The 56930-nt window shown below is 69.1% G+C and carries 56 protein-coding genes (1 of these 56 running past the window's edge); 13 read left to right on the top strand and 43 right to left on the bottom strand.

What is annotated here, in order from left to right; all coding sequences use genetic code 11:
* The first annotated feature begins 208 nt into the window (after positions 1–208).
* Positions 209–1147, top strand: coding sequence for a sigma-70 family RNA polymerase sigma factor (locus DL991_RS19815; RefSeq protein WP_125785829.1), 939 nt, complete (start codon positions 209–211; stop codon positions 1145–1147).
* A gap of 74 nt (positions 1148–1221) precedes the next feature.
* Here DL991_RS19815 and DL991_RS19820 read toward each other — a convergent pair whose 3' ends face one another.
* Positions 1222–1788 (bottom strand): carboxymuconolactone decarboxylase family protein, encoded by a 567-nt coding sequence (locus DL991_RS19820; protein ID WP_125785830.1) that lies wholly within the window; start codon positions 1786–1788, stop codon positions 1222–1224.
* Between the two features lie 225 nt (positions 1789–2013).
* On the opposite strand from DL991_RS19820, the gene DL991_RS19825 reads away from it, so the two are divergent.
* Positions 2014–3153, top strand: a complete 1140-nt coding sequence (locus tag DL991_RS19825; protein ID WP_125785831.1) for an aldehyde dehydrogenase family protein — start codon at positions 2014–2016, stop codon at positions 3151–3153.
* Between the two features lie 9 nt (positions 3154–3162).
* Here DL991_RS19825 and DL991_RS19830 read toward each other — a convergent pair whose 3' ends face one another.
* The 12 genes from DL991_RS19830 to DL991_RS19885 form a co-directional block, all read right to left on the bottom strand.
* Positions 3163–4959 carry a glycosyl transferase gene (locus DL991_RS19830; RefSeq protein ID WP_125785832.1) on the bottom strand — a complete coding sequence of 599 codons (1797 nt, stop codon included), beginning with the start codon at positions 4957–4959 and terminating at the stop codon, positions 3163–3165.
* Positions 4960–5056: 97 nt separating this feature from the next.
* The gene (locus DL991_RS19835; protein ID WP_125785833.1) at positions 5057–6133 is read right to left on the bottom strand and encodes a serpin family protein; all 1077 of its coding nucleotides are present in this window, start codon (positions 6131–6133) and stop codon (positions 5057–5059) included.
* Positions 6134–6305: 172 nt separating this feature from the next.
* Entirely contained in the window at positions 6306–7577 is a 1272-nt protein-coding gene (locus DL991_RS19840; RefSeq protein WP_125785834.1) for a deoxyguanosinetriphosphate triphosphohydrolase, read from the bottom strand.
* Between the two features lie 38 nt (positions 7578–7615).
* A complete protein-coding gene (locus tag DL991_RS19845) occupies positions 7616–8248 on the bottom strand; it encodes a YdcF family protein (protein WP_125785835.1) in 633 nt (210 codons plus the stop codon).
* Between the two features lie 32 nt (positions 8249–8280).
* Positions 8281–8886 carry a response regulator transcription factor gene (locus DL991_RS19850; RefSeq protein ID WP_125785836.1) on the bottom strand — a complete coding sequence of 202 codons (606 nt, stop codon included), beginning with the start codon at positions 8884–8886 and terminating at the stop codon, positions 8281–8283.
* Positions 8883–10079 (bottom strand): sensor histidine kinase, encoded by a 1197-nt coding sequence (locus tag DL991_RS19855; RefSeq protein WP_125785837.1) that lies wholly within the window; start codon positions 10077–10079, stop codon positions 8883–8885. Before DL991_RS19855 ends, DL991_RS19850 begins: the two co-directional genes overlap by 4 nt.
* A 15-nt stretch (positions 10080–10094) precedes the next feature.
* A complete protein-coding gene (locus DL991_RS19860) occupies positions 10095–10823 on the bottom strand; it encodes an ABC transporter permease (protein WP_125785838.1) in 729 nt (242 codons plus the stop codon).
* On the bottom strand, positions 10820–11743 hold the full coding sequence (locus DL991_RS19865; RefSeq protein ID WP_199754014.1) for an ABC transporter ATP-binding protein: 924 nt from the start codon (positions 11741–11743) through the stop codon (positions 10820–10822). The genes DL991_RS19860 and DL991_RS19865 overlap by 4 nt, the downstream gene beginning before the upstream one ends.
* A gap of 323 nt (positions 11744–12066) precedes the next feature.
* Positions 12067–13455, bottom strand: coding sequence for a glycine--tRNA ligase (locus DL991_RS19870; protein WP_034316415.1), 1389 nt, complete (start codon positions 13453–13455; stop codon positions 12067–12069).
* Between the two features lie 93 nt (positions 13456–13548).
* Positions 13549–14208: a class F sortase gene (locus DL991_RS19875; protein ID WP_125785839.1), complete on the bottom strand. Its 660-nt coding sequence runs from the start codon at positions 14206–14208 to the stop codon at positions 13549–13551.
* 117 nt (positions 14209–14325) lie between these two features.
* Positions 14326–14955, bottom strand: coding sequence for a class F sortase (locus tag DL991_RS19880; RefSeq protein WP_125785840.1), 630 nt, complete (start codon positions 14953–14955; stop codon positions 14326–14328).
* Between the two features lie 7 nt (positions 14956–14962).
* Positions 14963–16036 (bottom strand): hypothetical protein, encoded by a 1074-nt coding sequence (locus DL991_RS19885; RefSeq protein WP_125785841.1) that lies wholly within the window; start codon positions 16034–16036, stop codon positions 14963–14965.
* Between the two features lie 266 nt (positions 16037–16302).
* Here DL991_RS19885 and DL991_RS19890 point away from each other — a divergent pair, with 266 nt between their 5' ends.
* Positions 16303–16686 carry a metalloregulator ArsR/SmtB family transcription factor gene (locus tag DL991_RS19890; protein WP_125785842.1) on the top strand — a complete coding sequence of 128 codons (384 nt, stop codon included), beginning with the start codon at positions 16303–16305 and terminating at the stop codon, positions 16684–16686.
* 2 nt (positions 16687–16688) lie between these two features.
* Positions 16689–17102: a Fur family transcriptional regulator gene (locus DL991_RS19895; RefSeq protein WP_034316411.1), complete on the top strand. Its 414-nt coding sequence runs from the start codon at positions 16689–16691 to the stop codon at positions 17100–17102.
* Between the two features lie 248 nt (positions 17103–17350).
* Here DL991_RS19895 and DL991_RS19900 read toward each other — a convergent pair whose 3' ends face one another.
* The 17 genes from DL991_RS19900 to DL991_RS19980 form a co-directional block, all read right to left on the bottom strand.
* Positions 17351–18076 (bottom strand): TIGR03943 family protein, encoded by a 726-nt coding sequence (locus DL991_RS19900; protein ID WP_125785843.1) that lies wholly within the window; start codon positions 18074–18076, stop codon positions 17351–17353.
* Positions 18073–19086 carry a permease gene (locus DL991_RS19905; protein ID WP_125785844.1) on the bottom strand — a complete coding sequence of 338 codons (1014 nt, stop codon included), beginning with the start codon at positions 19084–19086 and terminating at the stop codon, positions 18073–18075. The genes DL991_RS19900 and DL991_RS19905 overlap by 4 nt, the downstream gene beginning before the upstream one ends.
* Before the next feature lie 37 nt (positions 19087–19123).
* Positions 19124–19546, bottom strand: a complete 423-nt coding sequence (locus DL991_RS19910) for a hypothetical protein (RefSeq protein ID WP_125785845.1) — start codon at positions 19544–19546, stop codon at positions 19124–19126.
* Complete coding sequence (locus tag DL991_RS19915) at positions 19543–20364, bottom strand: isoprenyl transferase (RefSeq protein WP_125785846.1); 822 nt, start codon at positions 20362–20364, stop codon at positions 19543–19545. The genes DL991_RS19910 and DL991_RS19915 overlap by 4 nt, the downstream gene beginning before the upstream one ends.
* Positions 20365–20403: 39 nt before the next feature.
* The gene (gene recO / locus DL991_RS19920) at positions 20404–21165 is read right to left on the bottom strand and encodes a DNA repair protein RecO (protein ID WP_125785847.1); all 762 of its coding nucleotides are present in this window, start codon (positions 21163–21165) and stop codon (positions 20404–20406) included.
* Positions 21166–21214: 49 nt separating this feature from the next.
* Entirely contained in the window at positions 21215–21649 is a 435-nt protein-coding gene (locus DL991_RS19925; RefSeq protein WP_125785848.1) for a CD225/dispanin family protein, read from the bottom strand.
* Between the two features lie 38 nt (positions 21650–21687).
* Complete coding sequence (locus DL991_RS19930) at positions 21688–22167, bottom strand: CD225/dispanin family protein (RefSeq protein WP_125785849.1); 480 nt, start codon at positions 22165–22167, stop codon at positions 21688–21690.
* Between the two features lie 54 nt (positions 22168–22221).
* A complete protein-coding gene (locus DL991_RS19935) occupies positions 22222–23406 on the bottom strand; it encodes an RDD family protein (protein WP_125785850.1) in 1185 nt (394 codons plus the stop codon).
* A gap of 147 nt (positions 23407–23553) precedes the next feature.
* A complete protein-coding gene (locus DL991_RS19940) occupies positions 23554–24006 on the bottom strand; it encodes a DUF2752 domain-containing protein (RefSeq protein WP_125785851.1) in 453 nt (150 codons plus the stop codon).
* Positions 24003–24353: a CD225/dispanin family protein gene (locus tag DL991_RS19945; protein ID WP_007034859.1), complete on the bottom strand. Its 351-nt coding sequence runs from the start codon at positions 24351–24353 to the stop codon at positions 24003–24005. Before DL991_RS19945 ends, DL991_RS19940 begins: the two co-directional genes overlap by 4 nt.
* Before the next feature lie 25 nt (positions 24354–24378).
* Positions 24379–24720, bottom strand: coding sequence for a CD225/dispanin family protein (locus DL991_RS19950; RefSeq protein ID WP_125785852.1), 342 nt, complete (start codon positions 24718–24720; stop codon positions 24379–24381).
* Between the two features lie 156 nt (positions 24721–24876).
* Complete coding sequence (era, locus tag DL991_RS19955) at positions 24877–25776, bottom strand: GTPase Era (RefSeq protein ID WP_125785853.1); 900 nt, start codon at positions 25774–25776, stop codon at positions 24877–24879.
* Complete coding sequence (locus DL991_RS19960) at positions 25776–26102, bottom strand: cytidine deaminase (RefSeq protein WP_125785854.1); 327 nt, start codon at positions 26100–26102, stop codon at positions 25776–25778. Before DL991_RS19960 ends, era begins: the two co-directional genes overlap by 1 nt.
* Positions 26095–27447: a hemolysin family protein gene (locus tag DL991_RS19965; RefSeq protein ID WP_125785855.1), complete on the bottom strand. Its 1353-nt coding sequence runs from the start codon at positions 27445–27447 to the stop codon at positions 26095–26097. Before DL991_RS19965 ends, DL991_RS19960 begins: the two co-directional genes overlap by 8 nt.
* Before the next feature lie 2 nt (positions 27448–27449).
* Positions 27450–28004: an rRNA maturation RNase YbeY gene (gene ybeY, locus DL991_RS19970; protein WP_125785856.1), complete on the bottom strand. Its 555-nt coding sequence runs from the start codon at positions 28002–28004 to the stop codon at positions 27450–27452.
* Complete coding sequence (locus DL991_RS19975; RefSeq protein ID WP_125785857.1) at positions 28001–29086, bottom strand: PhoH family protein; 1086 nt, start codon at positions 29084–29086, stop codon at positions 28001–28003. Before DL991_RS19975 ends, ybeY begins: the two co-directional genes overlap by 4 nt.
* Positions 29087–29200: 114 nt before the next feature.
* The gene (locus tag DL991_RS19980) at positions 29201–29551 is read right to left on the bottom strand and encodes a histidine triad nucleotide-binding protein (RefSeq protein ID WP_125785858.1); all 351 of its coding nucleotides are present in this window, start codon (positions 29549–29551) and stop codon (positions 29201–29203) included.
* A 182-nt stretch (positions 29552–29733) separates the two neighbouring features.
* On the opposite strand from DL991_RS19980, the gene DL991_RS19985 reads away from it, so the two are divergent.
* Together DL991_RS19985 and DL991_RS19990 are read left to right on the top strand one after the other, a co-directional pair.
* The gene (locus DL991_RS19985; protein WP_125785859.1) at positions 29734–31047 is read left to right on the top strand and encodes a hypothetical protein; all 1314 of its coding nucleotides are present in this window, start codon (positions 29734–29736) and stop codon (positions 31045–31047) included.
* Positions 31044–32033 carry a glutamate ABC transporter substrate-binding protein gene (locus DL991_RS19990; protein WP_125785860.1) on the top strand — a complete coding sequence of 330 codons (990 nt, stop codon included), beginning with the start codon at positions 31044–31046 and terminating at the stop codon, positions 32031–32033. The genes DL991_RS19985 and DL991_RS19990 overlap by 4 nt, the downstream gene beginning before the upstream one ends.
* A 46-nt stretch (positions 32034–32079) precedes the next feature.
* Here DL991_RS19990 and DL991_RS19995 read toward each other — a convergent pair whose 3' ends face one another.
* The 9 genes from DL991_RS19995 to DL991_RS20035 all read right to left on the bottom strand — a co-directional run bounded on the left by DL991_RS19995 (position 32080) and on the right by DL991_RS20035 (position 44203).
* Complete coding sequence (locus tag DL991_RS19995) at positions 32080–32730, bottom strand: FHA domain-containing protein (RefSeq protein WP_125785861.1); 651 nt, start codon at positions 32728–32730, stop codon at positions 32080–32082.
* A gap of 3 nt (positions 32731–32733) precedes the next feature.
* Positions 32734–34011 carry a VWA domain-containing protein gene (locus DL991_RS20000; RefSeq protein WP_125785862.1) on the bottom strand — a complete coding sequence of 426 codons (1278 nt, stop codon included), beginning with the start codon at positions 34009–34011 and terminating at the stop codon, positions 32734–32736.
* Positions 34008–35000: a PP2C family serine/threonine-protein phosphatase gene (locus DL991_RS20005; RefSeq protein ID WP_125785863.1), complete on the bottom strand. Its 993-nt coding sequence runs from the start codon at positions 34998–35000 to the stop codon at positions 34008–34010. The genes DL991_RS20000 and DL991_RS20005 overlap by 4 nt, the downstream gene beginning before the upstream one ends.
* Positions 34991–37231, bottom strand: a complete 2241-nt coding sequence (locus tag DL991_RS20010; protein WP_233598914.1) for a serine/threonine-protein kinase — start codon at positions 37229–37231, stop codon at positions 34991–34993. The genes DL991_RS20005 and DL991_RS20010 overlap by 10 nt, the downstream gene beginning before the upstream one ends.
* Before the next feature lie 89 nt (positions 37232–37320).
* Entirely contained in the window at positions 37321–38520 is a 1200-nt protein-coding gene (locus DL991_RS20015) for a hypothetical protein (protein ID WP_125785865.1), read from the bottom strand.
* Positions 38521–39282: 762 nt separating this feature from the next.
* Positions 39283–40035, bottom strand: coding sequence for a 16S rRNA (uracil(1498)-N(3))-methyltransferase (locus tag DL991_RS20020; RefSeq protein WP_125785866.1), 753 nt, complete (start codon positions 40033–40035; stop codon positions 39283–39285).
* A gap of 3 nt (positions 40036–40038) precedes the next feature.
* A complete protein-coding gene (gene dnaJ / locus DL991_RS20025; protein ID WP_125786040.1) occupies positions 40039–41202 on the bottom strand; it encodes a molecular chaperone DnaJ in 1164 nt (387 codons plus the stop codon).
* A gap of 41 nt (positions 41203–41243) precedes the next feature.
* Positions 41244–42269, bottom strand: coding sequence for a heat-inducible transcriptional repressor HrcA (gene hrcA / locus DL991_RS20030; RefSeq protein WP_125785867.1), 1026 nt, complete (start codon positions 42267–42269; stop codon positions 41244–41246).
* A gap of 437 nt (positions 42270–42706) precedes the next feature.
* Positions 42707–44203 (bottom strand): CoA-acylating methylmalonate-semialdehyde dehydrogenase, encoded by a 1497-nt coding sequence (locus tag DL991_RS20035; RefSeq protein WP_125785868.1) that lies wholly within the window; start codon positions 44201–44203, stop codon positions 42707–42709.
* Positions 44204–44345: 142 nt separating this feature from the next.
* Between DL991_RS20035 and DL991_RS20040 the strand changes: the two genes are divergently transcribed.
* Together DL991_RS20040 and DL991_RS20045 are read left to right on the top strand one after the other, a co-directional pair.
* Entirely contained in the window at positions 44346–45968 is a 1623-nt protein-coding gene (locus DL991_RS20040; RefSeq protein WP_125785869.1) for a PucR family transcriptional regulator ligand-binding domain-containing protein, read from the top strand.
* Between the two features lie 59 nt (positions 45969–46027).
* Positions 46028–46393: an SSI family serine proteinase inhibitor gene (locus DL991_RS20045; RefSeq protein ID WP_125785870.1), complete on the top strand. Its 366-nt coding sequence runs from the start codon at positions 46028–46030 to the stop codon at positions 46391–46393.
* Positions 46394–46577: 184 nt separating this feature from the next.
* Here the strand turns inward: DL991_RS20045 and DL991_RS20050 are convergent, their stop codons facing one another.
* The 3 genes from DL991_RS20050 to DL991_RS20060 all read right to left on the bottom strand — a co-directional run bounded on the left by DL991_RS20050 (position 46578) and on the right by DL991_RS20060 (position 49926).
* On the bottom strand, positions 46578–48140 hold the full coding sequence (locus DL991_RS20050) for a DUF4153 domain-containing protein (RefSeq protein WP_125785871.1): 1563 nt from the start codon (positions 48138–48140) through the stop codon (positions 46578–46580).
* Positions 48141–48208: 68 nt separating this feature from the next.
* A complete protein-coding gene (locus DL991_RS20055) occupies positions 48209–49246 on the bottom strand; it encodes an ATP-binding protein (protein ID WP_125785872.1) in 1038 nt (345 codons plus the stop codon).
* On the bottom strand, positions 49243–49926 hold the full coding sequence (locus DL991_RS20060) for a response regulator transcription factor (protein ID WP_255431387.1): 684 nt from the start codon (positions 49924–49926) through the stop codon (positions 49243–49245). The genes DL991_RS20055 and DL991_RS20060 overlap by 4 nt, the downstream gene beginning before the upstream one ends.
* 241 nt (positions 49927–50167) lie before the next feature.
* Between DL991_RS20060 and DL991_RS20065 the strand changes: the two genes are divergently transcribed.
* From DL991_RS20065 to DL991_RS20080, 4 genes are read left to right on the top strand one after another with little or no spacing between them, the layout of a single operon-like run.
* Positions 50168–51739, top strand: a complete 1572-nt coding sequence (locus DL991_RS20065) for an NCS1 family nucleobase:cation symporter-1 (protein WP_125785873.1) — start codon at positions 50168–50170, stop codon at positions 51737–51739.
* The gene (locus DL991_RS20070; protein ID WP_125785874.1) at positions 51690–52532 is read left to right on the top strand and encodes a nitrilase-related carbon-nitrogen hydrolase; all 843 of its coding nucleotides are present in this window, start codon (positions 51690–51692) and stop codon (positions 52530–52532) included. The genes DL991_RS20065 and DL991_RS20070 overlap by 50 nt, the downstream gene beginning before the upstream one ends.
* Positions 52532–53917 (top strand): dihydropyrimidinase, encoded by a 1386-nt coding sequence (gene hydA, locus DL991_RS20075; protein WP_125785875.1) that lies wholly within the window; start codon positions 52532–52534, stop codon positions 53915–53917. The genes DL991_RS20070 and hydA overlap by 1 nt, the downstream gene beginning before the upstream one ends.
* Positions 53918–53927: 10 nt before the next feature.
* Positions 53928–54917, top strand: a complete 990-nt coding sequence (locus tag DL991_RS20080; protein ID WP_125786042.1) for a TIGR03842 family LLM class F420-dependent oxidoreductase — start codon at positions 53928–53930, stop codon at positions 54915–54917.
* Positions 54918–54983: 66 nt separating this feature from the next.
* Here the strand turns inward: DL991_RS20080 and DL991_RS20085 are convergent, their stop codons facing one another.
* Complete coding sequence (locus DL991_RS20085; RefSeq protein ID WP_125785876.1) at positions 54984–56474, bottom strand: FAD-dependent monooxygenase; 1491 nt, start codon at positions 56472–56474, stop codon at positions 54984–54986.
* Between the two features lie 174 nt (positions 56475–56648).
* Between DL991_RS20085 and DL991_RS20090 the strand changes: the two genes are divergently transcribed.
* Positions 56649–56930, top strand: partial view of an alpha/beta hydrolase gene (locus tag DL991_RS20090; protein WP_233598915.1) — the 5' end (the start) only. 1182 nt of this gene lie beyond the right edge of the window; the window shows 282 of its 1464 coding nt (coding positions 1–282); it begins with the start codon at positions 56649–56651; its stop codon lies off the right edge, out of view.

The following is a 56930-nucleotide window of genomic DNA, read 5'->3' on the forward strand; positions in this document are numbered from 1 at the left end:
ACTCTAGGCCGTGTCCGGTAAGTCGGTTCGATGGGCTTCGTGATCCAGGTGGTTCCTGGCGGTGCGGACGGATCGGCCTCGTACCGGGGTCGTACTCGGCCGCATCCGCCCGTGCCGTCACGGACCGCCTGGGCGCGAAGACCGCGAACCGATCTACCGGACACGGCCTAGTTCTTCCTTGCGGAGCGCTGTGCGGCACACTCGGGGAATGAGCACCGCCCTGGACGAACTCGCCGGGAACTTCGCCACGTTGCGCCCTCATCTGGTGTCGGTCGCGTACCGGCTCACCGGCACGCTCTCCGACGCCGAGGACGCGGTCCAGGAGTCCTGGCTGCGCCTGAGCGGCCTGGACGAGCGCCGCCGTTCGGCCATCGAAGACCACAAGGGCTGGCTGACCACCGTCGTCAGCCGGATCTGCCTCGACCGGCTGCGGTCCGCGGTGGTGCGCCGCGAACGGTACGTCGGCGAATGGCTGCCCGAACCGGTCCTCGGCCCGCTGGGTACGCCGTCGTCGGAGGATCCGCTGACCGTCGCGGTCCGCGACGACGGGATGCGAATGGCGGCGATGGTGGTCCTCGACCGGCTCACGCCGGAGCAGCGCGTCGCGTTCGTCCTGCACGACGCGTTTTCGGTGCCGTTCGGCGAGATCGCCGAGATCCTGGGCTGCACGCCGGAGGCCGCGCGCCAGCACGGTTCCCGCGGCCGCCGCGCGGTCGCCGACGCCGATCCGCCACCCCGGACGGCGCTCGCCGAGCAACAGCAGATCATCGAGAAGTTCATGACCGCGATGCTCACCGGCGACATCCAGGCGGTGGCGGAGGTCCTCCACCCCGACGTGGTCCTCGTCGGCGACGGCGGCGGCAAGGCGCGCACGGCGGTGCACACGGTCGCCGGGTTCGACAAGGTCACCCGGCTGTTCCAGGGGCTCATGCGGCTGTACGACCCGGCCGGGATCGAGCAGGCCAGGGTCGCGCTCGTCAACGGCGACCTCGGGCTGTACATCCCGCCGCAGGCGGCCTCCGACGGCTACCGGGCGCTCGACGAGCACGTCGACGCGTTCGTCATCCGCGACGGGAAGATCGTGGCGATCTACGACATGGCGAACCCGGACAAGCTCACCACCGCGCGGACCCGCGTCGGCCCCTGACGCAATTCGTCACCTGCTTGCGATGGTTCGGCGTCCGAACCATCGCAAGCAGGTGACGAATTGCGAGGGTCAGGTCAGGGAAGCGGGATCTTGCAGGCGTCGCCCGACGTGAAGCCCTGCGCGGTGATGTCGAGTGCGCTGTTCATCCGGGCACGCATGTTCTCGAGCCCGATCTGGTAGGTCAGCTCGATGACGCCCTTGCGGCCGAACTCGCGTTCCAGTTCGGCGACCTGCTCGTCGGTGACGGTCACCGGGCTCGCGGTCATCGCGTCGGCGTACGCGAGCCCGAGCCGTTCCTGGTCGGTGAAGGCGGGCGACTTCGCGTAGTCGTCGATGTTCTTAAGCCGTTCGATGTCGAGCCCCTCGTGCAGTTGCAGCATGGTCCCGAAGTCGATGCACCACGTGCAGCCGAGCTGGGTCGCGACGCGGTACACGGCCAGCTCGCGCACGTTGGCGGGCAGCGTCTTGCTGGCCTTTTCCGCCAGCATTTCGTGCATGCCGTTGGCCCGGAGCAGTGCCGGGTGGTGCGCGTAGACGGCCATCGGCTCGGGGACGGCACCGAAGCGCTTGCCGGCGAACTTGTAGATCAGCTTCAGCAGGAAGCCGGCTTCGGCGGTCTTGACGGCGGGAATGCGCGGCATGGTGTCCTCCTCGTGCGGTTGCGATCACCCTCTGGACGAGGCCGCCGGCCCGAACGTGACAGGCGCTCTCCGGTGAGGTGGACCACGCGGAGTATTTAGCCTTTTCGCCGGAACCCTCATTCGATCAATGAAGGTACGCTTACGCTCTGCGATCCCTTCGATACAACCGATGCGTCACATCGGTCTCTCCGGCGATCCCTCCGCACTCTCCCCACGGAGTAACACATGGACCATCCGAGGCTCGCCGTCGAGAATCCCGCGACCGGGCGGCCGATCACGACCGTCCCGGACGACGGCCCGGCCGATGTCGACAAAGCGGTACGCACCGCCGTCGGGGCCTGGCCCGCCTGGCGAGTCTCGGATCGGCACGCGGCGCTGATGTCGTGCGCGGTCGTCGTCGAGGAGGCCGCGCCGGTGCTGGCCCCCGTGCTGACCGAGGAGCAGGGGAAACCGCTGCGGGAAGCCAAAGCCGAGTTCGCCGAGGCCGCCGCGCGATTCCGGTACTTCGCCGGTGCGCGGGCCGGACCTCATCTCGTCGGCAACGGCCCGGTCGCCGCGATCACGCCGTGGAGCTTTCCCGTGCGACTGGCCGCCGCGGAACTCGCGCCGTCGTTCGCCGCGGGCGACACGGTGGTGCTCACACCGTCGCCGCACACCCCGCTCACCACCCTGCACCTGGGCCGGATGCTGGCGGAGGTGCTGCCGCCGGGGGTGCTGACCGTGCTCACCGGACGGGATCCGCTCGGCGAGCGGCTGGCCGCCGCGCCCGGACTGCGACGGCCGGCGCCGGAACCGGGCGGCAACGATCCCGCGATCGTGCTCCCCGGCACCGATCCGGCGCTCATCGCGGAAAGCCTGTTCTGGAGCGCGTTCACCAATTGCGGACAGCTGTGCACTGCGGTCGAACGGGTCTACGCCGTCGGGTCCGCGTACGAAGGCGTGGTCGAGGCGCTCGCCGCCTTGGCGGCGAAGGTCGTGGTCGGCGACGGGCGGACGCCCGGCACGCAGATCGGCCCGGTGAACAACCGGCCGCGGCACGCCCGCGTCACCGGCCTCACCGAGGAGGCGAGGTCGGACGGCGCGCGGATCGTCACCGGCGGACCGCTCGACGGACCCGGCTACTTCTTCGCCCCTGCGATCGTCGCCGACGCGTACGACAGGATGCGCGTGGTGGCCGAGGCACAGTTCGGCCCGGTGCTGCCGGTCGTCCGATGCTCCACAGTGGACGAAGCGCTCGGGCTGGCCAACGCCACGACGCCCGGCTCACGCGCATCGGTGTGGGGCAAGGACGAGGAGCACGCCATGGCAGTCGCGGCGCGGCTCGAATACGGGACGGTGTGGGTCAACGAGCACCAGGCCTCGTGAGTCCCGCGGTCAGGGAGTGATCGTCCGCACGTCCCACACCCAGACGCCGTCGACGAACTCGGCGGGTTTCCGCAGCAGCAGGTCGACGGTGGTCCGGAAGGCGTCCTGGTGCTCGCGCGGGATCAGCACGAGGACGTCGGCGTTCCAGTACCGCAGATCCTCCAGCGCCTGCTCCCGCTGCGACTCGGTGATCGTCGCCGGGATGCCGGTCTGCTTGATCTGGTCGAAGATGATCGACGTCGGCCGCTGGATGGCGCCGTAGCGGCCGCGTTTGTCGTCCGGGCCGCTCGGCCCGACGAAGTAGCCCTCCGGCATCGCGTAGCCGAGCCCCGCGTCGATCTGCCAGTGCAGTGGTTCGGATTCGCCGGAACTCGGCAGTGGCACGGGTACCACGGTCCCGCCGGGCGCGACGTAGCTCCGCCAGGTCCCGTCGGCGAGGAACCGCGGCGTCGGCGGCCGGTCCTTCACGATCAGTTGCGTCGGCGCGATCGGCAGCAATACCGCGATCACGACGCCGATCCACACCAGCCGCAACGGGAATCGCCGCTCCCCCGGCACTTCCGGCAGTCGCGACGCGACCGCGTGGACGCGCTCGGTCGCCAGCGCCAGCAACGCGCCGATGAGCGGGATGCAGCCCATCGCGAGCCGCGATTCCAGCAGCGATTCGAACAGGGGCAGTTCGGAGAAGAGTTTCCACGGCCCCGGGATCCCGGTCTCCTCGTGCACCACGATCAGTTGCACACCAAGGGAAAGCCAGGCCATCACGAACATCGAGATGGCCAGCGCCCGCGCGAACACCTCACGCCACAGCCAGGCGGTGATCACCACCATCAGCACGATCAACGGCCAGCCGAAGAAGGCGTTCTCCTCGGTGCGGTTCATCGACACGTCCGCGGCGGCCTGCGGCTGCCCGGCGACCGACTGGGTCGCGAACCGGGTGAACGCGGCGGTGTCGTTCCCGACGGGGCCGTGCTCGATCGCCTGATAGCTCTGCGGGCCGAAGAACTGCCACCACAGCGGGAAAGCACACAGCACGAGCGCCACGAGGACACCGATGCCGACGCCGATCCCCAGCGGTTTCGCCATCGGCGGGAACTCGCGGTAGTTCGTCGCGAAGTAGGCGATGGCGAAGATCGCGAACGCCATCGCGAAGATCAGCAGCGGTTCTTCACCGAGGAAGATCTGGTACGCCGCCAGCAGGCCGAGGAAGATCCCGTTGCGCACCGGACGCTCGCCGCGCGCGATCTTGAAGACCAGCAACGCGATGAACGGCAGGACGAACCACGCGACAAAGTTCGGATGCGCGTTGCCGTGCGAGATCATCGGCGGGGCGAAGCCGACGAACGCGCCGCCGATGGCCGCGCCGACCCGGTGGGTGACCAGATGCCGCGAGAAGACCCAGTACCAGGCCGCCGCCGTGCCGGCGAGACCGCCGGTGAGCGCGATGGCCCAGGTGACCGTCGGGCCGAAGGTGAGCGTGACCGGCGCCAGCGGGATTCCGATGCCGAGCATGGCCGTGTTGGCCATCAGGTTCACGCCGAGCGGATGGTTCTGGAAGTGCGAGCTGAGCGGATTCCTCAGGTGCAGCACGTTGTCCGCGGTGACGGAGAAGAACCACTCCCACAGGTTCTGATCCGACGCGCTGTTCCAGAGATAACCCTCCTTGAGGTCGAGCCAGAGCCCGTTGTAGAGCAGGAAGGCGAACAGCAGGAAACCGCCCATGATGGCGGCGTCGGCGGCGGCGAACCGGCGAGGTCTCGTGGAAGTCTTCTCGGCCTCCAAGCCCGCCGCCTCAGTGGTTGCCATCGGAAGTCCTTCGGGGGTATTCGACGGATCCAGGTTTCCGCCGGGCGTGGACTTCCGATGGTGACCACTCAGCCTGGAAAAGACTCACTGACCGTCCTCACGGCTCGACAACGTGGGCGAGAAAGTAGATCACACCCGTCGAGGCATGCCTGACGAGCAGAAGGAAGGGGCGATCGACGGCGACTTCCAGGGGTTCGTCGACGATGAGCGACGTCAGCCGCATCAGCACCGCCGTCGCGGCGGCGCCTTCGAGGCCTTGTTCGTCGATGCGGAGCACGGATTGGTGGACTACCTCGGACACTTCGAGCCGGTCGTCGTCGGCGAGCGCGGTGAGGTCGGCGTCGGCGGTGAACATCGTGCGCACACCGAGATCCTGGAGTTTCGCCGTCAGCGGGCTGTCGACGTCGAGGTCGAGTTTCGGCAGTGACAGGGCGATCGTCTTGGACCGCGTGTTCTCCAGCAGTACCGCCAGCTTGCCCGCGTCGAGTTCGGCGTCGTCGAGATCGCCGTCCGGCAGCAGGATGACCGCCTCCACCCCGCCCTCGGCGCCGAGGCGGACGACCTGCCAGCCGTCCTCGTGGGTGTGGTCGAGCTGTTTTTCGAGCCACATCGTCGGCACCGTACGGGTGCCGGACGGCGCGTGGAAGTCCGCGGGCGCGGTGTTGTCACCGGAGAACGGATTGGTCCACGCGGTTTTGAGATACAGGGCGTTGACGATCGCGGCGACGGTGTCCGGCGCGACGGTCCCCTGCTTCAGCAGTTCGGGGATCAGCTCGTGGGTGGCCTCGGCGACGTCGGCGTTGATCAGCCGCCGCGCGGCCTCCGGATCGTCGCCGAACGGGGCGCTCTCGACCTTCCCGCCCGGCCAGGTGGCGAGTTCCGCGCGGAAGGAATCCTCGAGCGGCAGCCCGTCCCAGGCCCAGAGCGTGTTCGCGACCGCGAGTTCGGGGCCGTCGTCGAGCAGCGACGAGGCCTTGCCCAGCAGGTCGGCGAGCTCGTCCGGGTCGCCGAGCAGCGCGATCAGTTCTTCTCTGGTCTTCCCCTTGGCAGCGTGGGTCACCAGGCCGAGCGCGCTCGCGATCGAGTACGGCGAGAAACACGCGTTCTCCGTGCGGCTCGCCAGCACCCGGTAGAGGTCCAGACCAAACCGGAGGTGGCTTTCGACAGCGCCCATGCCGCAGACCGTACCGTGCACGGGCCCGTCCGTCTCCTGTCCGAAAGTTCCGCTTTGTTCGAGAGTCGGGCCGAGGTGGCGCGTTGCGAAAGCCACTTTCGCAACCTTCGACGTTGCGAAAGTGGCTTTCGCAACGTCGGCCGGGGTGGGTGAGCGACGGCCCCGGCTCCGCTCAGCCGTGCCTGCCCGTGTGCCAGGCATGCCACGCGTAGGCCTGGGCGTCCGTGAGCGAGGCCACCTGGTCGACGACCACGCGCAGGCGGGCCGCGTCGTCCGGGGCGGCCTCCCACGCGGGAAGGAACAACCCGTCGAGCGCGTCGGGCGCGCGGCGGCACAGCGCCTCGACCAGTTCGGCGAGCGTCTGACGCTGGCCGTCCTGCATCGCGAGGCGCCGCCTGTCGCTCATCACGTACCGCAGCGCGAGCGCCTTGAACAACGCGACCTCGGCCGCGACCTGCTCCGGGATGACGAGCCGCGCGGCGTAGCGGCTCAGCGGTCCTTCGCCGTGCACTTCCCGCGTCGCGCCGACCACCGCGGTCGCGAACCTGCCGACCAGCTCACTCGTCAGCCGCTTCAGCGCGACCTGCGCCTTGAGCGATCCGTCGAGCCCCGGTTCGATGAGTTCGGCGACCACGGGCAGGTCGAGCAGTTCCTTCGCCGCACCCTCCAAAGTGGACTGAGACTGCCGTGAGAACCGGCGCGCCGCCTCGGCCACGGCCGCGCGTTCCTCCGCGTCGGCCAGTACCCGCAACGAGATCCGGCCGGCCAGCACCCCGTCCTCGACGTCGTGCACCGAGTACGCGACGTCGTCGGACCAGTCCATGATCTGCGCTTCCAGACAGGTGCGGCGATCCGGAGTTCCTTCCCGGACCCACGCGAACACCTCGGCGTCGTCGGCGTAGACGCCGTACTTCGGATTGCCCTCTTCACGCTGCCACGGGTACTTCGTCGAGGCGTCGAGACAGGCGCGAGTGAGATTCAGCCCGCCGACGACCCCGCCTTCGAGCAGGACCTTGGGCTCCAGCCTGGTCAGGATCCGCAACGTCTGCGCGTTGCCCTCGAAACCACCGCACGGCTGCGCGACCTCGTTCAGCGCGCGCTCGCCGTTGTGCCCGAACGGCGGATGCCCGATGTCGTGCGCGAGGCCGGCGGTGTCCACCAGATCCGGGTCCGCGCCCAGTTCGTCCGCGATCCCCCTGCCGATCTGCGCGACCTCCAGCGAATGCGTCAGCCGGGTGCGCGGCACGCCGCTGACCTCGGCACCTTCACCCGGCCCGACCACCTGCGTCTTGCCTGCCAGCCGCCGCAGGGCCGCCGAGTGCAGAACCCGCGCGCGATCACGGGCGAAGGCGCTTCGCCCGTCACTGGCGCCCTCCAGCGCCGCGCCCTTGGGCCGCTCGGGCAGCAGACGCGCCCTGTCGGCCTGGGTGTAGGTGTCGCTCACCCGACCAGCTTAAGCGTGGTCACCGACACTCAGCGGTTTCAGACGACCGCCGGGGACTTCGTGAGCCGGTAATACAGCAGCGCGCCGGTCTCGCGGACGATGTAGCGCGCCTGCGTCTCGCGGGCCTGCACTACGGGACCCCGGTGGGTCGGCGAGGTCCAGGTCTCCAGCCCGAGGTCGTCGGCCATCACCCGCGCACGGAAGGAATGCCACGGGTCGCTGACCAGTACCGCTGTCTTCCATCCCCGCTTCTGCACCTGCTCGGCGACCGCGCGCAGGCTGCGCAGGGTGTCGCTGCCCTCACCGACGGGCAGCGTCGCCGACTGGGGCACGCCGCGTTTGCGCAGCCACTGCACGCCAGCCTGCGCCTCGGTGTAGTTGTCGTCGGCCTTCTTGCCGCCCGCGGTGACGATCACCTTCGCGACGCCCTGGTCGTACAGTGTCTTCGCCTTCGCCAGCCGGGCCTGGAAGATCTCCGACGGCCTGCCGTTGTACTGGGCGGCGCCGAGCACCACGATGACGTCGGCCCGATCGCGCACGTCCTCCCGCGCGACCTGCCAGACCCGGAACGCCGTTCCGCCGATCACCGCGACGACGATCAGCAGGAATCCCGCCAGGATCCGGCGCACCCAGTTCGCGCGGGTGGGTTTCGTCCGTTCGGCGGTACTCACGAGAGTGATTCTCGCAGAGCGGCGAGACGATCTCAGAGCCAGCCGTGCTCTTCCGCGAGCCGCACCGCCTCGGCCCGTGTCCTCGCCCCGGTCTTGCCCATCGCGGCCGAGAGATGGTTGCGCACGGTGCCTTCGGAAAGGTGCAGCGCACCCGCGATGTCGGCCACCGTGCTGCCGTCCTTGGCGGCCCGCAGGACGTCGTGCTCACGTCCGGTGAGCGGGCTCGCGCCGGTGGCGAGCGATTCGGCGGCGAGCGCGGGATCGACCACCCGGAGCCCGCCGTGGACCCTGCGGACGGCGTCGACGAGCTGCTCCGGCGGCGCGTCCTTGACCACGAATCCGGCGGCACCCGCCGCCATCGCCCGCGAGAGATAACCGGGTCTGCCGAAAGTGGTGCAGATGATGATCCGGCACAGCGGGAGCGCGCCGTGCAGTTCCGCGGCGGCTTCGAGACCGTCCTTGCCCGGCATCTGGACGTCGAGCAGCGCGACGTCCGGAGCGGTCTCCTTCGCCCGTTGGAGCACTTCGTCGCCCGAGCCGACCTGGGCGACCACCTCGATGTCGGTTTCGAGGCCGAGCACGGTGGCCAACGCCCCGCGCACCATCGCCTGGTCGTCGGCGAGCAGGACCCGGATCACGCGCAGCCTCCAGCGGGTTCGGAGAGCGGCGCACGCGCGACGCTCCGCAAGGCGGACTCGGGTACCTCCGCCCGGACGAGCCATCCTCCCCCAGGCGGCGTGGTGGCGGTCAAGGTCCCGCCGACCGCGGCCAAGCGTTCGGCGAGTCCGCGCAGGCCGTTGCCCGGCTTCTCCTCGCTGCCCTCGCCGTCGTCCTCGACCTCCAGCCACGCCGCACCGAAGCGGACTTTGACCCGTTTCGCCCCGGAATGCCGGAGAACGTTCGTCACGGCCTCCCGCAGCACGTAGCCGAAGGTCCGTTGCAGGACGGGATCGACGTTGTCCACCGCGTGCGGCAGATCCGCGTCGATCTCGGCCGCCCGCAGCGCCGCCCTCGCCCCGGCGACCTCCGCCGACAGCGACACCTCGCGGTACTCGGAGACCGTGGCACGGATGTCCGTGAGCGCGCTGCGGGTCAGGCTCTCGACCTCGCTGATCTCCTGCAGCGCGCGGCTGTCGTCCTTGCCGCTCTCCAGGATCCGGCGCGCGAGCCCCGCTTTGACCGTGATGGTGGTGAGACTGTGGCCGAGGATGTCGTGCAGATCCCGCGCCAGGCGCTCGCGTTCACCCGCGACCGCGAGCGTCGCGATCTCCTGGTTGGCCGCCTCCAGTTTCCGCACCGCGCGGACCAGGTTCGCCATGAAGAACATCGCCGCCGTGATCGAGGCGACCGCGATGAGGTCACCGAAGTCGTCCTTCCCGACGACCAGGTGGACACCGGCGACCAGCAGCAGGGCGCCACCGTCCAGGATCACCGCCCACGCCGGCGGCAGCGTGAAGGCCAGCACCGCCGTCGCGTAGATCAGGATGTACGGGTTGTTGTCGTGCAGGAAGACCAGGACGAGGCCGAGGAGCAGCATCACCACCGAGAAGAGGTAGGTCCTCTTCCGCCGGGAAGGCCGCAGAACGAGCGGGAACAGCAGATAACAGGCCCCGTAGGCGATGAGGAAACCGGCGATCACCAGCTCTTCCGCGGTGACCCCGTCGGTGGTCAGCTCGACCACCGTGGGGATGAAACTCGGCAGGACGAAGGCGGTGCCGAGCACGGCCCACTTCGCCGGCCGGGGCCCGCGACCGGTCCGCGGCGGCATGTCCGACCACCAGTTCTCCCGGTTGTCCAAGCCCGTCCTGACCCTGCCCGGGTAGTCGTTCACCGGTTCACCCTCTTCTCAGACCCGCGCACTGTCCTTACGGTAACGCCTGATCACCAGCGTCCCGAGGACCGCGGTCCACGCCGCCAGCACGCCGAGCGCGGCCGTGACGCTCACCGTGAGATGGTCGGTGACCACCGGGCGGACCAGCTGGATCAGCCAGTACGTCGGCGTCACCTGAGCGAGGTCGGCCATCCACGACGGCATCCCGTCGATGGGGATCCACAGGCCGCCGAGGAAGCCCATGCCCATCATGACGATCATGTTCACCGGCTGCATCGACTCCGGCGTGCCGAACTGGCCGAGCAACAGGCCGAGCAGCACCAGCGGGATCGCGCCGAGCCAGACGCCGGACACCAGCCGCAGCCAGCCGGCGGCATCGAGGTGGACGCCCTGGAAGAGGACGCCGACCAGCGGGACGACGAGCAGCGCGGGGAGCGCTACGAGCATCGACGAGAGCGCCTTGCCGCCGAGATAGCCCGCGCCGGTCAGCGGGGTGAGCCGCAGCTGGCGCTGCCATCCGGTGGACCGCTCGATGGCCAGTTTCGTGCCGCTCGTCATCGCGGCGGAGAAGGTGCCGAAGGCCATCATGTTGACCATGATCACTCCGGCGATGTTCACGTTGGATCCGCCGAAAACGTTGGCCTGCAACAGGAACATCAGCACCGGGAAGGCGACGGCGAAGAGCACGAACCGCGTCGAACGGAAGGTGCGGACGATCTCGGTCTTGAGGTAGGTCGGGTTCATCGGACGGCGTCCTCGGTGCTGTCGGTGGTCAGGGAAAGGAACGCGCCTTCGAGGCCGACGGCGCTGATCTCGATGTCGTGCGCTTCGGGCAAGTGGGCCAGCAGCGCCCGCAGCGTCGCGTCGGAATCGGAACTGGAGATCGCGGCACGGCCGCCGCGTAGTTCGAACCCGGTGATCGCGGGCAGCCCCGCGATCACCGGCTCCGCCGCCGCGGGCACCACCGCGCGAATCGTGCGTCCCCCCGCGAGCGCACGGACCTGCGCGACCGAACCGTCCGCGACGATCCGCCCCGACCGCATCAGCACGACACGGTCGGCGAACTCCTCGGCCTCTTCGAGATAGTGAGTGGCGAACAGGACCGTGCGGCCGGAGTTCGTGTACTCGTACATGGACTTCCAGAACTCGCGGCGCGTGCCGACGTCCATCGCGGCGGTCGGCTCGTCGAGGATCAGCAGATCGGGGTTACTCACCAGCGCCACGGCGAACCGCACACGCTGCTTCTGCCCGCCGGAAAGCTTGGTGGAGCGCCGGTTCGCGAGGTCTTCGATCCCCGCACGGCGCAGCGCCTCGCGCACGGGCATCGGCTTGCGATGCAGCGCGGCGACCATGCCGACGGTCTCCCCGACCGTGAGATCCTCGACGAGCGCGCCGCCCTGCAGCATCGCGCCGATCATCCCGTCGCCGACCGCGTCGCCCGGCTCGCGCCCGAAGACGGTCACGGTGCCGCTGTCGGGTGCCGTGAGGCCCAGGATCATGTCGACCGTGGTGGATTTGCCCGCGCCGTTGGGGCCGAGGAGGGCGACCACCTCGCCCGGCGCGATCGTCAGTTCCACGCCGTCGACGGCGTGGACGTCGCCATAGTGCTTACGCAGCCCGGAAAGCCGTACCGCCGCCCCCGCGGTGATGTCTTGTTCTCGCATGCCTAGAGCTTGTCGCGACGGGGCGCCCTGGACGTGGGCCGCGCGTCATGACCTGAGGGTGACAGTTGTCAGGGGTGAGCCTCCTCGAACGCTTCCCCCCGTGCGATGAAAGGCCCCTTCATTGCAAATTTTGCAATGAAGGGGCCTTTCATGGCGTCGCCCGGTGGGGCAGCGGCCGGGGGTCGTGAGTGGGCAGTCGTGTTCTGTCGGGGGTAAGGCAAAGGTGTCATGAAGCCGGTCCCGTGATGCCGGGACGTGTCGCGAAAGCCCCCTACCTTGCGCTAGGCGCAAGGAAGGGGGCCTTCACGTACTTCAAAAGAGGGTCAGGCGCCGATCAGGCGACCCGCCAGGTACGACTCCAGCTTGTCGATCGCGACCCGCTCCTGCGCCATGGTGTCGCGCTCACGCACGGTCACCGCGTGGTCGTTGAGCGAATCGAAGTCGACGGTGACGCAGTACGGCGTCCCGATCTCGTCCTGGCGCCGGTAGCGGCGGCCGATCGCGCCGGCGTCGTCGAAGTCGACGTTCCAGTGCTTACGCAGCGCCGCCGCGACGTCGCGCGCCTTCGGCGTGAGATCGGCGTTGCGGGACAGCGGGAGCACGGCGACCTTGAACGGCGCGAGCCGGTAGTCCAGTTTGAGCACCGCGCGGGTGTCGGTGCTGCCCTTGGCGTTCGGCACCTCTTCCTCGTGGTAGGCGTCGACGAGGAACGCCATCATCGACCGGCCGACACCGGCCGCGGGCTCGATGACGAACGGGCGGAACCGCTGCTTCGTGGCCTGGTCGAAGAACGACAGGTCCACGCCGGAGTGGTTCGAGTGCGTCGTGAGGTCGAAGTCGGTGCGGTTCGCGATGCCCTCGAGCTCGCCCCACTCCTGGCCCGCGTTGAACGCGAAGCGGTACTCGATGTCGACGGTGCGCTTCGAGTAGTGGGAGAGCTTTTCCTTCGGGTGCTCGTAAAGGCGGAGGTTGTCCGCCTTGATGCCGAGGTCCTTGTACCACTCGGTGCGCGCGTCGATCCAGTACTGGTGCCAGGTCTCGTCCTCACCCGGCTCGACGAAGAACTCCATCTCCATCTGCTCGAACTCGCGCGTGCGGAAGATGAAGTTGCCCGGCGTGATCTCGTTCCGGAACGACTTGCCGATCTGGCCGATGCCGAACGGCGGCTTCTTGCGCGCCGCGGTCTGCACGTTGAGGAAGTTGATGAAGATGCCCTGCGCGGTCTCCGGGCGGAGGTAGTGCACGCCTTCCTCGGACTCGACCGGGCCGAGGTAGGTCTTGAGCATCATGTTGAAGTCACGCGGCGCGGTGTACTGCCCGCGGGTGCCGCAGTTCGGGCACGGCACCTCGGACAGGTCGTCCTCGGACACCTCCTTGCCCGAACGGGCGGAGAAGTCCTCGGCCAGCTGGTCGGCGCGGAACCGCTTGTGGCAGGAGAGACATTCGATCAGCGGGTCGGTGAAGACGTCGAGGTGCCCCGACGCGACCCACACCTGGCGCGGCAGGATCACCGAGGAGTCGAGGCCGACGACGTCGTCCCGGCTCTGCACCACGGTCTTCCACCACTGGCGCTTGATGTTGTCCTTGAGTTCGACACCGAGGGGCCCGTAGTCCCACGCCGACTTGGTACCGCCGTAGATCTCTCCACACGGGAAAACGAAGCCTCGACGCTTGCACAGGCTGACGACGGTCTCAATGGTGTTGGCGGGCACTCCACGCTCCGAAGCATGCGGGGACGGTTATCGGACTAGAACGACAAGACTAACCGGGAGGTCCCGCGTGACTTCCGGCGAGGTTGGAACGGGTCAGGGGCGGCTCGCCAACGAGGCGGTGACGATGCGGTTGTCCTCGTAACCGTCGGTCCCGCCGACGTACTCGCCACCGCAGGTGACCAGCACCAGCCGATGCGGACCGTCCGGCCCGAACAGCTTCTCCGCCTGCTCGGCCAGCTTCGTCTTGTGCACGGTGACGATCTCGTCGATCTTGTAGACCCACTTGCCGCCGTCGGTGTCGACGACATCCACCTGCTGACCGGCCTTGAGCCGCCACAACTCGTCGAACGGGCCCTTCTTCCCCTTCCAGTTCACATGCCCGGAAAGGAGGGATGCGCCCTGGTCGGCGCCCAGTTTCGCGCCCCACCAGGTGGCTTCGTCGAGACCCTCGGGGATGGGGAGGGTCCCGTCGGCGGTCAGTTCCTTGCGGATCAGTTTCGCCGTGCCACCGCCGGGAAGTTTGACCGTGCCGGGCGCCTGTCCGGTGAGGACTTCGGGTGTTCGCGCGGCCGACGTGTTCGCCTGGTCTTGAGCCGCGGCCGCGACGACCGGATCACTCTTTCCGGCGAACACCAGCACCGCGACCACGGCCGCCACCACGAAGATCGCGGCGCCGGCGAGGATCAATCCCAGGCTGGAGCGCTTCTTCGGCTTCTCCTCGCTCGCCGTGCTGTCGTCGAACTGTCCCACCATCGGGTATTACTCCTTGCTCGCGTCAAGCCGCCGAGGCGGCCGGTGTCGCTAGACACGCGACTCGAGCCGAGAGAGGTTGCACCGACTTCCCGCATTTCGTCATCTGGATGCGGGAGTTCAGGCGGGCGGTCCGGAGACGGGAGTCGCGACGACGACCCGGTTGTCCCGGTAGCCGTCCGTCCCGCCGAGGTAGTCGCCGCCGCAGGTCACCAGGACCAGCCGGTGCGGCCCGCTCTGCGCGAACAGCTTCGCCGCCTGCACGGGCAGGTCGTTCTTGTGCACCGTGACGACCTCGCGCACGCGATAGACCCAGATGCCGCCCGCAGCGTCGCTGACGGCCACTTCCTGGCCTTCCCGCATTCGCCACAGCTCGTCGAACGGTCCTTTGGCGCCGCCCCAGTTGACGTGCCCGGAGATCAGCGACGTACCCGCTTCGGCGCCGAGCCGCGCACCCCACCAGGCCGCGTCGCCGAGCCCTCGCGGGATCGGGAGGACACCGTCGGAGTTGACCTCGGAGCGGACGAGCTTCGCCGATCCGCCTTCGGGCAGCCGGATGGTGCCGGGCCGCTGCCCGCGTGTCGAACTGTCGGCGGGCAGAGCCAAGGGAGCGCCGTCCTCACCCGGCATGACCGCGGGTTCCGCGAACGAGACCGCCTGTTCCGGCGGGATCCAGGTCAGCACGATCACGCCCGCGGAGATGGCGAGCGCGGAGACGACGGCGGAAAGTCCCGCCAGCCAGTGCCGCACGGGGCCGCTACTTCTCCCGCACCGGAACGGGCTTACGACGGCGAAGGAACAGCATCGCCGCGGCACCGATCACGATGCCGCCGCCCAGCAGTCCCAGCCCGACCACGGTCCGCGTCGAGTCGGCGGTCTGCGGCGGGATACCGCCCGCGGGGACCGTCCCCGGCACCGCGGGCTGCTCGGGCGCCGCGCCCGGTCCCGTGCCGCCGGCGGGCTTCGCCACGAAGTTCCTCGGGATCGCGCAGCTCACGCCGCCGAGCACGATCGTCGTGCGGGCCTCGCGCAGGTCCTTGCCCGCGTCGTCACGCACATGCGTGACGATGTCGAGCTTCCAGCCCGCCGCCTTGGTCACGTCACCGCTGCGCCAGCCGTCCTGCCGGATGAGCTGGTCGAAAGCGGTCACCCGGGACACGGTCAGGTCGGAGGTGGTCTCGTCCTTGCTGGCCGTCTTGTCGATGTCGCCGGTCGAAGGCGGACCGAGCTTGAGCCCCTTGACGTCCACGCCCGAAGCACCGGACGGCTGCAGCTTGCCGGTTTCGTCACGCACCCAGATCTTGCTCACGCTCGTCGCCGACGTCGCCTTGCTCGGCGACGAGCAGTCCACCGAGCTCTTCGCGCCTTCGAGCACCAGCACGGTGTTCTCGGCGGGTGTCGCGCCGCCGCGGCCGTTGTCGATCAAGGCGTAGTTGCTCTCCGCGACCGCCGTCGGGACCGTGGTCTGCTGCAACGCGGCGATCACGTTGTGGTCGCGGCTGGCGATACCGGGCGGGTACGGGCTCTGCGCCCCGTAGCGGCCCAGGTTGATGTCCCATTTCTTGCCGAAGGTGGTGCGCTCGCCGTCGTCACGCGGGACGACGGTGCGATCCGGGGAGAGTTTCGACTGGCCGGGCGTCAGCGGCGAGCGCTGGGTCTCGGTGATCAGCGATCCCGGGTTCCCGATGCGTACGGAGGCCACGTTCGCGAACGACACGGGGCCGGACTTCTCATCGACGGCCTGTGTCGTCTGCGCCGAGGCGAGCCCCGGAGTCGATGCCAAAACGAAGGCCGCCGTCGCGGCGGCCAGCTTCGTCACGAAACGAGTCATGTCTCCCCACTGCCTCTCCGGGCCCTCAGAGCGCGGTCGTCAGCGTACGAGAAGCGACGAAACGCTCCGCGACAACCTTGCACCGTTGGCGACCACATGCGAAGTGGAATGGTCATTTCTTTGCGAAGTCACCCGAATGGAGCAGTAACGACGCGGCCAAGTGGTCTCCCGCTCGGCGAACAGACCGCCGGGGGCGGGGAACACTAAGATGGCCTGGACTGTTACTGGCAATGACTTCGGAAATCATGATGGACATGGAGGCGGCGATGGCTACGGTGACCCCGGACTCGGCCGCCCCGGGCTTCACGGAAGACCCCGGACCGCATTCGACGGCCCGTCCCCCCGCCGAACCCGCCGCCTCGGCCTCGGCCGCCGCCCTCTCGGACGCCGGCGACCTGCTCAGAGCACTCGCCGCCCCCGTGCGCATCGCCATCGTCCTGCAACTGCGTAACGCGGACAGGTGCGTACACGAACTGGTGGACACGCTCGATGTCGCGCAGCCGCTGATCAGCCAGCACCTGCGGGTGCTGAAGACCGCGGGTGTCGTACAGGGTGAGCGACGCGGCCGTGAGGTGGTGTACCGGCTGGTCGACGATCACCTTGCGCATATCGTGGTGGACGCCGTAGCCCACGTTCAGGAGGGGAAGTGAGCATGAGTCCGACGACGGCCAACAGTTCCGCGCCGGTCCCGGGACGCCGGTCGACGAAACAGCGGGCCGCCGTGGTCGAGCTGCTCAAGGAGATCGACGACTTCCGTTCCGCCCAGGAACTGCACGACGAGCTGCGCAAACGCGGCGACGGCATCGGGCTCACGACGGTGTACCGGACGCTGCAGTCGCTCTCCGAGGCCGGCGAGATCGACGTCCTGCGCACCGACACCGGCGAGGCCATCTACCGGCGCTGCTCGTCGCACCACCACCATCACCTGGTGTGCCGGATCTGCGGCAGCACCGTCGAGGTCGAGGGACCGGCCGTGGAGCGGTGGGCGGAGAAGATCGCCTCGGAGCACGGGTTCTCCGACATCAGCCACACCGTGGAGATCGTCGGGACCTGCTCGAACCACTGACGTCCCAAGCGCCATGAAAGGTCCTTTTCTTGCAAATTTCGCAAGGAAAGGACCTTTCATAGCATCCGGTCAGTACTCGGCGTGGCTCCCGTGAAGGGGCCTTCACGCGGCCGCCGACCAGGGCAAAAGCTGCAATGAAGGGGCCTTTCATAGCAAATTTTGCTATGAAAGGCCCCTTCATTGCAGCCGGGAGCATCCTGGTCAGCAGGACTTCGATCGCGTGTCCGTGAAGCAGGAAGAGCGTCCGGTCAGTACTCGTAGGGGTCCTTCGGCGCCGGCACCTGCCGCACCGAAGTGAGCGTCAAGTCCGGCATGTAGCTGTTCTCCCGCACCGCGGTGCCCGGCACGACCGTCCCGGTCACCTCCAGCCAGGTGTCGTCGCGGAAGCCCGCCACGTCCTGGCCCACGAGCCGCACGGTGATCGGGAAGGCGTCGGCGGCGCAGCAGCCGATCACCATCCTGGCCAGCATCGTGTTGCCCTCGTTGTGCACGACGAATCCGGACAGCCGCACCGTCCGCCCGTTCAGGCTCCCGCTCTTGTCCCACCCCGCGCGGCTGACGAACTCGTTGACCTCCAACGGAACCACGTCCCCGGCGGGTAGGGGCGGGAAGGCGGCCGCGTTGCTCGCCGAAGCGCTTTGCGGCGCCCTGGCCTCGGTGCGGGTCACCGAATCGGCGCCCAGCGCGGGCGGCGCGACCAGGAAGACGGCCAGCACCGGCACCATCAGCAGCCAGGCCGAACGGGTGTTGTGCTCATGCGCGTGGACATCGCCGGACACGACGGCGGCGGCCCGCGCGGCCAGCAGGTCGCGGACGATCGCGATCGCGCCCAGCGTGACCATCACCGCGCCGCCCGCGATGATCCATGGCTGCTGCGCGGGTTTGACGTAGCGCAGGTAGTCGCCGTTGATCGTGATCTTGAGCAGGGCCCCGCCGAGCAGGATCAGCAGGATGTTCTGGGTCTCGCGTTTCACGCGCCACCCCCGAGGATGAGCACGCCGGAGACGACGGCGCAGGACAGCGCGACGACGAACGTCACGGGCGCGAACCGCAGCGCGAAGGATTTGCCGAACGTGCCGGTCTGCAAGGCGAACAGTTTCACGTCGATCGCGGGCCCGACCACCAGGAACACCAGTTTCGGCAGCAGCGGCATCGCGGTCAGCGACGCGGCGACGAAGGCGTCGGCCTCACTGCACAGGGCCAGCACGACGGCGAGCACGGCCATCACCAGCACCCCGAGCACGATCTGCTCGCCGAGCACACCGAACCATTTGGCGGGCACCAGCACGTTCATCGCGGCGGCGATCATCGCGCCGAGTACGAGGAAACCGCCCGCCTCGACGAGATCCGCCCGCGCGGTTTCGGCGAAGGTCTTCCAGCGTGAACCGTGCTGGACGTCCGGCATGCGCCGCAACGCGCGCTCCGCGATCCAGTCGAGCTTGCCCCACTTCGCCCACAGCCAGCCCATCACCATCGCCGTGGCGAGCGAACCGGCGAACCGGGCGAACACCATTTCGGGGTTCCCGGGGAACGCCACCGCCGTCGCGACCAGAACCACCGGGTTCACCGCGGGCGCGGCCAGCAGGAACGTCAGCGCGGCCGCGGGCGCGACACCCTGGCCGATCAGCCGCCGCGCGACGGGCACCGACGCACATTCACAACCCGGCAGGGCGACCCCGGCCAGCCCCGCGACACCGACCGCGGCACCGGCTCGGCGAGGAAGCACCCTCTCCAGCACCCGCGCGGGCACGAACGCCGCGATCGCGCCGCTGATCAGCACCCCGAGCACCAGGAACGGCAGCGCCTGCACGCAGACGGCGACGAACACCGTCGAGCCGGTCCGCAGCGCGGGCACGTCGAACACCTGCTGGAGCCAGGTCTGCCCGAGGATCGCGATCAGCAGGATCGCGCAGAGCACCTCGATCGAGGTGATCTTGAACCGCCGGGCCGGCTTCTCCGGGGCGCTTCTGGAAATGGTTTCCATGCGCGAGATGATGCCAGGTGACCCTGTGTGGAGACGGTCAGTCCCCGGGGGCGGTGCCCAGGAGGTCGGAGCGCAGCTGCGACGCGGTGGAGACGACCAGCATGAGCAGCGTCCCGAGCGGCGAGGCGTCCATGCCTTCGGCCGGGAACGCGTACCTCAGCGTGATGTCGATGCCCTTCTCCGACCGCACGACGCCGAGCGTGCCGAACAGGCCCTGTCCGGCGCGTTCCGCCGCCGAGGCCGCGATCGCCGGGTCGTCCGGCAGGTCCCAGGCCACCACGCAGGTCAGGCTCAGCACGGTCAGCCCTTCGGCCAGCCGGGTCGCCTGGATGACACACGGGACGTCCGCGTGCGAGAAGGTCAGCGCACCGTCGTCGTCGACGTGGACTTCGAGATAGCGCTCGAGGGCTTCCCGTGCCGACGTCAGCAACGCCGCCGTGTCCGCTGCTTCGGTGGTCATGAGGTCCCTTCGGAAGCCTTGTCGATGGCCCCGCCGAAGCGGCGGTCCCGTTTCGCGAACTCGAGGCAAGCCCGCCACAGGTGGGTGCGGTCGAAGTCCGGGAAGAGCGTGTCCTGGTAGACCATCTCGGCGTAGGCCGACTGCCAGAGCAGGAAGTTCGACGTCCGCTGCTCCCCCGACGGCCGCAGGAACAGGTCCACGTCCGGCATGTCGGGCTGGTACAGGTACTTGCCGATGGTCTTCTCGGTGACCTTGTCCGGGTTCAGCTTCCCGTCGGCGACGTCGTGGGCGATCCGCCGCATGGCGTCGCCCAGTTCGGCGCGGCCGCCGTAGTTGACGCACATGGTCATGTTCAGCGCCGTGTTGTTCTTGGTCTTCTCCTCGGCGACCTGCAGTTCCTTGATCACGCTCGCCCACAGCTTGGGACGGCGGCCCGCCCAGCGGATGCGGACGCCGATCGAGCCGAGGTAGTCGACCTGACGACGGATCGTGTCGCGGTTGAAGCCCATCAGGAAGCGGACCTCTTCCGGGCTCCGTTTCCAGTTCTCGGTGGAGAAGGCGTACACCGACAGCCATTTGACGCCGAGTTCCACGGCACCGCTGGCGACGTCGATCATCACCGCTTCGCCGCGTTTGTGGCCCTCGATGCGCGGCAGTCCCCGCTGGTTGGCCCAGCGGCCGTTGCCGTCCATCACCAGCGCGACATGCTTCGGGAGGAGTTCCCGGGGGATCTCCGGCGGCCGGGCACCGGACGGATGCGGCTCCGGCGCGCGAAGTTCGAATTGTGACGCCTTGTTCTCGCGTCCCCTGCGCAGCACCTTCGAGCCTCCTGATCGAGTGAACCTGTGCCTGCGACCCTACTGCGCTCCGGTGGTGCTCTCCCGAGCACGCCTCTCCACCAGCGGCAGCGAGCGCAACTGACGCTCCAGATGCCACTGCAGATGCGCCGCGACCAGTCCGGACGCGTCACGCCGCGGCACCGGCTGCGACGCTTCGGCCACCGGCCATTCGCCGTGCAGAAGCGCCGCGAGCAGGGTCAGCACCTCCTGGGAGGGGTGCACACAGCCGGGAACCCGGCAATCCGGGCACATCGAGCCGCCTGCCGACACGCTGAACGCCTTGTGCGGACCCGGCAGGCCGCATCGGGCGCATTCGGTGATCGCGGGTGCCCAGCCGGCATAGGCCATGGCTCGCAGGAAGAAGGCGTCGAGCACGAGGGAACTGTCACGTTCACCGCCCGCGAGAGCGCGAAGGGCGCCGACGACGAGCATGTAGAGCTTGAGCACCGGCTCGCCCTCTTCGGCGGACAACCGGTCCGCCGTCTCGGCGATGGCGCTCGCGGCGGTATAGCGCTGGTAATCGGCGACCAGCGGAAGGGCGAAGGCGTCGACCGTCTCGACCTGGGTGATCACGTCCAGGGAGCGGCCGGTGTAGAACTGGACGTCGACGTGGCCGAACGGCTCCAGCCGCGCCCCGAAGCGCGATGAGGTCCGACGCACGCCTTTCGCGACCGCACGGACCTTGCCGTGCCGCCGCGTGAGCAGGGTGACGATCCGGTCGGCCTCACCCAGCTTGTGCGTCCGCAACACCACCCCGGTGTCGCGATAGAGGTTCACCACCCCGACATCGTCCCACCCGGGACCGACATCGGGGTGGTGCGCCCCGGAATCAGCAGTAGCGGCCGTAGCAGCTGGGCACGGACGAAGCCGCGACGATCGAGATGATGATCATCACGATGGCGAAGACGCAGCCGAGGCCACCGATGATCGACGCGATCATGCACATGGTCCTCGTGGACCGCGACGCGTCCGCGGCGGCGGCGTAGTTGCCCTGCATCTTGTAGGTGTTGACCTCGTTGGACTTCATGATCGCGAAGATCGCGATGATCCAGCAGAGGAAGATGCAGCCGATCGCCCAGCCCTTGTAGTCCTTGATGGCGTTGATGTCGCCACCGCCACCGGGCATGCCGCCCGGGGCGCCGTAGGGAGAAGGCTGGCCGTACGGAGCCGGCTGACCGTAGGGGGCGGGCATGCCGCCGGAAGGCGGCCCGTAGCCGGGCTGCTGCTGTCCGTAGGGCTGCTGCTGGCCGTAAGGGTTGGTCATGAAAGTGGTCCTCGTTGTTCTTTCGTTCTACGGTCGGACTAGAACGCCGTCGCGGCGGCCAGGATGATCCAGAGAATGGAGAAGAGGCAGCCGACACCGCCGATGATCGACGCGATCATGCACATGGTCTTCGTCGACTTCGACGCGTCCATGGCGGCGGCGTAGTTGCCCTGCATCTTGTAGGTGTTGACCTCGTTGGACTTCATGATCGCGAAGATCGCGATGATCCAGCAGAGGAAGATGCAGCCGATCGCCCAGCCCTTGTAGTCCGGGATCGAGTTGATGTCGCCACCGCCGCCGCCGGGCATGCCACCCGGAGCGCCATACGGCGCGGGCTGACCGTACGGAGCGGGCTGGCCATAAGGCGCCGGCTGGCCGTACGGCATCGGGTTCGCACCGGACGGCTGACCGTACGGCGCGGGCGTGGCGCCGGACGGGGGTCCGTATCCGGGCTGAGGCTGCTGGCCATAGGGCTGCTGCTGGCCGGGGCCGGGCTGCTGGCCGTACGGGTTCGTCATCGGGTTCCCCACTTGTGTCGTGCTTCCCGGCGGGTGGATCCCGCCGGTCGTTCCTTACTGCTGCGGTGTGCCGGGCCCATTCGACCCGTCCGCTCCTGGCAACTGCTGCCTCAGCTGCTCCGGCGTGATCTTCTGCGTCGGCTCGGCTTCGTCGAACCCGGACGGCGCCTGCTGAGGTGGCTGGCCGGGGCGAAGGACCTGCGTCGGCTCGGCCTCGCCCAAGGCCGGTCCCGGCTGGGACTCCGGGGACGGCGCCGCGGTTCCCTGCGGCTGCTGCCCGAACGGCTGGGACGGCTGCTGCCCGGACGGCTGCGGCTGCTGAGCCTGCTGCCCGAACGGAGAAGGCTGCTGCTGCGCGCCGAACGGCTGCTGCTGCGGCGGCTGCTGGCCGAACGGCGAGGGCTGCGCGGGGAGCGGCGGCTCGGGGAATCCCGGCGCCTGGCCGAACGGCGCCGACGCGGGCGCGGCTGCGGCTTCGCCCGGCACCACCACGGTGCTGAGGATCTTGTCGGCGAACGTCTGCTTCTTCTCGTCCCACAGCGGCCAGAGGTAACCGAGACCGCAGACCCAGCCGTCCAGGTTATGGCACAGGTCCCGGACGAAGGCCATCAGCGGGCCGATCGGCTGCCCGTCGCTTTCGCGGACGAGCTTGATGTTCACCATCTTCTTACCGAGCGACTGGCCGGTGGTGCCCATCTTGATCCACCGGTTGTAGACGGTCCAGCCGATGCCGGCGAGGTAGCCGATGGCGGAGATGATGCCGCCGATGAGCGAATTCGCGTTCGTGGCGATGATGGCGCCGATGATCGGAAGCACGAAGATCGGCGCGAAGTCGATCAGGGTCCCGGCCGCGCGCAGGCCCCAGTGGGCGTAGTCGGTCTGCGGGCCGAACTGGGCGGCCGACCCGAACGGCGAGGGCTGGCCCTGCTGCCCGAACGGCGAAGACTGCGGGGGTTGCTGCCCGAACGGCTGCTGCTGCTGCGCGCCGAACGGCTGCCCCGGTTGCTGCGGCTGCTGACCGAACGGAGCCTGCTGAGGTTGCTGCCCGAACGGCGAGGGCTGCTCGCCCTGGGGAGCCTGCTGCGGTTGCTGCCCGAAGGGCGAGGGCTGTTCTCCCGACGGCGGCTGTCCGAACGGCTGCTGCGGCTGCGGTGACTGCAGCTGCCCGTCCCCCGGCGGGGGCCCGGACCCGGGCGGCGGCTGCTGTCCCGGCGGCTGCTGGCCGTAGGGAGTGGTCATCGAAATCCCCTCGCTGGTTCCTCGCCCCTGGCGCACGAGGCCTCGTGCGGCGACCCGGGCTGAATGTACGGCATGGGTATACGCCGACCAGACCGGTGCGCGGGAGCGTACTCGGTACCACCGACGATCCGGGCCTCGGCCCGGCACTCAGACGTAGAGCGAGGTGAACGGGGCGAAGGGCAGGTTACGGATGATGAACCAGACGACGAACACGACGCCGAACGCGAGCGGTGTCCAGCGCCAGTGCAGCCAGCTGTTCACGGCCCGGCCGCGAAGTCTGCCCACCGCCCACGCGGCTGTGCTCCAGACGAGCAGCAGAACGACCACAAAGGACACCGCGTTGTAGTGCAGCGCGGCGGGGATGTCCCCGTGCAGCGCGCTGTAGACCATGCGCATGCCACCGCAGCCGGGGCAGGCGATGCCCAGCAAGGACTTGGTGGGACAGACCGGAAGCGGTCCGCCGGGAGTGGTGGGATCACCCAGCCAGAGGACGACGCAGCCGAGGCCGGCGCCTGCCGCGATGGCCAGGGGCGGCCCCAGCGCGCGGGCCCTTGCTTTGAACCCGCGCGCCGGGAATCCCGTGTAGACGGACGTCGTCACGGCGTGAAGCTTCCCGCCGACGCGCCGATGATGACCATCACCACGATGAAGATGATGTACAGCAGGAAAAGTCCACCGGTGGCGATCGCTCCCCACATGGACCACTTCTTCGCGTCGTCGGCGGCCTTCTGGGCTTCCGCGTGGAAACCCTGTGACCACAACGTCTGCACCTGGCTCGACTTCACGATCGCCACGATACCCAGCGGCAAGCAGCACAACACCGTGCAAAGAATGGCCCACACCAGGTTGTTGTCCGGCGGGGGACCGTAGTTCGGCATGCCGCCGTAATACGGCTGCTGCGGCGGAGGTCCGCCCGGGGGCGGGTAGTTCGGGTACTGGTCGGTCATGAGGTCTCCCCCTCGATCGCCGGGATCAGCGGTAGTTGTTCACGTCCACCGAGGCCGCGAAGACTCCGAGAACGACGACGAGGACAACGTACAGAACGATGATGATGCCACCGACGATCGCCGCGATGATCGACCACTTCTTGGCGGCATCGGCCGCTTCCTGCGCCGCGGCGGGCTGGCCCTGCGCCCAGAGGGTGTTCACCTGGTTCGCCTTGACGATGGCGACGATGCCGAAGGGCAGGCAGCACAGGATCGTGGTGAGGATGGCCCACACCAGGTTGTTGTTGGGCGGCGGGCCGGGGTTGTTGAAGCCGCCACCGCCCTGAGGGTCGCCGGAGTAGTTGGGCAGGCCCTGGTTGTCGGTCATTTACCGCTTTCCCTTCACGAATGAGATGCAGAACTGCGACCCGGGCGCGCCGCCCGATCAGCGATCACCGGAGTCAAGGGTTGAGACTCTAAGGTCACCCGTCCGGTTCCACATCATCAACCGGTCTCCGCGACCGAATCGAGACATTCCGTTCAGTCAGAAGCCCAGCCGTCGCAACTGACGGGGGTCGCGCTGCCACTCTTTGGCGACCTTGATGTGCAGGTCGAGGTAGACCTTCGTGCCGAGAAGCCCCTCGATCTGCTGCCGCGCGCGGGCGCCGACGTCCTTGAGCCGCTCACCCTTGTGCCCGAGGATGATGCCCTTCTGGCTCGGTCGTTCCACATAGAGGAACGCGTGCACGTCGATCATGTCGTCTCTGCCCTCGTGCGGCAGCATTTCCTCGACGGTGACGGCGATCGAGTGTGGAAGCTCGTCCCGCACACCCTCCAGCGCGGCCTCGCGGATCAGCTCGGCGACCAGGGTCTGCTCGGGCTCGTCGGTGAGTTCGCCGCCCGGATACAGTTGCGGGCCTTCGGGAAGGTGGCGTACCAGCAGATCCGAGAGCGCGCCGACCTGGAAACCGTCCACAGCGGACACCGGAATGAGTTCGGCGAACTCCATGACCTCCTGCAGGGCGAGCAACTGCTCGGCGACCTGCTCGGGTTTCACGAGATCCGTCTTGGTGACGACACCGATCACCGGGGTTCGCTTGGCGATCTTCTTCAGTTCGGCGGCGATGAACCGGTCACCGGGACCGACTTTTTCGTTGGCGGGCACGCAAAGCCCGACAACGTCCACTTCGGACCATGTCGAGTGGACGATGTCGTTGAGCCGCTCGCCGAGCAGTGTCCTCGGCCGGTGCAGCCCCGGCGTGTCGATGATCACCAGCTGGGCGTCGTCGCGGTGGACGATGCCGCGGATGGCGTGCCTGGTGGTCTGCGGTTTGCTGGAGGTGATCGCCACCTTGCTGCCGACGAGCGCGTTGGTCAGCGTGGACTTGCCCGCGTTGGGCCGCCCGACGAAGCAGGCGAAACCGGAACGATGCGGCTCGGCCATCAGCTCAGCACCTTGCCACTGGGATCCGCGAGATAGACCGGGGCCTTTTCGGCGATGTCGCGCACTGCCTGCACGGACGCCTCCTTGAGCAGCCCTTCGGCGGTGACCACGACGGCGGCCTCGATTCCTTCGGCTCCGCTCGAAACGGCGGCGGCGACGGCGGCCTGCAGCGCGGTGAGTTTGAACGACGGCTGGTCGACCGTGCTCGCCGCGTAGGTGCGGCCGTCGGTGTCGCGAAGCGCGGCACCCTCGGCGGCCTGGGTGCGGGCTCGCGCGGACCTGGCCAGGGTCACCAGCTTCTGGTCCTCGGCGTCCAGCTCAGGCATGTTCGACACTCCTGTCACTTTCATCGGACTGCGGGACCCGGGTCCGACGCCTGCCCTGGGCTGCGTCGGTCACCGCGTCCGCGTCGGCGGGGTGGACGACCACCGTGGTGATCCGCATCCGCCCGCGCCGATCCTTACCGCCTTCGGCGAACAGCCGAAGTCCGGCGACCTCGGCTTCGGCCCCCGGCAGCGGGACCCTACCCAGTCGCTCCGCGAGCAGTCCGCCCACGGTCTCCACGTCATGGTCTTCGAGATCGATCCCGAACAGTTCGCCGAGGTCGTCGATCGAGAGCCGGGACGAGACGCGGACCGCGCCGTTTTCGAGTTCTTCGACCTCGGGACGCTCGTCGGTGTCGGATTCGTCGGTGATCTCGCCGACGATCTCCTCGAGGACGTCCTCGATGGTGAGCAGGCCGGCGGTGCCGCCGTATTCGTCGACGGCGATCGCCATGTGGTTGTGCGAGACCTGCATCTCCTTGAGCAGATCGTCGAGCCGCTTCGAGTCCGGCACGAAGCTCGCCGGGTTCATCAGCTCCTCGACCTGCCGCTGCGAACCACCCTCGGCCATGTACGCGGGCATGAGGTCCTTGATGTTGACCACGCCGACGACGTCGTCGACGGAGTCGCCGATCACCGGCAGCCGGGTGAACCCGGTGCGCAGGGCCAGCGCGAGCGCCTGGCGCACGGTCTTGTCGTGCTCGATCCAGACGATCTCCGTCCGCGGCACCATGACCTCGCGCGCGACGGTGTCGCCGAGTTCGAACACCGAGTGGATCATCTCGCGTTCGGATTCCTCGACGACGCCGCGTTCCTGGGCGAGGTCGACGAGCTCACGCAGTTCGACTTCGGACGTGAACGGACCTTCGCGGAAGCCGCGGCCGGGGGTGATCGCGTTACCGAGGACGATCAGCAGCCTGCTGAGCGGGCCGAGGATCGAGCCGAGGACGCGGACGGGACCCGCGACGACGAGACCGATCCGGTACGGGTGCTGGCGGCCGAGGGTGCGCGGGCCGACCCCGATGAGCACGTAACTCACCACGACCATCACCCCCGCCGCGACGACGATGGCGAGCCACAGCGGCCGGATCCAGCGGAGGATGTCGACGGTGACCAGCACCGTCGCGGTCAGCTCGCAGGTCATCCGCAGCAGCAGGATCAGGTTGATGTGGCGGCGGCGTTCGGCGATGACCAGCGCGAGCTGACGCGCGCCGGGGCGGCCGAGCCGGACGAGGCCGTCGGCACGGGCCTTGGAGACCGTGCTGACCGCCGCGTCGGCGGCCGCGAACACCCCGGCGAGCAGGATCAGCGCGATCGCGATGACCAGCAGGGCCGTGGGACTACCCATTTCTAGGCGGGGGGTTCGTCGGCGGGCACGGTGTCGAGACCGGCGGTGCCGAGGAGCCTGTCGTCCGCGGTGCGCTGCGCGTCGCGCCTGTTCACCGCGGCCACGGCGGCCTGGAACTCGCCGAGGATCCGCTTCTGCAGACCGAACATCTCGCGTTCCTCGGCGGGTTCGGCGTGGTCGTAGCCGAGCAGGTGCAGCACCCCGTGCGTGGTGAGCAGGTGCAGCTCGTCCATCAGCGAATGGCCCGCCGTCTTGGCCTGGTCCTTCGCGAACGCCGGGCACAGCACGATGTCACCGAGCAGCGCGGGCGAGGCGTCGGGCGCGTCGGGGCGGCGCGACGAGTCGAGCTCGTCCATCGGGAAGGCCATCACGTCGGTGGGACCGGGCAGGTCCATCCACCGTTCGTGCAGGTCCTCCATCACCTCGAGGGTGACCAGCAGGATGGACAGCTCGGCGAGCGGGCTGACCTCCATCTTGTCGAGCGCGAAGCGGGCGGCCGACACGATCGACGTCTCGTCGACGTTCACGCCGGACTCATTGGCGATCTCGATGCTCATGACCGCCGCTGCCCCTTCCAGCCGTTGCCCTTGTCCTGGCTGTCCTGCAGGGCCTGCCACTTCTCGTACGCGTCGACGATGTCGCCGACGAGCCTGTGCCGCACCACGTCCTGGCTGGTGAGCTGGGCGAAGTGCAGGTCATCGACACCTTCGAGGATGTCGCGGACCACTCGCAGGCCGCTCTTCTGGCCGGTGGGGAGGTCGACCTGGGTGACGTCACCGGTGACGACGATCTTGGCGCCGAACCCGAGCCGGGTGAGGAACATCTTCATCTGTTCCGGCGTGGTGTTCTGCGCTTCGTCGAGGATGATGAAGGCGTCGTTGAGGGTGCGGCCGCGCATGTACGCGAGCGGCGCGATCTCGATGGTGCCCGCCTGCATCAGCCGCGGGATCGACTCGGGCTCGACCATGTCGTGCAGCGCGTCGTAGAGCGGGCGCAGGTACGGGTCGATCTTCTCGTTGAGCGTTCCCGGCAGGTAGCCGAGGCGCTCGCCCGCTTCGACCGCGGGGCGGGTCAGCACGATGCGGGAGACCTGCTTGGCCTGCAGCGCCTGGACGGCCTTGGCCATGGCCAGGTACGTCTTGCCGGTACCGGCGGGGCCGATGCCGAACACGATGGTGTGCTTGTCGATGGCGTCGACGTAGCGCTTCTGGTTGAGCGTCTTGGGCCGGATCGTCTTGCCACGCCGGGAGATGATGTTCATGCTCAGCACTTCGGCCGGTGACTCGTGGTCACCGGTGGAGAGCATGCCGACGGTGCGGCGAACGGTGGCCGGGTCGACCTGCTGGCCGCGGCCGGCGAGCGTCACGAGTTCGGCGAAGACACGTTCGGCGAAGGCGACGTCGGCGGGAGCGCCGGTCAGGGTGACCTCGTTGCCCCGGACGTGGACGTCGGCGGCGAGGAGTTCTTCGGCGACGCGGAGGTTTTCGTCCCTCGAGCCGAGCAGGCTGAGCGCGGCGGCGTCGGGGATGGGGAATCGGGACTGGGCCGCTTCGATGACAGCGGCCTCGTCGGCCTTCGTCGGGGTGACGTCCGTGGGAACGTCGGGTCGGGCGGCTTCACCCGGTACGGTTCCGGCCACGTGGCCTCTGGCCTACTTCCTGCGCTTACGCTGCGATTTTCAACGACAGTGACAAGGTCGATGTTACTGGTTGCGGGTGCCGGCACGCAGTCCGGTTTCCGCAGGCCGCGCGCTTCAGCGTCCGAAATGCCCCAGCTGCTCGCCGCCGAGCACGTGGGCGTGCACGTGGAAGACGGTCTGCCCGGCGTCACGGTCGGTGTTGAAGACCACCCGGTACCCGGATTCGGCGATCCCCTCGAGTTCCGCGACCTTCTTGGCGGTGGCGGTCACGTCGGCGAGGAGCCGCGGGTCCGCGGCGGCCAGTTCGGCGACGTTCCGGTATCGCTTCTTCGGCACCACGAGCACGTGGACCCGCGCCTGCGGCGCTATGTCCCGGAACGCATAGGTCGTGTCGTCCTCGTACACCTTGTCGGACGGGATCTCGCCCGCGATGATCCGCTCGAACAACGTCTCCGCGTCACTCATGACCTCACCCTATCCCCACTCCCACCCCCGTCAGGAGGCTGCGTGTGGTCGTAGGGCGACACGCGTCGTGAGTGCTTCAGGACGACGGGAACCGTTGACACCATTGTGACCTTGGAAGCGCCGAACTCGGGGTGTTGTTCGCCGCCTGCCGGTTAAGATCGGCTGCTTGCAGGGGGGTACTCATGACGACCCAGACTCTCGCCGCGCCGCCGTCGGCCGGTGGTACCACCGGACCACAACGGTCCCGCTTGGCGCGATGGACCGGGCCGCGCACGCCGGCGCGGCTACGGCGCATCGGCATCGTGTTGACGCTCGCCAGCCTGGTGACCGCCGTGATCAGCCTGGTCAGCGGCATCTCCAGGGCCGGCGCGATCGACGACGCGGGAAACCGCGACGCGTCGTTGACGCAAGCCGCGGGCGAGATTTACCAGGCGCTCGCGGACGCCGACGCGATGGCCACCAGCGGCTACGTCTCGTCCGGCCAGGAGCCGCCCGCGATCCGCGCCCGCTACGACGCCGACCTCAGCCGCGCCGGCCGGCGACTCGCGGAGGCGTCCCGGCTGATCACGCCGGACGATCCGGCCGCGAAGCCGCTGGACGTCATGATCACCGGGCTGCCCGCCTACACCGGGCTGATCGAGACGGCGCGCACCTACAACCGGCAGGGACTGCCGCTCGGCCAGTCCTACCTGGCGCAGGCGTCCACTCAGATGCGCACCCAGCTGCTGCCCGCCGCCCAGTCGTTGCGCCACACCGAAGTGAGCGCGCTGAACGCCGACTACCAGCGGGCCAGCGCCCTGCCGATCGCGGTGGTGGTGTTCGGGCTGGCGCTGCTGTTCATCGCGCTCGACTTCTCCCGGAAGGAGTTCCGGCGGACCCGCCGCAGGCTGAACCCCAGCGTCGCCGCCGCGTGCTGCGCGGTCGTCGCCGGGCTGCTGTGGTGGACGGTGGCCACGGTGTCCACCGGCAACGCGCTGGCCGACGCCAACGAGGCCAGTGACGCCGCGACCGCACTGGACGAGGCCAGCACACTCGTCCTGCAGGCGCGCAGCAACGAGAGCCTCGTGCTGGTCGCCCGCAGTGGCGGCAGCGCGTCCGACGACGATTTCACCGGCCAGATCGACCGACTGCTGGCAGGCGACGGACCGCTGGCCGTCGCCGGGGCCAACGGTGTGGACGTCGCCGGTATCCGCGAGGCGACCGGCACCTGGGTCGACGCGCACAAGAATCTGCGGAAGGCCGACGACGAGGGCCGCTACGCCGACGCCCTACAGGCCGCCGTCAGTACCGACGAGGGCAGTTCGGGTTCCGCATTCACCGTTCTGGACAAGGCTGTCGGCGACGCGGGCGACACCGCGCGGGCCCGGCTGTCCGCCGCGACCGGTGACGCGGGCGACGCAAGCGCATTGCTCGGGTTCGGCCCTGCCGTGTTGTTCGCGTTGGCGGCTGCCGGATTCGCGATCGGTATCGCACGCCGAGTGGAGGAGTACCGATGACCGGCCCGGTGAAAGCCACGATCAACGTCCGGCGGCCGGTGGTCGTCCTCGCCGTCGCTGCGGTGTTGTCGCTGGGCAGCATCGCCGTACCTTCGTTGCACGGCAACGAATCCGTGGCCGTGGCTACCGACGACTCAGGCACCAAGGCGCCGTCGGCGAAGCGGCAGGAGTGCGACACCGTCAAGGACAGCCTGCGCCCGTCGGGCTCGTTGCCGTCGCCCGGCGCCATGCCGTCCGGCTCGACCATGGCGAAGATCCAGCACCGCGGGCGCCTGATCGCGGGCGTCGACCAGGGCAAATACCTGCTCGGTTACCGCAACTCGCAGACCGGACGGCTCGAAGGCGCCGACATCGACATCGTCCGCATGATCGCCCAGGCGATCCTCGGCGATCCGGACAAGGTCCAGTACGTCGTACGCGACGTCGCCGACCGTACGCGCCTGATCGAGCAGGGCCAGGTCGACGTCGTGGTCAACACGTTCAGCGCGACCTGCGACCGGCAACGCACGGTGGAGTTCTCCACCGCCTACTACGACGCGACCCAGCGACTGCTGGTCCCGGCGAAGTCCGGTGTGGACGGAGTCGAGCAGCTGGCAGGCAAGAAGGTCTGCACGTCGATCGGCTCCACCACCGAGGTCGTCCTGCGTAAACCCCAGTACGGGCTGGACGTGGTCACGCTGGCCGGTATCCCCGACTGCACGGTCGCGTTGCAGCAGGGCAAGGTCGACGCGGTGTCCAGCGACGACGGCATCCTCGCCGGAATGGCCGCGCAGGACCCGCAGACCAAGGTCGTCGGACAACCGCTGGCCAACGCCTACTACGGCGTCGGGATGGCGCCTCAGCAGCCGGACCTGGTGCGCTTCGTCAACAAGCTGCTCGAACGCGACCGCGCCAATGGCAGTCTCGCCGCGAGCGCCCAGAAGTGGCTGGGCGCCCAGCTGAACCCGGTACCGCCGATCCCGGCGGCCCGCTATCGCGACTCGTGAGTGGTAAGTCGCGTCAGAACGCGACTTACCGCTCACGACCACCTGACTAGGTTCGTTCCAAGGTGATCACGGTCCACGCACCGAGCCGGATCGGCACCCCTGCCGGAACCTCGACCGGGGTGTTGGGCTCGATCACGTCGGTCGTGTCACCGACCGACGTTCCGTTGGTCGAACCGAGGTCGACGACGTCCCAGCCACCGTCGGACCGGGCCACCAGCACGGCGTGCTGCGCGGACACGCCCGGATCCAGTGGCGGGCCACCGAGGTCGATCTCCGGGTTGGTCCCGCGCGAACGGCTTTGCCTGCCGATCCCGACCTGATCGCGGTCCAGCTCGAACCGGCGTTCCGGGCAATAGAGCGGAAAGTCCATCTCCGCCGCTTCCGAACCCTCACGGCGGCGGACCTCGTCGAACCAGGCGCGGTCCGCCCGCACCACCGCCGTCCAGCGCGACCGCACCGCCTGGGCATCGACGGGAGACGGCGAAGGCGCGGGCAGGTCGTTGTCGAACCCGCATTCCTCGCAGAACCTGCCCTCTCTCGGCACCTCGCAGCGGGCGCAGGTCATCCCTCCGGGCCCCGGTGCCGACGTATCCGATGCAGCCGGTTCTGCCGGTGGCGGGGCGGCCCCGAGCACGAGGCCACAGACGTCGCAGTAGTCGGTGGCCGTCGAGTCGTGCCCGGCCGCGCATACCGGCACGGGTCAGCCCTCGCCGCGGACCCGGCTGGTCCGCCGCGATCGGATGTCCAACTCCATCTCGGCCTCGTTGGAGACCTTGCCCTTCAGCCGCACGGTGCCGGTCGCCGCGTCGTCCACGTCGACCACCTTCTCCAGCATGTCGAGCTTGTCCCGGTCGCCCGCCGCGGTGGCCAGCGCGACCGCGCGACCGAGGCGCGCGGTGGCCGTGCGCTCGTCGCCGTCGCGGCGGGCGGCGAGCCCCTGCTCGACGGCGTCCGCGTACTCGGACTGTCCGGTGTAGTGCGCGACCTTCCTGCTGACCTTGGCCGACAACGCGTCGTCGTCGGTCCACACGGCCCGGATCAGGCCCTGTGCAAGGGTTTCCGTGGAGCCGCCGCGGACGACCATCGCCCGTCCGGCGAGCATCTCCGCCCCGACGGCCTGTGTGAGGACCTCGACGCACACGTGGTACTCGCGGCTCTCCGCGCCCCACGCGCCGAGCGGGTAGTCGCCGTGCAACGGCCCGGTCTGCACTCGTTTCGCGGTCAGGTCCTCGACCTCCGGCGCGACCTGCTTGACGAACTTGATCTGCGCGCCCTTCGGTGTCCACAGCCGCAACGACACGTCCGCGACCCGTTTACCCATGGCCGAGTTCATGATCGCGTGGAAGTCCGCGGCCAGGTTCTCCGGCTTCGCCACGATGTCCACCGTGCCCAGCAACGCGGACGCGATCTTGCGTACCTCCGCGACCTTCCAGTCGGTACCGACGCCGCGGCAGTCACAGCTGAACACGCCGGTGCACTCTTCGATGGCCTGCTCCAGCACACCGGGGCCGTCGCCGTTCTGGCCGTCGGTGAGCAGCAGCGCGTGCCGGATCGCCCCCGGATGCTGCTCGGCGATCTGCCGTGCGAGGCGCAACCAGTTGGAGAACGCGGTGCCCCCGCTCGCGGAGAGCTTGCGCACCGCCGTCGTGGCTTCGGCCCTGGTCTGGGGGTCGGCCCGCGCCGCGCCCCGTTTCGGGTAGATCTGCCGCGCGCTGGTCGCGCCCGAGATCACGGCGAACAGCACACCGTCGCGGAGCTGCTCGATCGCGACCGCGGTGGCCGCGCGCGCCGAAGCGATCCGGTCGCCCTGCATCGACCCGGAGGTGTCGATGATCAGCATCTCCAGCGCCTCGGTGACCACCGAGGGAGCGGCGTCCCCGGTGGCGGTCACCGACACGACCGCGTCCACCCGGGTCGCCCCCGCCGAAAGATAGGCGTTCTGGTCGACGGCGACGACGAACTCTGCTTCTGCACTCATACCTGTTCCCCCTCCAAAGGGATGACTACGACGCTGATGTTGTCCCGGCCGCCGGCGGCCAGTGCGAACTCGGTGAGCCGCTCGGCGACCGCCAACGGTGTCGCCCCTTCCCCCGCACCCGCCACGAACCCGCCGATTCGCTCGGCCTCGGGCACCTCGTTCCACAGGCCGTCCGAGCAGACGAGCAGGGTTCCGGCGCCGTCCTGGTCCACGGAGACGACGTCGGGATCGGGCAGCATGTCCGGGCCCAGCCAGCGGGTGATCGTATGCGCGCGGCGGTCGGCGAACGCGGACGTCTCATCCATGAGCCCCTCCGCGACGACCTCGGCGGCCCACGAGTGATCGCGGGTGAGCAAGCGGCTGTCCGGACCGGCGAGCCAGTACGCCCGAGTGTCGCCGACCCAGCCGACGGTCACCCTGCCGTCGGCGACGTAGGCGGCCACAAGCGTGCAGGATGGTCCGTCCGGCGAGGGATTCGGACCGTCCAAAGTGGCCACGGCGGTGCTCGCGGCCGCCACCGCCGCGCGGACCCGGGCGACCGGTTCCACCGGCGCGTCCCCGCTGAGCAGTACCGCCAAAGCCACCTCGGACGCCGTTCGCGCCGCGCGTTCGGGTCGCCTCGTGGTGGACACACCGTCACACACCACGGCGGCGGTGCTCCCATCGAGCAGGCGGCCGAGCGCGATCGCGTCCTCGTTGCGGCGATGAACCATACCCCGGTCGCTGACCCCGGCCAAGGAGCCGAGGTCGATGCTCGTCCGATCGGCAGGGTCCGGCAGGCGCAACCCGCACTCGTCGCAGTACTCGGTCGTGGTCCCACTCACCGTGCCGCACGCCGGACACTTCCGCGCGGTCTCCTTCGTGACGGTCTCGACGGAGGTGCTTCCCTGGCGCAGCAACGAACCACCGCACGCCTCGCAGAACCGATCGCCGTGCCCGACCGGTTCGGCGCACGCCGGGCACTGGCTGGTCCGTACGGTCACACCCATGACACCGGCCGGATGGCGTTGGCCAGATCGACCAGGTCGACCCGGATGTCTTCGTCGGTGGTCAACCGAGCGCCCGCCCTCAGCTCGGTCTCCAACGCGGCCCGCACGCCATGCTCGGTCCAGGGGCAGCCGAGCAGCGGCGGGCGAGCCTCGCCGGTCTTCGTGACCAGCGGCAACGCGGCCTTGAACACCGATGCGCGGACCTCGTGCCCGGTGGCCTGGTCCAGGGTGAGCCTGCCGACCCGGTCGGCGGCGGCACGCAGCGTGCCCTCGTCGATCTGGCCGCCGATCATCACCCGCACGGCGACGGTCTGCGCGGTCATGTATTGGCTCGAGGTCGGCGCGACCGTGTCCAGCGCGGCGAGTGCCGCCGCGGGCTGACCGGCACGCAACGCCACCCGCGCCTGGCCGAACGCCGCGTCGGCGATATCCGGGTTCGCCCGGTTGACCTGCAGGTAGTAGCGGCCCGCCACGGCGTCGTCGGCGGCGTATTCCGCTGCCGCGGCCAGCGCCAGTTTCGGCGCGGACTCGCCGGGCAGCGTCGCGAGCACGGTGTCGAACGCCGTGGTCGCGGCCCGCGCGTCACCCCCGGTCAAGGCCGCCACCCCGGTGAGCCAATCGCCGCGCCAGTCACCGGGTAGGTCGGTTCGCAAACGCTGCAACGCTTCATGGGCCGAACCGACGTCGCCGAGTTCCAGGTGCGCGCGAATCACCCGCAACCGCAGCTCGACGCTGGGTGTCGGGGTACCGGCCGCGAGGCGCAGGATCTCCTCGGGCGCCGCCGACGACACCGTGGCGAGCAGCCCGGCCGCCGAGTCGGTCGTGTCCACGAGCGGAACCGGCAGCGCTTGGGCGACCGCCACCGAGCCGGGGCGGCCGGGTGCGCCCACGTCGCCCAGCAGGCCGATGCCGAACACCGATCGCGACGGACCGAACAACGTGGACACGCCGGGGCGTGCTTTGCCGTCCTCGACGGCAAGCACCTCCCGCAGCACGCCGTTCAGCTGATCGGCCATCTCCTCGGCGGACGCGAAGCGCCGCATCGGATCAGGATCGGTGGCGCGTAGCATCACCCGGTAGAACGACTCGTGCTCGGCGAGCAGCCTGCTGGTCGCCGGGTCGGGCAACGGCACCGGCTTGCCGGCACGCAACGGCGAGATACCCAGCGCCATCACCATGAGCGTGCGCCCGACGGTATGGATGTCGGCGGCAGGCGACGGTCCCTCTGACTCGAAGTCCGGTGCTTGATAGCCGGGCGTGCCGTACCAGTCGAAACCGTCGGCGTTCTCGAACGGCACGACCGCGCCCATGTCGATCAGCTTGAGCCGGCGTTCGTACTGGATCACGTTGTCCGGTTTGAGGTCGCAGTAGGCGAGGCCCTGGCTGTGCAGGTAGCCGAGCGCGGGCAGGATCTCCAGGCCGTAGGAGATGACCTGCGGCAGCGGCAGGGGCGCGAGGCGCTGGCCGACGGTCTTGCCGCTGTCCTCGACGAGCTTGCGCAGCGACGAACCGCCGACGTACTCCATCACGATGTAGCCGATGGGTTTGCCGTCGTCGTCGGGATGCTCCACGAAGTTGTGGATCATGACGATGTTCGGGTGGTTCACCTCGGCGAGAAACCGCCGCTCGGCCTCGGCGGCCGCGCGCGCGGCCGGGTCGTCGATGTCGAGCAGTCCCTTGAGCACGACCCACCGGTCGTTGACGTTGCGGTCGGTGGCGAGGTAGATCCAGCCGAGCCCGCCGTGCGCGAGGCAGCCCTGAACGAGGTACTGGCCGCCGACGAGCGTTCCCTCGGTGAGCGACGGCACGAAGTTGAACGGTGTGCCGTCCCTGGGGCAGAACCCGCGCAGCCGTCCGGGTTGCCCGTCTTTGCCGCGGCCGACGGGCTGGTCGCATTTGCTGCAGTACCGCTTGCTCTCGGTGACCTGCGGGTCTTTGAGGATGGCCGCGACGGGGTCGACCTTGGGCACCGCGGGGACGTCGACGAGCCCGGCGCCGAGACCGCCGCCACGCCGGGACGAGGACTGGGCGGCCGAGGCGGCGGAGGTCCGGCGCGACGCGCGGCCGCTGAGCCTGCTGGCCGAGGACGAGGCGGCGGTCTCCGACCTGGCGGAGGTCGCGCCGGCCATCCCACACGTATCGCAGTAGCCGCCATCGATCGCGCCGCCACAACCCGGCTGCGAACACGCCCCACCCGACACCGGCTGCGACACCGGCGCGGTCACACTCACCGGCACCGCACCAGCCATCCCACACGTGTCGCAGTAGCCGCCATCAATCGCGCCGCCACAACCCGGCTGCGCGCAACGATCCCCCTGGCTCATGCCGAACTGCCTCCGCTATCCGTGCCGGGCTCGACGAGCAACCGGCGGAAGTTCCCCAAATCCCTGGTGGCAGCGGCCAGATCGGACGGCCTCCGCCATAACGTCGCCTTGATCCGCTCGGCGACGATCATCACCGCATCCTCCTCGGCCAATCCCAGCCGAACAGCTCGGGCCTGGTAGGCACCGAACCGCCCGCGCAGTTCCTCGCGCCGGTCCAACAACCCCGTGGCCAGCTGCCGCGCCGCACGCAGTTCCGCGTCGGCGCTCGCGAGCTCACGCCGTACCCCGACGGCCCCCGCGTCGCGCATGGCCCAGCTCAGGTCGTCCAGCCGCGCTAGTGCGGCCCGCAGTTCCGGCGCCCTGTCCACTGGCAAGGCAGGCAATTCGCCGACCACTCGCTCGGCAGCCGCCGCGTAGTCGTCCGTGGTGGCCGCCCGCAAATCGTCGAGCGCTTGCGTGGAACCGACGAGTTCGGCCCGCGTCTGCTCCCAGCCGTCCCGCAGCGCGAGTAGCCGGTCGACCCGCGCGCGTTCCTCGGCGAGCTCGGCGGTGAGCCGGGCCAAGGTGTCGTCGAGCGACCGGTCGGCCAACGCGAGTGGGTCGTTGCCCGCGAGCTGCTCGATCTCGCGGATCCGCCGCACCACCGAGGCGGGCCCCTGTGCCAGCGCGGCGTCGTCGTCGGCAAGCCGTCGTGCCTGTTCCAGCAGCGGCGCGAGAGCCTTGAGGGTGGCGGAATTCAGCTCGTCACACCGAACGGCCAGCTCACTGACCTGCCGGTACGCGTCGTTCATCCGAGTCGTCAACGCCGCGAGGGTGATCGACTCGACCTGCTCGGCGGCCCCGGTCAACCCGCGCTCGGGTAGTGGCACCGCCCGCCGGGATACCTCGACGGACGGTTCGACGAGCAGTCGTCGCAGCTCGACGACCTCGGGCGGCCCCAGTTTGGAACGCCGTCCCCGAATCTGTTCGGCGTCGGCGAGCACCGCACGGTAGGTGTCGAAGTCCCGCCATAAGCCCGCGAGCACGACCTCGGCCGCGTCCCACCGCTCGGCGGTGATCCCGGAGGACAGTTTGGCGGTGAAGAGCTGGTGCCCCGGGTGCCGGTCGAGCTCGACGAGCGCGTTGGCCATGGCGGTCGCGTCGACCTGGTGCCGGTCAAGGGCACTGGCCAGCGTGGCAGCATCGTTGTCTGTCAACGCACTCCCATTCGAACGCCCCTGTCCAACCATTCGCGTCGACGACTCCGTGAACGTCATCGCAGCCGGCTCCGCTGCCTCTAAAGCCCCAGCAGACGCATGCCGACCCCAACACACATCAGGAGAGATCCACATCGTCAAAACGACCCACATCACTCACCAGGCGAGGCCGCCGGAAACAAACACACCTCGTGACCACTGCAAGTCGTTGGAACGCCCCGTTTGGCCGAAGGTCAAAGGTGTCGCCCTGCCCGCAGGGTACAGCTGGTCATGGATGGAAATTCGCGCTTTCGAGGGATAAGGCAAACGTGGCGTGGCCGGTCCCGCAGCCCGCCTCGCGCAGCATTGGGACCTTCACCTTCACGCGCCACCCACCAGGCAAGGGCCGCCAGGCCCAACGCCGATACCGAAGACCACCCGCCGCCCTTCGGGGCCGCCAACCGCCGCCGGACGCACCGTGGGGGGTCCGGGGGGCTCGGCCCCCCGGGCAGACACGCGGAACCGCTCCGTGGCGCGAAATTTGGGGCGTAGCTTGCGAAGCCCCCAAATGAAGACGCCGCGGCGCGGTGGAGCCTGGGGGTCGCTCCACCGCGCCGCGGCTCCGCCGGACCGAGGGGGGAGGTGCCCGGCGGGGATTCACGCGCGCGACTGGGCTTCATCCCCAGTGGCGCGCCGAAACCGTGTGTTGCGCGTCAGTTAACGAGAGTAACGGCTGTTTGTGTGATCGCGCCATAACTCGCCGCAAATTAGGGGGGTGTTTTTTCACTTCCAGCGGTCGGTGAGTACGCCGAGTGCGCCGAGTGCGACGGCGGCGGCGGTGGAGGTGCGTAAAACGGTGGGGCCCAACCGGATGGCGGTCGCGCCGGCGTCGGTGAGGGTGGTGAGTTCTTCGTCGGTGATGCCGCCTTCGGGGCCGACGATGAGGAGGATGTCGCCTTGTGCCGGGAGTTCGATCTCGGTGAGGCGGGTGGTGATGCCGGATTCGAGGACGAGTGCGCGGGAAACGGTCTGGGTGAGTTCGGCGAGTTCGCGGGTGGTGGCGGGTTCGGCGACTTCGGGGACGTGGGCGCGCCGGGCTTGTTTGGCGGCGGCGCGGGCGGTGGTGCGCCAGCGGCCGAGGGCTTTGTCGCCGCGGGTTCCTTCTTCCCAGCGGGCGACGCTGCGGGCGGCGCGCCAGGGGACGATGGCGTCGGCGCCTGCTTCGGTGGCGAGTTCGACGGCGAGTTCGCCGCGGTCGCCTTTGGCGAGTGCCTGGGCGACGATGACGCGCAGTGCGGGTGGTTCCTCGGTCCAGTGTTCTTCGATGGCGAGGGTGAGTGCCGCGTCTCTGCCGGCTTGGACGGCTTCGACGACGCAGCGCGCCATGCCGCCTTCGCCGTCGGACAGCACGAGATGTTCGCCGACGCGCAGTCGCCGGACGGTGGCGGCGTGCCGGGCTTCCTCACCGTCGAGGGTGGTGCGCCCGGAGCCGGGCAGTGCGGCGGTGAGGAAGACCGGCAGTGTCGTCTCTGGCACGGGTTACCGGTGGTTCTTGGTGCGCAGCTTGGAGAACAGCCCACCGGGCTTGGAGCCGTTCGAGGAGAGCGAAGGGACGTCTTCGCCGCGCTGCTGGGCGAGTTCGACGAGGAGGTCGCGCTGGGCGTCGTCGAGTTTGGTCGGCACGACGACGTCGATGTGGACGTGCAGGTCGCCGCGGCCGTCGACGCGGCCGGAGGACCGCAGCCGCGGCATGCCCTTGCCGGTGAGCACGAGTTCGGTGGCGGGCTGGGTGCCTGGCTCGATGTCGAGTTCGTAGTCGCCGTCGATGAGGGTCTCGATGGGCACCGTGGCGCCGAGGGCGGCGGTGGTCATCGGGATGCGGAAGTTGCAGTGCAGGTCGTTGCCCTGCCGGACGAAGACCTCGTGCGGTGCCTCGTCGATCTCGACGTACAGGTCGCCGGCGGGGCCGCCGCCGGGGCCGACCTCGCCCTGTCCGGAGAGCCGGATGCGCATGCCGTCGCCGACGCCCGGCGGGATCTTCGCGGTGACGTTGCGGCGCGAGCGGACGCGGCCGTCGCCGCCGCACTGGCGGCAGGGGTCGGGGATGACCTCGCCGTAGCCGCGGCAGACCGGGCAAGGGCGGGCGGTGACGACCTGGCCGAGGAACGACCGCTGCACGGACTGGACCTCGCCGGCGCCGCCGCAGGTGTCGCAGGTCTTGGTGCCGGTGCCGTCGGCCGCGCCGGCACCGCGGCACAGGTCGCAGAGGATGGCGGTGTCGACGGTGATCTCGCGGTCGACGCCGGTGGCGCAGTCCTCGAGGGTCAGCCCGAGGCGGATGAGCGCGTCGGAACCGGGCTGCACACGGCTGCGCGGGCCACGGCCGCGGCCGCCGCCACCTCCGGCGGCGCCGAAGAAGGCGTCCATGATGTCGCCGAGGCCGCCGAAGCCGGAGAACGGGTCTCCGCCGCCACCGCGCGCCCCGCCGTCCATCGGGTCGCCGCCGAGGTCGACGATCTTGCGCTTCTGCGGATCCGACAGCACCTCGTACGCGGTGGTCACCTCGCCGAAGCGATGCTGGGCGTCCTCCGACGGGTTGACGTCGGGGTGCAGTTCACGGGCCAGTTTGCGGTACGCGCGCTTGATCTCCTGATCCGTCGCGTTCTTCGCAACCCCGAGAATGCCGTAATAGTCCCTCGCCACCGTCTCCGCCTTCTCCTTCTGCTTTGCCCTCACCGCCGCGTTCAGCGGCCGGCGAGGATCTGCCCCACGTAGTTCGCCACCGCACGCACCGCGGCGATGGTGTTCGGGTAGTCCATCCTGGTGGGCCCGACGACGCCCATCCCGCCGAGCAGCAGGTCGTCCATGCCGTAGCCGATGGACACCACCGAGGTGCTGCGCATCTGCTCGTCCTCATTTTCCTCACCGATGCGCACGCTGATCGCACCGGGGTTGCGGGCGGCCGCGAGCAGCTTGAGCACGATGACCTGCTCCTCGAGCGCTTCCAGCACCTGCCGCAGTGATCCGGGGAAGTCCGAGACGTTGCGGGTGAGGTTCGCCGTGCCGCCGAGGACCAGCCGTTCTTCGGGGTGCTCGACCAGCGATTCCACCAGCACGGTGCAGACGCGGGTGAGGTTGTCGCGCAGCTCGCCCGGTGCTTTTTCGGGCAGTTCGGCGACCGCGGCGGCGGCCTCGGAAAGGCGGCGGCCCGCCAGCGCCCCGTTCAGCACCGTGCGCAGCCTGCCGACGTTCTCCTCGGTGATGACGTCCCCGAGGTCGACCGTGCGCTGGTCGACGCGGCCGGAGTCGGTGATCAGCACCAGCATCAGCCGGGCCGGGGTGAGCGGCACCACTTCCAGGTGGCGGACGGCGGAATTGGTCATCATCGGGTACTGGATGACCGCGACCTGCCTGGTCAGCTGCGCGAGCAGCCGGACGGACCGGCGCAGGACGTCGTCGACGTCGGTGCCGCTGTCGAGGAAGGCCGTGATGGCCCGGCGCTCGGCCGCGCTCAGCGGTTTGACCTCGGCGATCCGGTCGACGAACAGCCGGTAGCCCTTGTCGGTGGGGATCCGGCCCGCGCTGGTATGGGGTTGGGTGATGTAGCCCTCTTCTTCCAGTGCCGCCATGTCGTTGCGGACAGTGGCGCTGGACACACCGAGGTTGTGCCGGTCGACGATCGCCTTGGATCCGACGGGCTCCTGGTTGGAAACGTAATCGGCGACGATCGCGCGAAGCACCTCGAAACGTCGCTCTTCCGCGTTGGCCACCTGCACCTCCCTCGGCTCGTCCTCACAACGAGTTTACGGAAGGCATAGTGCCCGAGGAGCCGCCGGACTTCTTTGGGGCGTCGTGAGTGGCTAAGACGGTTCTTGAGAAGAAGGTCGACCGTGTCGTGCTCGCGGGTGAGGCTGGTGGTGGGTGAAGGCTCCCTTCGCCGCGTCTGATGCGACGAAGGACGCCTTCGGCCCTGGTCAGGCGCGAGGGGGTCGTGAGTGACGTTTCGGGTTCTAACCCGAAACGCCACTCACGACCCCCGGCACCGACCACGCCACCTTTGCCTTACCCCTCAATGGAACCGCGGGTCCCATAGGTACCTCGTGGATTCCGGCTGGGGTTGATGCAGGCCCGGTCCGTCACGATCAACACCGCGGGCGGCAGGGCATCGAGCGGGCGGGCAGGACATCGGTACCGAGCCGGCCGAGCGTCAGCTGTTGCGCGGGAACCCGAGGTTCACCCCGCCCTGCGAGGGGTCCGGCCAGCGTGAGGTGACGACCTTCGTCCGCGTGAAGAAGTGGAACCCTTCCGGCCCGTACGCGTGGCTGTCGCCGAACAGCGAGTCCTTCCAGCCGCCGAACGAGTAGTAGCCGACCGGCACCGGGATGGGCACGTTCACGCCGACCATCCCGACCTCGACCTCGTTCTGGAACCGCCGCGCGGCCCGCCCGTCGTTGGTGAAGATCGCGGTGCCGTTGCCGTAGGGGTTGCCGTTGATCAGCTCCAGCGCCGCGTCGTAGCCCTCGGCCCGCGCGACCGCCAGCACCGGCCCGAAGATCTCGTCGGTGTAGATCGACATGTCCGGGGTGACCTGGTCGAACAGGGTCGGGCCGAGCCAGAAGCCGCCGTCCTCGCCGTCGACCTCGATGCCGCGGCCGTCGACGACGAGCCGGGCACCCGCTTCCACGCCCGCCTCCACATAGGACTCGACGCGTTCGTGGTGGGCGGCGGTGACGAGCGGCCCCATCTCCGAGGTGGGCCGCATGCCGTCGCCGACGCGGAGCCGCTGGATCCGCTCGGCGATCTTGGCCACCAGTTCGTCGCCGACCGGGTCGACCGCGACCACGACCGACACCGCCATGCACCGCTCTCCCGCCGAGCCGAAGCCCGCCGAGACGGCCGCGTCGGCGGCGAGGTCGAGGTCGGCGTCCGGGAGGACGACCATGTGGTTCTTCGCGCCGCCGAGCGCTTGGACGCGCTTCCCGTGCCTGGTCCCGGTTTCGTAGACGTACTTCGCGATCGGCGTCGACCCGACGAACGAGATCGCCTTGACGTCGTGGTGTTCCAGCAGCCCGTCGACGGCCACCTTGTCGCCGTGCAGGACGTTGAGGACGCCGTCGGGCAGGCCAGCCTCGGCGAACAGTTCCGCGATGAACACGGCCGCGGACGGGTCCTTCTCGCTCGGCTTGAGCACGACGGTGTTGCCGCAGGCGAGCGCGTTCGGCACGAACCACAGCGGGACCATCGCCGGGAAGTTGAACGGCGAGATCACCCCGACCACGCCCAGCGGTTGCGAGATCGAGTAGACGTCGACGCCGGTGGAGGCGTTTTCGCTGAATCCGCCCTTGAGCATTTGCGCCGCGCCGCAAGCGAACTCGACGTTCTCGATGGCGCGCGCGACTTCGCCCGCCGCGTCGGATTCGACCTTGCCGTGCTCGCTGGTGACGATCTTCGCCAGCTCGTGACGCCGCGCCGAAAGCAGCTCACGGAAGGCGAACAGCACCCGTGTCCGCCCGGCCAGCGACGTCCCGCGCCAGCCCGGCAGCGCCCGGGAGGCGGCCGCGACGGCGGCGTCGACGTCTTCTTGCGCGGCGAAGGCGACCTTCGCGCGCACCTGGCCGGTGGCCGGATCGAACACGTCACCGGACCGTTCGCTCACGCCTTCGCACGGTTTGCCGTCTATCCAGTGGGTGATGCGGTCGGTCACGGATTCCGCCTTCCTGTTCGCCGGATGCCTGCTCCCGGTCGAGTCTGAGCGCGCGCGCCACACCGACGCCATCGGCAACGTGTACGGACTCCCGGTCCCGGCCGTACAGTCTGTCTCTGCGTTCCGACCAGGTGGGAGGCCGATGTACCCGACCGTCGCCGAGGTGCTCGCGCTGCCGGCGCTGCGTCAGGGCAGGCCCCACGTGGTGGCGGGGGCGGCGGGGCTGGACGCGCCGGTCCGCTGGGCGCACGTCGCCGAGGTCGCGGACATCGCCCCGCTGCTGCGCGGCGGGGAACTCGTGCTCACCACCGGGGTCGCGCTGCCCGACGACGGCGCCGCGCTCGCCAGGTACGTCGCCGATCTGGCCGGTGTCGGAGTGGCCGGGATCGTCATCGAGCTGGTCCGGCATTGGAGCGAGAAGCTGCCGTCCGCGCTGGTCGACGCCGCCGACCGCCACGGTGTCCCGCTGATCACCCTTTCTCGCGAGACGCGCTTCGTGTCGGTCACCGAGGCGGTGAACGGGCTGATCGTCGATGCCCAGGTCGACGAACTCCGCGCGGCGGAGCGGGTCCACGAGACGTTCACCGCGCTGACGGTCGCCGGCGCCGAACCGGGCGACATCCTGCGCGAGGTCGCGAGGCTCACCGAACATCCCGTCGTGCTGGAGACGCTGTCGCACGAAGTCCTCGCCTACGACACGGCCGGGACCGATCCCGGTGAACTGCTGCCCGGCTGGCCGTCCCGGTCGCGGCCGGTGCAGGTCGGCGAGCGGACCGGCTATCACCCGGGCGCGGGCTGGCTGATCACCGTGGTCGGCGCGCGCGGGCACGACTGGGGACGGCTGGTCGTCGTCTGCGGGGATCCGCCGCCGCGCCGGCACGTCGTGGTCGCCGAACGCGCCGCGTCCGCGCTCGCGGTCCACCGGCTGGTCGCCAAGGACACCGACAGCCTCGAACGGCAGGCGCATCGCGCGATCCTGACCGAACTGCTGGCGAATCCGGTGCCACCCGCCGAGCTGACCGCGCGGGCGTCCGCGCTGGGTGTCCCGCTGACGGGACGGCTACTGGTCGGGGTCGCCGTGCGGCCAAGGATCACCGCGACCGCCAAGACCACGCAGTCGACCCCGGTGCTGCTGCGGGAACTCGCCGAGGCGACCGCGCTCGCCGCCCGGCGCGCCAAGGTGTCCGCGCTGGTGGCCACTGACGACACGCTGGTGCGCGCGCTGATCGCGCTCTCGCCGGAGGCGGGGGTGGACGCGGTCCTGCGGCGGCTGGCCACCGACGTCCACGAGGCCCGCGCCGGGGCGCCCGCCGTGGTCGCGGTCGGCACCACCGGCAGCGGGCCCGCCGAGGCACGCCGGACACTCGTCGAAGCCGCGCAGGTCGCCGCCGCGGCGCTCACCGAGAACGTCGAACGGGTCGTCCACCGGCTCGACGACGTCCGGTTGCGCGGGCTGCTGCATCTGCTGGCAGGCGACGAACGGATCACCGCGTTCGCCGCGCGGGAGCTCGGCCCGCTGCTGAACCGGGACGCCGCACAGGGCAGCAGACTCGTTCAGGCGTTGAGACATTACTGCGAACACGGCGGCAACAAATCGGCGGCCGCGGCGGCCGCGCACACCTCCCGCACCGCCTACTACCAGCAGCTGGCCAGGATCGAGCAGGTACTCGGGGTGCGGCTCGAAGAACCGGAATCGATGCTCTCCCTTTATGTCGCTTTGCTCGCCCACGACATCCGGGAAGCGGACGACCACACGTCCGAGTGAGCAAATCTCACCCAAGCGTGGAACACAGTCACCGGGTCACGTCAGCCGATAGGGTTGATATGGCTTTCTTCGAACCGATCGGCGCCTGCGTACTCGCGTTGGCCTGCATGGCCCCGGCGCAACCCGCCGAATCCACGTTTCAGCTGACCAGCCACGACACCAGGGGCCGGATCGGCACCGTCTCACTCACCTGCGAACCCACCGGGGGGTCTCACCCGGGACGCGGCGGCGCCTGCGCCAAACTGTCCGAAGTGGACGGAGAGTTCGACAGGCTACGGCCCGAACCGCGGGCCTGCACCTTGGAATACTCCCCGGTGGACGTCTCCGCCGTCGGCAAGTGGCGCGGCGAACCGGTCACCTACCGCACCTCGTACGCCAACCGCTGTGTCGCCGACGCCGAATCGGCGGGCGTCTTCACCTTCTGACCGCTCCTGCGACACCGTCACTCAGCTGCCACAAATCTTTGTCACGAAAGACTTCTGTCCGATGAGGCCGTCGTGGCATCCCGGTGACCACCGGGCCTCCCCCTCGGTGGCCCGGCGGCGCCGTTCACCGCGGCCTTGATCGCCCTCACCCCCACGAGGGCGATCAAGGCCGTGGTGTCACGGCTCAAGAACGGGGCAGGTACCGGCACCCGATCCCGTCCTTCGCGGCAACGGGGGTCTGACGCGCGAGGGACCTGCTCAGGTTCCATTCTCGCCAATCATCTTCCGGGATTCCCGTCACGACCCGGCCGAGCACGCACGACCGGAGCGGCTCCGGGAGCCGGTCGGCCGACGGCACGACATCAGCGGAAAACCGGGACAGATAACCGGTATCGAGTGTTTTACCGTGGGCGAGCCGGTCGATGTTGCGGTCGGCGATGAACCTTTCCGGATCGAGGACGGCCAGCCCCAGCAGCGCCGCGACAGCGGCTCCGATGGCCGCGCGCGGCAGCCAGGCCGACCGCAGCGGGATCAGGGAAACCAGCACCAGCAGGAAGATCAGGCCGATCCAGAGTTCGCAGACCTCGACCAGCAGCCGCAGCACGGTGAACCCGTACGCCTGCTGATATGTCCACATGCGACTCAACGCCGACGCGACCAGCACCAGGCTGAGCACGCTCAGCGCGCCGAGGAGTCCCCGCTGCCAGGCACGATCGGCCGCCGAGGACTTCGGCGCCCAGCGCAACGCGGCGGCGACCAGCACCAGGGTCAGCACGGTGATGGCGGACAGCTGCCAGAACCCGCTCCTGGCGTATTCGGCCGCCGTCAGGCCGCTCGTGGCCAGGAGGTATTCGGTGCCGCCGAACAACACGACCAGGCGGACCACGACGAAACTCGTGAACAGCAGCACCAGCACACCCAGCGGCAACGTCCATTCGAGCCGGTGCGCGAGCCGTTTGCGGGGCGCTTCGTCGTCGGCGGGCAGCGGTGGCGCCGCCAGCAGGTAGCACGCCCCGGTGACGGCGAACGCCGCCACGACGAAGAGGAAACCCCAGCGCACGAAGGTTCCCGGGTTCAGCTCGGGGATCACCGCGTCGACGACGTTCGCGAACGCGGCGTCCGCGCCACGCAGCAACGGCACGAACACCAGCAGCAGCAAGGCGCTGGTCAGCACCGGCACCAGGAACCTCGGCCTCGTGCGGCCCTCCTGTTTCGTGCCGAGCTTCGCCAGCCCGCGCCCGATCCACGGGATCGAAAGCAGCGCTTCGATCGGGACCGCGAAGACGTCATAGATGATCGTGTTCACCGTGCGTTTCCCGACCACCGCGAGGGATCCGGCGACGAACGCGGCCAGCACGCACAGCACGTTCAGCCACACCGACGCGCGGAACATGCCGACCGCGAGCAGCCCCAGCGCGGCCGCCGCCCACAGCGCGTTGACCAGGCGGAAATGCGGTTCGGCGTCGCCACGGGCGCGTTTGTCGGCGAAGTAGACGGCCACCGCGAAGGCGAGCCCCGCCACGAACCAGCCGGCTCCGGGGTCGTCCGGCATGGCGACGGCGGTGACCAGTCCGGCCGCGACCGCCGCGGGCAGGACCGAACCGGGTAGCGGGACGATCGTCGATTTGGGCGGCACCCGGGGCCGCATCAGTACCGGCAGGGCCGGCACAGGCGGGGCGGGCGGAAGGGTGGTCGTCGCCCACGGGGGCGACGCGTGCGCCTGCCGGTCTTCTGATTCGTCGCTCATCGAATCCTCCAGTTTGCGAAAGCACATACAACAGAGTGTGTGGAGCCGCCGAAGAAAGCGGCGAAGAACTACGGAACGGGGATCACGACGCGGATGATGCAGCCCGGCCGCTGCTCCGGGGTGACGACGGCGATGCTGCCGTCGTGGAGGTCGACCACCCATCGCGCGATCGCGAGACCGAGGCCGGTGCCCCCGCCGCCTGCCCGCTCGCCGCGGGTGAACCGCTCGAACACGCTGTCCCGCTCCCCCGGCGGGATCCCGGGGCCTTCGTCTTCGACATCGATGACGACGTCGGCCTCACGGACCTCCGCCCGCACCCGGACCTCGCCCCCGGCCGGCCCGTGCCGGACGGCGTTGTCGAGCAGGTTGACCACGACCTGGTAGAGCCTGCCGCGGTCGGCGACGGCCGTCGCTCCTGGCGGCTGGACGTCGACGGCGAACCGCACGCCACGGCCGGTCGCGGCGGCGGTGATCCCCGCTTCGGCGGCGACCTCCTCCAGCAGCAGTTCGAGGTCGAATTCCTCCAGCTGCAACGGGAAAGCGCCCGCGTCGATCCGCGAGAGGTCGAGCAGTTCCGAGACGAGCCTGCCGAGCCGTTCGGTCTGCTGCAGCGCGGTCTTCAACGTCGCCGGATCGGGTTTGGCGACACCGTCGACCAGGTTCTCCAGCACGCCGTTCAGCGCGGTGATCGGCGTGCGGAGTTCGTGGGAGACGTTCGCGATCAGCTCGCGCCGGCGCTGATCCGAGGCATCGAGGTCGGCGGCCATCTGGTTGAAGGCGTGCGACAGCTCCCCGACCTCGTCACGGGCGGTCGCGCGGACCCGCCGGGTGTAGTCGCCCTTGGCCATCGCTCGGGCGGCGGCGGTCATCTCACGCAGCGGCCTGGTCATCCCGTGCGCCAGGATCTGCGAGGTGACCACGGCGAGCACCATCGCGGCGATCGTGGTCCGCGGCGGCAGCCAGCCGATCTGCCAGTTGAAGAAGGCGAACGCGATACCGCCCGAGGACACCAGCAGGATCGCGAGCTTGAGCTTGATGGACCGGACCGGGTCGAGCGGTCTCGGGAGCGCGTCGACGATCCGGCCGAGCAGGAGGCGGAGTTTCACGATCCCACCTCCAGCGCGTAACCGACGCCGTGCACGGTGCGGATGAGGTCCGCGCCCAGTTTGCGGCGCAGCGCCTTGATGTGACTGTCGACGGCGCGGGTGCCCGAACCGGTGCCCGCGACGTCCCAGTCCCAGACCTCGCTCAGCAGGCGTTCCCTCGGCTGCACCGCCCTCGGGCGTTTCGCGAAGTGGACGAGGAGGTCGAACTCGATCGGCGTCAGCTGGGCCTGGTTGCCCGCCCGCGTGACCCGCCGCTGCTCGACGTCGATTTCGAGGTCGCCGAGCACGATCTTCGTACCGGCTTCGCTCACGTCGGTCCTGGCCGACCGTTCGACGCGGCGCAGCAGCGCGTGCACCCTCGCCGAGAGCACCCGCATGGAGAACGGCTTGGTGAGATAGTCGTCCGCGCCGACGCCGAGCCCGATCAGCATGTCCGTCTCATCCGAACGGGCGGTCAGCATCAGCACCGGGACCGGGCGGCGGGCCTGGATCCGGCGGCAGACCTCGAGCCCGTCGAACCCCGGCAGCATCACGTCGAGCACCACCAGATCCGGCTCCCGCTCGGCGTCGGTCTCGACGCCGGAAGGGCCGTCGTGCGCCAGGTCCACGGTGAATCCCTCGGCCCGCAGCCGCGCGGCGATGCTCTCGGCGATCGTCACGTCGTCCTCGACGACCAGCACCCGGCGTCCTCCCAGTTCCATGGGGATGACTGTAAGCACCGGCCGTGGAGACCATCCGGGTGAGCTGTGGAGATCCTGTGGAGATGTTTCGGCCGGTTTGCCGGCTCACTACGACCGTGTGTGTGACGTAGGTCATGCACCAGGAGCCTTCGAACGCAATCGACAGTCTGCGCTCCGACACCCTCAACAGTGAACAGTCTGCCAGTCCCACCCGCGCGGCGCGGGCGAGCACGATTCCGCAATGGAGCCGACGGCACGCGGAACGCAGCACGTGCATCCTGATGGCCGGGTCGAACTCGGCGAGGTCGAGTCCTTGAAGGACAGCCGCTTCTACAACGAAGAACTCGCCCCGGTCCCGGTCGAAAAGCGGACCTGGACCACTTACACCTACTTCGCGCTGTGGATGGGCATGGCGCACAACATCCCGTCCTACGCGCTCGCCGCGTCGCTGATCGCGCTCGGGATGAACTGGGTGCAGGCGCTGCTCACGATCACCATCGGCAACCTGATCGTGCTGATCCCGATGCTGCTCAACAGCCACGCCGGGACGAAGTACGGCATCCCGTTCCCGGTGTTCGCCCGCGCCTTCTTCGGCATGCGCGGCGCGAACCTGGCGGCGTTGCTGCGGGCGTTCATCGCGTGCGGCTGGTTCGGCATCCAGACCTGGGTCGGCGGCGAGGCGATCTACATCATCGTCGGGCGCCTCGCGGGCTCCGGCTGGAAGGACTCCACCGTCGTCCTCGGCCAGCACTGGACGCTGTGGCTTTCGTTCGGGGTGTTCTGGCTGGTGCAGATGCTCATCATCTGGCGCGGCATGGAGGCGGTCCGCAAGTTCGAGAACTGGACGGCGCCGCTGGTGTCGGTCGGCTTCCTGATCCTGCTGGGCTACGTGCTGGTCAAGGCGGGCGGCTTCGGCCCGATCCTGGCCGAGCCGGGGAAACTCGGCTGGGGACCGGACTTCTGGAAGGTGTTCGCCCCGGCGCTGATGGCGATGATCGCGTTCTGGTCGACGCTTTCGCTGAACATGCCGGACTTCACCCGGTTCGGCGGCAGCCAGGGCAAACAGGTCCGCGGCCAGCTCCTCGGCCTGCCGACCACGATGACGTTCATCGCGATCGTGGCCATCCTGACCACCTCGGGCGGCAGTGTCCTCTACGGCGAGCAGATCTGGGACCCGGCGAAACTGGCCGACCGGTTCGACTCGCCGGTCGTCGTGGTGGTCGCGCTGATCGCGCTGGTGCTGGCCACGGTGTCGGCGAACCTCGCGGCCAACGTGGTCAGCCCGTCCTACGACTTCTCCAACGCGTTCCCGAAGAAGATCACGTTCGCCGTCGGCGGGCTGATCACCGGGATCATCGGCATCCTCATCCAGCCGTGGCGGCTCTACTCCGATCCGAACATCTACATCTTCGCGTGGCTCGGTTTCTACGGCGGTCTGCTCGGCGCGGTCGCCGGAGTGCTCGTCGCCGGCTACTGGGTGGTCAACCGCACTCACCTCAACCTGCGGGATCTCTACACCGAACGCGGCGTCTACTGGTTCAACGGCGGCTGGAACTGGCGCGCGCTGGCCGCGACACTGGTCGGCGCCGTGCTCTCGGTCGGCGGCGCGTACGGCGGGCCGTTCCCCGAAGACGGCCTGATCCCGCTCCTGAAACCGCTCTACGACTACAACTGGGTCGTCGGCCTGGCGGGCGCCTTCGTCGTCTACCTGCTGCTGTCCCTGTCCGAACGCAAGCGCACCACCGATATCGAGGAGGACGCAAGTGAGCGACCTGGTCCGAGCCGGATTGATCCAGCAGCGGTGGACGGGTGACAAGGAGTCGATGATCGCCAACGCGGTCGAAGCCATCGGCAAGGCCGCTTCGCAGGGAGCGCAGGTCGTCTGCCTGCAGGAGTTGTTCTACGGTCCGTATTTCTGCCAGGTGCAGGACACCGACTACTACTCCTACACCGAAGGCATCCCCGACGGGCCGACGACCAAGCTCATGCAGGAGGTCGCCGAACGCCACGGTGTCGTGCTGGTCGTCCCGATGTACGAGGTCGAGCAGCCCGGCGTGTACTACAACACCGCCGCGGTGATCGACGCCGACGGCACCTACCTCGGCAAACACCGCAAGAACCACATCCCGCAGGTGAAGGGGTTCTGGGAGAAGTTCTACTTCCGGCCCGGGAACCTCGGCTACCCGGTGTTCGACACCGCCGTCGGCCGCATCGGCGTCTACATCTGTTACGAGCGGCATTTCCCGGAGGGCTGGCGCGCGCTGGGCCTGGCGGGCGCGAAGATCGTGTTCAACCCGTCTGCGACCAGCCGGGGCCTTTCGGAGTACCTGTGGCGGCTTGAGCAGCCCGCGGCCGCCGTCGCGAACGAGTACTTCGTCGGCACGATCAACCGCGTCGGCGTCGAACCACTGGGCGACAACGACTTCTACGGTCAATCGTACTTCGCGGACCCTCGCGGTCAGCTGATCGGCGAGGCCGCTTCCGACACCGAAGAGGAGATCGTCATCCGCGACCTCGACATGGGCCGGCTCGCCGAAGTCCGTGACCTGTGGGCGTTCTATCGAGACCGCCGCCCCGACAGCTACGGACCCCTCGCGGAGGCGTGATGACCACCCTCATCAGCGGCGGGCAGGTGCTGTCCACGGCGGGCGCTTCGGCGGCGGACGTCCTCGTCGACGGCGAGACGATCTCGGCCGTCGGCGCCCCCGGCACGCTCGGGCCCGCCGACTCGGTGATCGACGCCACCGGGAAGTACGTGCTGCCCGGCGGGATCGACGCGCACACCCATATGGAGATGCCGTTCGGCGGGACGCATTCCGTCGACACCTTCGGCACCGGGACGACGGCGGCGGCGTGGGGCGGCACGACGACGATCATCGACTTCGCCGTCCAGGCCAAGGGCACCTCACTGCTGTCCACTATGGACAAGTGGCATGAGAAGGCCGACGGCAACTGCGCCATCGACTACGGCTTCCACATGATCGTCTCCGACGTCAACGATTCGTCGTTGAAGGAGATGCAGGCCTGTGTCGACGGCGGCGTCGGCAGCTTCAAGATGTTCATGGCGTATCCGGGGGTGTTCTACTCCACGGACGGCGAGATCCTGCTGGCCATGCAGAAGGCGCGCGAGATCGGCGCGACGATCATGATGCACGCGGAGAACGGCATCGCGATCGACCAGCTGGCCGCTCAGGCGTTCGCCGCCGGGAAGATCGATCCGGTGCAACACGGGCTCACCCGCCCGCCGGAGCTGGAGGGCGAGGCGACCTCGCGCGCGATCCAGCTGGCCAAGGTCACCGGGGCACCGCTGTACATCGTGCACCTCTCGGCTTCTCAGGCGCTGGCCGCGGTCGCGGAGGCGCGCGACAACGGGCAGAACGTCTTCGCGGAGACGTGTCCTCAATATCTCTACCTGTCTATTGAGGACTTGGCCAAACCGGATTTCGAGGGTTCGAAGTACGTCGCCTCTCCCCCGCTGCGGGAGAAGTCGCATCAGGCGGACCTGTGGAGAGGGCTGCGCACCAACGACCTCTCGGTGGTGTCCACCGATCACTGTCCGTTCTGTTTCAAGGACCAGAAGGAGCTCGGTCGCGGCGACTTCCGCGCGATCCCCAACGGGATCCCCGGCGTCGAGCACCGGATGGACCTGCTGCACCAGGGTGTCGTGGCGGGCGAGCTCACCCTCGGCCGCTGGGTCGAGACCTGCTCGACCACCCCGGCGCGGATGTTCGGGCTGTACCCGCGCAAGGGCGTCATCGCGGCGGGATCGGACGCGGACATCGTCGTCTACGACCCGGCGGCGAAGCAGACTCTGTCGGTCGAGACGCACCACATGAACGTGGACTACTCGGCCTACGAAGGGCTGGAGATCACCGGCAAGGTCGAGACGGTGCTGTCGCGCGGCCGCGTGGTCGTGTCGCCTTCCGGCTTCTCGGGCAGTACGACGCACGGGAAATTCCTCTCGCGCGACCTGAACCAGTACCTGAACTGAGGCGGTGGCCGTGGACTTCGGGATCGTGCTCCAGACCGACCCGCCCGCACGCGACCTCGTGCGGCTGATGAAGGCCGCCGAGGACCAGGGTTTCCGCTACGGCTGGACGTTCGACTCGTGCGTGCTGTGGCAGGAACCGTTCGTCATCTACTCGCAGATCCTCGCGGCGACGTCGTCGATGATCGTGGGCCCGATGGTGACCAGTCCGGCCACCCGGGACTGGTCGGTGATGGCGTCGACCTTCGCCACGCTCAACGACATGTACGGCAACCGGACGGTCTGCGGGATCGGCCGCGGCGACTCGGCACACCGGGTGGTCGGCCTGCCGCCGTCCACTTTGGCCACGGTGCGCGACTGCATGCACGTGGTCAAGGAACTGGCCGAGGGACGCGAAGTCCTGTTGCGGGACAAGCCGGTGCAGATCCCGTGGATCCGCAACGGCAGGCTCGAAATGTGGATGGCCGGTTACGGGCCGAAGGCGCTGAAGACGGTCGGCGAACACGCCGACGGCTTCATCCTCCAGTGCGCCGATCCCGCGATCGCCCGGTGGACCATCGGTTCGGTCCGTGAGGCCGCCCGCGCGGCTGGACGGGATCCGGCCGGGATCACGATCTGCCTCGCGGCCCCGGCGTACGTCGGCGACGATCTGGCGCATCAGCGGGAACAGTTGCGCTGGTTCGGCGGGATGGTCGGCAACCACGTCGCGGATCTCGTGGCGCGGTACGGCGATTCCGGGCCGGTGCCGCACGAACTGACCGACTACATCCGCGAGCGGCAGGGTTACGACTACTCGCACCACGGACGGGCGGGCAATCCGTCGACCGACTTCGTCCCGGACGAGATCGTGGACCGGTTCTGCCTGCTCGGGCCGACTTCGGCGCATGTGGAACGCCTGGAGGAGCTGGCTTCGCTCGGAGTCGACCAGTTCGCGCTGTACCTCATGCACGACCAGCGCGAGGAAACCCTGAAGCGCTACGGCTCCGAGGTCATCAACCGCTGACTCCCGCAACTAGTCACCTACTTGCGCGCGAAACCGCCGCAAGTAGGTGACTAATTGCGTGGGGGGTCAGCCGAACCAGGCGGCAAGGGCCTCGCGCAGGCCGTCCGCGTCGGTGTCGCCGGCCCAGGCGACGTAGCCGTCCGGGCGGATCAGGAGGACGTCGGCGGGCCGGTTTTCGGCTTTCGCGGTGTAAACGTCGACGCGTCCCTGCGCGAGTTCGCGCAATTCGGGCCGTCCGGCGAGGTCGAGCAGCACCGGCCGCGCCGGTCGCAGCAGTTCGGCGACACTGGTCGTGCCCTGGTCGGTCTCCAGCGCGAGATCCGGGACGAACCTGCCGGCGAGCGCGTGCCCGGAGCCCGGCATCGGGTAGCACGTGTCGGTCCCGGCGACGTGGGAGGCCAGCCGTCGCGCGGCCTGCTCTTCGTCCAGCAGTTCCTCGAAGACCGCACGGAGCGCTTCAGCGGCTTCGTCGTGCCCGCGCCGCAACGCGACCTGCGCCTGGGACTGCAGGAGCGCACGCGCACCGGCGGCGTGCCGTTCCGCGTGATAGGTGTCCAGCAGTCCTTCCGGCGCCCGGCCCTGGATCTCCGCGGCCAGCTTCCACGCCAGGTTGACCGAATCGGACATGCCGACGTTGATCGCCGTGCCGGTGGACGGCAGCAGGTGGGCCGCGTCACCCGCCAGCAGGATCCGCCCCTTGCGGTAGCGCTCCGCCTGGCGGGCGGAGAACTGGTAGCGCGAGAGGCGGACCGGGTCACCCAGCGGAACGTCGCCGCCGAGCACACGGCGGATGCTGTCCCCGAGTTCGGCCAGGGTCATCGGCACGTCGTCGTCGACCTCGCCCGCGTCGTCCTCGGTGGTCTGGATGAACAGGATTCCCGGCGTGAGCGAGCCGAGCGCGAACACCCCGGCGTCGGTGCGGGTGAAGCCCGCCTCGATCCGGCCCAGTTCAGGCGTCTCGATGTCGCCGTTGTCGTGGACGGTCAGTCCGTCGGGGATCTTGACCTGCCCGATCCGGTTGACCTCGGGATAAGTGGTGCCGGGGAAACCGATCCCGGCCATCGAGCGGACGGGACTCCGTCCGCCGTCGCAGCCCACGAGGTACGGAGCGGTGACCTCGTACGACCCGTCCGGGCCACGCACCTCGGCTGTCACCGACTCGTCGTCCTGGCGCACCCCGGCGACCTCGTGCCCGCGACGCACCTCGGCACCGAGCTCGATGGCGTGCTCCTCCAACAGCCCTTCCAGCAGCGGCTGGCGCACCGACAGCGCCTTCAGCGGGGGCTCCTCGAACCGGGTGAGGTCGACGTGCACCCCACCGAACGGGAACCGATCGGCCGGGACGGGGTCGGTCACGAGTCCCCGCACCCGGTCCAGCAGGCCGCGATAGTGCAGCAGGTCCAGGATCTGCCCGCTGAGGCCGTGGGCCTTCGGAGTCTTCCCCTGTTCCGGCCGCCGTTCCAGGACCAGCGGGCGCGCACCGGCCAGCCGCAGTTCGGCGGCCAGCATCAGACCGGTCGGGCCGGCCCCCACGATGATCACGTCGACGTCCGTCAAATCTTCACTCCTGTTCGGCCTGTTCTAGCTACGGCCGAGGATTCTGCGGCACCACCGGGGTCTTGCCGCAAGCCCCCCGGTGCGCTATATGTTGAACATGGAGGGGTGTACCCCACCATTTTTCCGGGTACGAGCACCAGGGATCGCGCGTCCGCGAGGCGAGACGCTGGCCTGGTGACCAGATTCCGCATCGCCGCCGCGCTCGCCCTCTCCGCACTCGCCGCCCTCACGATCACGCCCGCGGTTTCGGCCGCGCCGCGAGGCCTCGCCTGGGGTCCCTGCCCGTCCGGCTCACCGCCGGGCTACGACTGTGCCGAGATCGAGGTCCCGCTGTCGTATCAGGACCCGGGCGGTCCCCGGATCACCATCGCGCTCGGCCGCCTCCCGGCGACGGACCAGAAGCACAAACGCGGCACCCTTTTCACCAACCCCGGCGGCCCCGGGAACCACGGCCGC

The sequence above is a fragment of the Amycolatopsis sp. WAC 01375 genome (assembly GCF_003947325.1).
In the GTDB taxonomy this organism is placed as follows: Bacteria; Actinomycetota; Actinomycetes; order Mycobacteriales; family Pseudonocardiaceae; genus Amycolatopsis.

Excerpts from the sequence above, each read along its gene's own strand:
- DL991_RS19925 (WP_125785848.1), bottom strand. The coding sequence starts at position 21,649 with ATGACCAACCCTTACGGCCAGCAGCAGCCCTACGGACAGCAGCAGCCC.
- DL991_RS19885 (WP_125785841.1), bottom strand. The coding sequence starts at position 16,036 with ATGACTCGTTTCGTGACGAAGCTGGCCGCCGCGACGGCGGCCTTCGTT.
- DL991_RS19985 (WP_125785859.1), top strand. The coding sequence starts at position 29,734 with ATGACGACCCAGACTCTCGCCGCGCCGCCGTCGGCCGGTGGTACCACC.
- DL991_RS19875 (WP_125785839.1), bottom strand. The coding sequence starts at position 14,208 with ATGGTGGGACAGTTCGACGACAGCACGGCGAGCGAGGAGAAGCCGAAG.
- DL991_RS19930 (WP_125785849.1), bottom strand. The coding sequence starts at position 22,167 with ATGACGAACCCGTACGGCCAGCAGCCCGGCCCCGGCCAGCAGCAGCCC.
- DL991_RS19860 (WP_125785838.1), bottom strand. The coding sequence starts at position 10,823 with ATGAACCCGACCTACCTCAAGACCGAGATCGTCCGCACCTTCCGTTCG.
- DL991_RS19935 (WP_125785850.1), bottom strand. The coding sequence starts at position 23,406 with ATGACCACTCCCTACGGCCAGCAGCCGCCGGGACAGCAGCCGCCGCCC.
- DL991_RS19965 (WP_125785855.1), bottom strand. The coding sequence starts at position 27,447 with ATGGGTAGTCCCACGGCCCTGCTGGTCATCGCGATCGCGCTGATCCTG.
- DL991_RS19990 (WP_125785860.1), top strand. The coding sequence starts at position 31,044 with ATGACCGGCCCGGTGAAAGCCACGATCAACGTCCGGCGGCCGGTGGTC.
- DL991_RS20005 (WP_125785863.1), bottom strand. The coding sequence starts at position 35,000 with ATGGGTGTGACCGTACGGACCAGCCAGTGCCCGGCGTGCGCCGAACCG.
- DL991_RS19910 (WP_125785845.1), bottom strand. The coding sequence starts at position 19,546 with ATGACCACCGAAGCAGCGGACACGGCGGCGTTGCTGACGTCGGCACGG.
- DL991_RS19865 (WP_199754014.1), bottom strand. The coding sequence starts at position 11,743 with ATGCGAGAACAAGACATCACCGCGGGGGCGGCGGTACGGCTTTCCGGG.
- DL991_RS19820 (WP_125785830.1), bottom strand. The coding sequence starts at position 1,788 with ATGCCGCGCATTCCCGCCGTCAAGACCGCCGAAGCCGGCTTCCTGCTG.
- DL991_RS20045 (WP_125785870.1), top strand. The coding sequence starts at position 46,028 with ATGGCTTTCTTCGAACCGATCGGCGCCTGCGTACTCGCGTTGGCCTGC.
- ybeY (WP_125785856.1), bottom strand. The coding sequence starts at position 28,004 with ATGAGCATCGAGATCGCCAATGAGTCCGGCGTGAACGTCGACGAGACG.
- DL991_RS19825 (WP_125785831.1), top strand. The coding sequence starts at position 2,014 with ATGGACCATCCGAGGCTCGCCGTCGAGAATCCCGCGACCGGGCGGCCG.
- DL991_RS19890 (WP_125785842.1), top strand. The coding sequence starts at position 16,303 with ATGGCTACGGTGACCCCGGACTCGGCCGCCCCGGGCTTCACGGAAGAC.
- DL991_RS19945 (WP_007034859.1), bottom strand. The coding sequence starts at position 24,353 with ATGACCGACCAGTACCCGAACTACCCGCCCCCGGGCGGACCTCCGCCG.
- DL991_RS19905 (WP_125785844.1), bottom strand. The coding sequence starts at position 19,086 with ATGGAAACCATTTCCAGAAGCGCCCCGGAGAAGCCGGCCCGGCGGTTC.
- DL991_RS19830 (WP_125785832.1), bottom strand. The coding sequence starts at position 4,959 with ATGGCAACCACTGAGGCGGCGGGCTTGGAGGCCGAGAAGACTTCCACG.
- DL991_RS19950 (WP_125785852.1), bottom strand. The coding sequence starts at position 24,720 with ATGACCGACAACCAGGGCCTGCCCAACTACTCCGGCGACCCTCAGGGC.
- DL991_RS20040 (WP_125785869.1), top strand. The coding sequence starts at position 44,346 with ATGTACCCGACCGTCGCCGAGGTGCTCGCGCTGCCGGCGCTGCGTCAG.
- DL991_RS19895 (WP_034316411.1), top strand. The coding sequence starts at position 16,689 with ATGAGTCCGACGACGGCCAACAGTTCCGCGCCGGTCCCGGGACGCCGG.
- DL991_RS20000 (WP_125785862.1), bottom strand. The coding sequence starts at position 34,011 with ATGAGTGCAGAAGCAGAGTTCGTCGTCGCCGTCGACCAGAACGCCTAT.
- DL991_RS19960 (WP_125785854.1), bottom strand. The coding sequence starts at position 26,102 with ATGCCTGAGCTGGACGCCGAGGACCAGAAGCTGGTGACCCTGGCCAGG.
- hydA (WP_125785875.1), top strand. The coding sequence starts at position 52,532 with ATGACCACCCTCATCAGCGGCGGGCAGGTGCTGTCCACGGCGGGCGCT.
- DL991_RS19815 (WP_125785829.1), top strand. The coding sequence starts at position 209 with ATGAGCACCGCCCTGGACGAACTCGCCGGGAACTTCGCCACGTTGCGC.
- DL991_RS20065 (WP_125785873.1), top strand. The coding sequence starts at position 50,168 with ATGGAGCCGACGGCACGCGGAACGCAGCACGTGCATCCTGATGGCCGG.
- DL991_RS19980 (WP_125785858.1), bottom strand. The coding sequence starts at position 29,551 with ATGAGTGACGCGGAGACGTTGTTCGAGCGGATCATCGCGGGCGAGATC.
- DL991_RS19835 (WP_125785833.1), bottom strand. The coding sequence starts at position 6,133 with ATGGGCGCTGTCGAAAGCCACCTCCGGTTTGGTCTGGACCTCTACCGG.
- DL991_RS20050 (WP_125785871.1), bottom strand. The coding sequence starts at position 48,140 with ATGAGCGACGAATCAGAAGACCGGCAGGCGCACGCGTCGCCCCCGTGG.
- era (WP_125785853.1), bottom strand. The coding sequence starts at position 25,776 with ATGGCCGAGCCGCATCGTTCCGGTTTCGCCTGCTTCGTCGGGCGGCCC.